We start from the raw sequence: 57,671 nt of genomic DNA on the forward strand, positions 1-57,671 counted from the left end.
GAAATATGCGGACATAGTAACGTCAGTTCTGTTACTTGGCCAGGTAAATAAAAGCCTGGCTAGTAACAGAAAGACCAAACGCCGCAGAATTCAAAAGAACTGAATGGCAAAATAAAAAACCAAAAGCAAAAACCTATTAACCCTTTTCGGGCGCTTTATTTGCGGGTTGATCGGAAACTAAAGCACCTTGACGTTGTGCGGTATGGCGTTCCAGATATGGATTAAAACGATGGTTTTGTACGGATTCAAAGCAATAAGCTTGTGATGCAGGGTATGGCGTGGCCTGATGCGTATAACATGAGCATTTATCGGTTCGCTTATTCAAAACGCAGCCAGCTAAGATCGGAGCCGCAACAATCTTGACCAAACCGGCATAGGCCGGGGCGGATTCCGGCACACCGGGAATTTTGGGCTCAAAATCAGGAAAGGCGATGTCAGTAGGCGATACGCCAGCGGCAGGCGGCGTAGATGCTGAAGGGCTACCCGGCACGGGAGCAGCGGTTGAAGCCTCAACCGGGTTTATCCTGTTTTTGATCCTGTAGATAACAAAACCGCCCACAACAACCGCTAAAACCAATGCGCCGATAGTGGCATAGAATGATAGCGGCTTCCGTTTGTCTTGCTTGGTATGGACTTCAGCCGAATCATACAAGTCATAGACCCGTTTAGGCAGCGTATAGGGGCGCTGCACGGCATCAGACCTTGATTGCACGTCTTGTTTACATTCCGGCCATTCGTACTCGGTACGGCCAGACCATTTAGCGACTAGATGAACATGTCGGCCAACCAGCAACCGAATAAAATTATGAAAAAGGTGAGGCCCCTGAGAGATCAGCCAGAAATCAACGCCATAGTGCCGATGGGTCTCAAGCGTCGATATGCTTTCATGCACGCCCTGAGCGCCGTTTGTTGGCCGCCAGATGCGCTGCACCTCATCAACGACGATCAACGAGTTAGGCTCTTTCCACTTCGGCCAATCTTCAACGAATTTAGGCGGTGCGGCAGTCTTCAGCCGTGCTTCTATATCAGCATCCTGACCCCGGCAAATATCGCACAGTTGAGACCGACAATAGATTGTTTCATGGGCAATACCCCTTAGATTGCGGACACCGTGGATAAAAAACAGACGATCAGGTTCTGCAACGCGCAAATCAAGCAACTGATTCAGCAACCAAGCTGTTTTGCCGGTTCCAGGGCCGCCGGTAATTAAGGTAATCATAGCGGCGACAGCCGTTTAATCGCGATCAATGAGGCGCGAGTAATTAGAGCGGCACAGAGTATACCGAGAACCTGCCCTCCCCCTGCAAGATTGATCAGCGCCAAGGGGACGGAACCCATGCCGTTATAACTCGATGTGACGTGCGAAACGACCGTTGACGCTAGAGTAGTTAGTGCCGCATAGCTCACAAAGCCAATGCCCAGGCTGGTGAGAACACGAGCGGCCAGTGATCCTGTAATTGCAAGCAAAAAAGAAGCTAATGTAGCCATATCAACCCCTCACCGGAGACAGTACCAACATCCCGGCGGCTAGCCATGCTAAGGCGATCATCAACGGTGCAATGCCGGTTGCAAGATCACATTCAGGTTGGTAGCTAACGGTAACCGTCTTACCATGCGACAACTGCACAATATTAGGAGATGGGCACGAACCAGAACCCAACGAAGTAGGGCTTAATGTAGCCGTGACGTTCACGGTTTGGACAGCATCAGCGGGGGGAGCTTCGCCATACTTTGAACAACCGATTGCATCCGGGTATTTATCGCAATCAGTTTTTGCCTCGTTAGACTCAGGCGGTAATTCAGGCGCATTATTGACTGTCGTTACATGAGAAGAATTATCTTGATTTATCGTGTTGGTAGTTGTGGTGGTAGTTGCCGATATAGATTGCGTAGTCGGCTGAGTTAATGTGGTGGTCGAGGTAGATTCTTGCACCTGACCAGATGGCGTAGTGACCGATTTTGGCGCTGTCGGTGTCGATGTCTGGGGCATAGACAAATGACCGGGATTCCAGTTGCTATCAGAAGGCCCATACATCGGCGATGTATCAAGATTGATCTGTACAGGCTCATCGACAACGGGATCGGACGAACCACTAGGGTCTATACTGTGTATTTGAGCGGTCACAGGCGCAGGATCAGCGGGTTCATGCGCGATTAAATCCGCAATCATTTGAGGATAACGCGGTATATCAACATAAGGTTCTGAACACAACCGATTAAAACCATTACCTGCTACATTCATGCAATGATTCAATAGATTTGCACCCTCAGGGCAATAAGGAGCAGTGTTTGAATGGTTATAAAAATAGCGGGTATGAGATGCTGTATTGTAATACTCGAATTCATCCACCTTAGGATTCTGGCAATACGCACCGCTTGAATCAGTGCCAGCATTAGCGCCTTTGTATGCATTACCGGATGCATCAAAGGAATAACCCGCGTCATTAAAATATTCATAGATTGCGGACCCCACAGTAACGGCAGCAAAAAAATAAGGATTCTTTGCAAACTTTATCGCCGCCGCCGCAAATGCAGCCGCAGAAAAACGATTGCTGACACGGACAGCGGCAAATGTATCGCCGACAGGGATGGTAGATGTTGTGGCGTAACCACGACCCACAGCAGAATACTGAGCATTCATTGGAATAATGCCCATGCCGGTCGGCGCTTTAGATATTGGCTGAAATGTAGACGGTCCAACAGTATAAGTGGTAGTGACCCCGGCACGAACAATGCCAAACGTCGGCAAAGCAGGGGCGGCGAAAACAACCGGAGAAAACAAAAAAAGAAAAAGAAACCGAAAAATCAGTTTGTGAATGTTATCCATGCGGCCCCCACTATAGCTAAAAATACGGCCAGAAGATAAAAACCAGAAATCATAAGGTGCGCCTTAAAACTTTAATGCCCCAGGCTAAAGCCCAGGCCAAAACGACACCGCCGGAAACCTCGACCACGTCCACCAGCTCAACGCCGTAAAAAAAATAGGAATGACGTACCTCATCGGCGGTCTGTATCAGATAAGCAGTGCAAGTGGCCTCGGTTTGGCCGTTCGGCTCGGCCGCACCAGTAACACCAGAAAAATAAACACAAATAGCCATAACGACACCTAAAAAGGATGGGCGACGATTTACGCCGCCCGGATTGATTACAGTGCTTTGCGCATCAGCTTGATAGAATAAATGGCGACGATGACAACAAATACAGCAGTAGAGACTGCTACCGTGTCACTACCGGCATCACTAATCGCAGTAGTGACACCAGCAGGAACGGCGGCAAAAGCATTGCTCACCATTGCCAGTGAACCGGCAGAAATTGCAGCCAAACGAAGTTTTAATGATTTGTTCATGATATTTCTCACTTTTCTAAATTGTCCGAAAGGACGTTAAAATAAGCCGCTTATAGGTGCATAAAGCGGCAATCACACACCAAAAGGTGTTTTTTTGGCTTGCCACACACCAACCAAAATTTATTTAGGCGAATCCTGTACAAGTTCGGGAACTGTACCTTTGGGGATAAACAAAATGGTATTGTCGCCGACTGACATAATGCCGATTTCGAAACGAATGTTTTTATTCAGGTGCTGCTTGAACGCTGCAATGTCATGACAGGTAAAATCCTGTAACAGCGCGCGCTTTTCGCCGCTCTGCATAATCGAATCGCCCATGATTTGAATCTTGTCTTTACCCGGCAATAAAACGCCGGTTTCAATGCCGTCTTTGCGTTCTTTGACGGGATTCGCTGTATAAGCGTTTATCAGCTTGCCTTGACAGGTTATAAGTGCCATTTTTAATACCTCGAAAGTGATGCCTTGCGGCTTGCGTACAGCGTCACGCCGTACAGTTATTTACAGAACTCCAAGAGGCAAAACACCCACGCCCCGCTACGCGGTGCGCGGGTGCATTTGCCAAAAAGGAGGCAGCTAGTTTGGTGCTGATCATTGCCCACTGTTTTGATCGAGTGATGACCTCAGCGGCAATTGATGCAACTCCAAAAATCAGGGTGACGTACTCAAAATATTGGTTCTGTTTGAGTTCGCCGGTTTCTTTATCAATCAGGTGCTTTTTAACCAGCGTAATGGTGTGATCGATGCGCTTGGCATCCACGCCGCCCATTATTTCTAAGTAGTCGGACCAGCGGCTTTCGTCGGCGGCTTGCTGGGCGGATTCGAGCAATTCATCATCAATCGACTCTCTAAGCTTGCGTAGTTGCCGCCAGACGGTGACGGGTGCGCCGCCTATTTGCTGAAATTGACGGATACCCCAGACACTCGCCCAAGCTTTGACACGCTGGCCGTAGGACTGGCTTTCGTGGGTGGTGTCGTGTTCCGGGTCGTCGATTGAGAAGCCCAGGTTTTTGCTGATGTACTTGGCGATATAGCCGGTGGCAGTTCCGACCTCAGAGTCGATTTCTACGGCGGTAAAACGGTGCTTGTCAGCACCCTGCTCTTGTCCGTCCACTTCGAGCGCGTAATGAGTCATAATTTTTCGTAACGCGTTGCAGTATTCCGCTTTGACGAAAAGAAGCATATGCCAATGAGGACAGCCATCATGATGAGGTTCGGCAACTCGGAAACCGAAAGGCTTGATGTCCTGACGGGCATATGCAGCCCGAATTTTAGACCACTGCTTTACTAGGTAATTCTGCGCGTCTTTGGGGGTGAGATCTTGATATTTGTCGTTGAGCTTTACGCCCGAGAATCTGTGAAATTTGCTTGGACAAGTGATCGTATAGAACTCGCCGACATAACCGTGCTGTTGGGCGTAGGCTTCGAAACCTGCCATTCTTATCATTAGCTCGGCCCGGCGATTGGTGGGGTTTGCCATCGAGGATTGAACGATAGTTGCCATGTCAACCAGATCGGATTCGTTGGAAATCATGGACTGAGTTTTCAGGAACTCATTGGTTTTATGCGCCTTTTTGCCGACGCGATGCACGGTCAGGTTTGAGCTGTATTTTTCTTTGTGTTTGGCCACCCTGCCTTGATCGATTAGCTTGGACTCATCGGTACGGCCTTGAAGCCGGTCCAGGGTGCGCCGCCACCATTTGACACACAAGAGCCGGGCTTTGTAGCCTTCATCGTGCTTGGCTTTTGGCTCGGGTATGCCATTGGCTGACAAATAGGCGGCGAGTGATGGCCTGTCGTCCATGATCGGCATCAAATTTTCAATGTGGTATCTAACTGATAAGTTAAGCGTTGACATGGTTAGAATCTCTGAAAATAGGGAAATCGTAGAGCGGGATGGTTGATTCCTGATCGGGCCCTGGAAAGCTGGAACGTAGCTTCGATACGTTCATTACCGTATAGAACTGAACCCGCTTACAACCACAGACGCACATAAAGCGGCGTACATGCAGGCCGGGGCTGCCAGTGGTGCGACCGCGGACGGCGTGATCTTGCGGCATAATGATTTGATGACAACGATTGCAGGTTTCCATCAACGCCCCCGGCCTATCTCGCACCACTCGCACAAACAATCGGGATGATGTAATGGTTGTTCGGCACCGGATAGATCGACATCGATAAAGCGACCATACAGCGATTCAACGGCGTCATAACGGGCCTGCGGGTCATCAATGCCGTTAAAATGCTCTTCTTCGGCGTCGAAGTTTTCTAAATACTCGTTGAGCAAGTCTGAAAGTAAGTCCAGGTCGTCTTGGGTTAAATCGGTAATTGATATGACGGCAGGCATTAGGCACCTACCCATAGGCCGATCAAAACTGTCAACAGCATTGAGCCGGTAAAAAATAGAAGGTTACGCATGGTTGCCACCCTGCCCTTTATCAGCCTCATCATAAAAATCTAAATAAGTTCTGCAAACATCACAAACACAATAAAAAGGATGCGATGAAACATCAGTTTGAGTAGTGACACCCTGTCCCAATGAATCAAATTCAACCATATGCTTAGACATTCTTCCGTCTACAATGGCGTCAAAGCCATCATTAGTGCTCTCCGCTAATGATGAAAAAGAAAAGTCGTAAGCCTCTCCGCTATCGCCCCATTGATCGTAGTCTCTTAAGAAGCGATACCGTTCAGCATCTTTTCTAAGCGAGAAGGACTCTAATCTTGCCTCTTCAAGCTCACCACGCAGATCACCAAAAATTTCTGCAAGCCCATCCATAGGCGAACATTCTTTAAAAATAGTACCACCCTGCCCCGGAGCCTCGGGGATATGAGCAGAATGGCGGCAAGCGTCCCCGATATTCGGTTGAAGAAATGATAATTTTGAAAAAACTTGAAAGGCAACATGATTGCCGACATAACAAGAATTACCAAAAACAAAAAGAAGTAAATCCTGTTCTTGCGGTGTTAAAGTGATCGTAATCGATTCACGCGCTGCTGGGGTTTGAGTTGGTTTCATAGGCTTGCCCTCTATGTGTTAAAAATAGCTATCAGTCTGGTAGCGTTGACAGATTGTTAGCTAGAGAAGATCATTAAGTCAACAACTTTTAGCTATCAACTTGAGAGGCATTGAAAGAAATGAAAACGATAATCAACTATCTTGATGATTTAAAAGAGAAATATGGAAGCGACTACAAAACAGCAAAATTACTAAAAACTGGAACAGGTGCTATTTCAACAATAAGAAGCCGCAGCCAATGCGGCGATGAAACAGCAATAAAAATTGCTGATCTGCTAGGAATTGATAGAACAGAGGTTTTAATTGCAGCAGCAATTGCAAGAAGTGAAGGCGAGGTAAAAAAGAGCTGGGAAACAATATCGAAAATGTCAGGAATTGCTGCAAGCGTTGCGCTTGTAGGTGTGCTAACACTAGGAAATTCAAGCATTGGAGCGGATTTAGAGTTAATCCATTCAACTACCAAGTCTGTATATTATGTTAAATTATATCGGCGCCTATATACGCCAAGCTTGGACATTGGCTAAAAAAACATGGGTATCCCTGGTGTAACTTCCGCCTAATCATACGACTCGTTTCGGCAGCGTGTCCCCGCTATTGATTGCTTGACACCTTGTCCATCCAGCTGCCGCCAAAGGCTTTGTATAAATTGATCAGCGCCTGTAACGAATTACTGCGGGCCGTCGCGTGAGAGAGCTTTACGTTGAACAGGTTGCGCTGTGCATCCAGCACTTCCAGATAATTAGTAAGACCGTTGTTGTAACGCAGCCATGCCAACTTTAAATACTCGCTTAAAGCAGCCTCCTGCAGGCTAAGTGCCTGTACCTGTTCCCGGGTTTTACTATTATCTATCAGCGCATCCTCGGTTTCCTTGAAGGCTTGAAGCAAGATGCTCTGGTAATTTAATAACGCCTGTTGTTCGCGAGCTTCGGCAGCTTTTACTTGTCCTGCGATTTTGCCTGCGGTAAACAAAGGCATCGCCAACGCTACACCGTAATTCCACATGCCTGAAGGTCCCGACAGTAATTGGCTGAAATTGGCGCTGGCAGTGCCAAACGTTCCGGTTATCGTGAATTTTGGGAAATATTCACCTTTCGCAACGCCGATATTCGCATTAGCAGCAATTAAACCCTGTTCTGCTTGACGTATATCCGGGCGGCGAGCTAACAATTCGGATGGCAGACCGGCAGGCACGCCAAGTAAATGCAGTTCGGCTAACGGTAAGCCGCGTTCTATAGCTGCGGGATTATGGCCCAACAAAACACTCAGTTCGTGCTCTTTTTGAGCTATCAATTTCTCCAATTGCGGTATGATGGCGGCGGCGTTATGAACCTCGGACTCCGCTTGCCGCACCTGAGCTTTGGAATTAAGCTCCCCGTCGAAACGCGCTTGGGCGATACGGTAAGCTTCCCGGCGGTCGACCAAGGTTTGCTTGGCAATTTCCAAACGCACATCCAGTTCACGCAGTTGCACATAGGAACGCGCAACACCGGTGGCCAAAGTCAGCACCACAGTACGACGAATTTCTTCCTGCGCATAGAGATTGGCCCGGGCCGCTTCAGTGGCGCGCCGTAACCTGCCCCATACGTCTATTTCCCAAGACAAATTTAAAGTGGATTGAATGCTGTCATAAGCGGGTGTGGGGGCAGCGCCGTAAGTTGTTTCAGAATCTTTTTCCTGCTGGCCGAATGCATTGGCGCTAATTTGCGGAAACAAGTCGGCACGGGTGATGCTGTATAGCCCTAAATATTCTTCGACGGTAGCCGTGGCGATCAGCAGATCTTTGTTATACCGTAGCGCCTGCTCAATGAGTTTGGTCAGATGGGGGTCGCCGAATTGCTCCCACCAGCTAGTATCGCTAGCTGCAACGGTTTCGGCTGCGGCAAAACGCCAAGCATCCGGTATTGATCCGGTTGGCTGTTGGTAATCAGGACCGATCATAAAACAGCCGGTTAGCGTTAAGGGCAACAATAAGGAAATAGGACAGTAGCGCATGATTAGACTTCTTGTTTTGTAATAATGCTATCGGTGTGTTTCGGCGCTCTGATCCTCTCCAATAACACGAAAAATAACGGTACAAAAAATACGGCTAACAGGGTAGCGCTGACCATGCCCCCCATTATCCCCACACCGATGGAGTGCCGGCTGTTTGCACCTGCGCCGGTACTGAGGACCAAGGGTAGTACGCCAAGAATGAAAGAAAATGATGTCATCAGAATCGGACGAAAACGAAGCCGACAGGCTTCAAGTGCCGCATCCGCAACATCCATGCCCTGCCCGTTTTTTTCCGCCGCGAATTCGACGATGAGTATGGCGTTCTTGGCGCTCAGTGCGATCAGCGTGACCAAGCCGATTTGAAAGTAAACATCGTCCTCCATGCCACAGGCCCAGACGGCCAGTAAAGCTCCGAATAAACCGAAAGGAACCGCCAACATGACGGCGAAAGGCAGCGCCAACCGTTCGTATTGAGCGGCAAGAATTAGGAATACCATAATAATGCCGTAGATAAAGGCCGAGCTCGATGAACTGCCCGCAGCCTTTTCCTGAAATGACTGTCCGCCCCAGGCGAATGACATACTGTCGGGTAAAACTTCTTGCGCAGCTTGTTCCATGGCCAACATGGCTTGGCCGGAACTATAGCCTGCTGCCGCGCTGCCGTTGATCCGCGCCGCAGGGAAACCGTTGAAGCGGCTGATGGAGTTAGGACCATTGGCGTAGCGTACTTTAATCAGGCTGCTTAGGGGTACCATCGAACCGGACTGGCTGCGAACAAAAACTTTTTCGATATCCTCGGGACGGCTTCGATATTGCGGATCTGCCTGCAGCAGCACCCGGTAGGTGCGGCCAAACTTGTTGAAATCGTTAACGTAGGTGGTGCTGAACATGCCCTGCAAGGTATCGAACACGTCATCGATAGCAACCCCCATAGCCCAAGCTTTTTCTCGATCCAATGTAATGGATAGCTGCTGCGAGTTGGAGTTGATTGATGACGAAACGCCCGTTAGTTCATGGCGTTGGCGGGTTTTTGCAATAATTTTTTGGGTCATGGCTTCCAAAACGGCGGTATCGCCGGCACCTTGATTAAGCACCCAGAATTCGAAGCCGCCAACCACGCCGAGACCGGGTATGGCGGGAGGATTCAACAACGTTACCAGCGCTTCTTTGACGCTGGAAACTCGTTTAGTCAAGATAGCCATCACGTTTTCGGCTTGCAGCTCGGGCTTGACTCTGTCTTTCCAGTTCTTCAGGGAGAGGAATAACAGCCCGGCATTGGTCGCGCTGCCGCCATCCATCAGGTTCATGCCGGTAATAGAGACTATATCGCGTAATGCCGGATTATCTTTTACCAAGGCTTCCATTTTCTGCATGACTGCACTGGTGCGATCGACGCTGGCCGCATCGGGCAGCATAACGATGGTATACAAGGTGCCTTGATCTTCTGGAGGAACAAAACTGGTGGGTACGATTTTAAACAGGCCGACAATAACGGCAATCATGCATAGGTACAGCATGATGCCGATGGTGGTATGCCGAAAAAGCCAGCGAACCCCCCCCAGATAGCGCTGGGTGGCTTTTTCCAGAGCGGCGTCGAACAATAGAAAAAAGCGTGATTTCCGGTGTTCGGCCGGTTGAATAAGGATGGCTGCCAGTGCAGGACTCAAAGTGAGGGCAACGACAGCGGATAGCGTGACCGAGATAGCGATAGTGATTGCGAATTGTTTATAGAGTTGTCCGGTCATGCCGCCAAGGAAAGAAACCGGAAGAAATACGGCGATCAGCACCAATGTCGTGGCAACGACCGGGCCTGCGACTTCGGACAACGCACGAGTTGCAGCATCGCGCCCTTTAAGTCCAAGTTCGCGTATGTTGCGTTCGATATTTTCAATCACCACGATAGCATCGTCGACCACCAGTCCGATGGCCAGCACCATGCCGAACAGGGTGAGCGTGTTAACCGAAAAGCCCAGCAGGTACATACCCGCCAAAGTGCCGATAATAGATACAGGCACGGCTAAAATAGGAATAAGCGTGGTTCGCCAATTTTGCAGAAACAAGAACACGACCGCGACGACCAAAACAATCGCTTCAAACAACGTGTGAATAACTTCCTCAATGGATATGTTGACAAACTCGGTGGTGTCGAAAGGAATTTCATAGCTGATACCTGCCGGAAACGTCGCGGACAGGCGATCCATGGTTGCCTTGACTTGGTCTGCGACATCCAGCGCATTGGCGCCGGGTTGCTGATATACCGCTATCAGGGTAGCGTTTTCGCCATTAAGCCGGGTCTGCATGTCATAACTTTGCGCACCCAGTTGCACCGTTGCGACGTCGCGCAAACGGATGGCGGCGCCGTCATTGCTGGCGCGCAGGATAATATCTTCAAACTCTTTCGGGCTGGTAAGCCGCCCTTCCGCCGCCACCGGCAAGGTGAGCACGACCGGTTGGGACGTCGGCTTTTGGCCAATCTGACCGACGGCGAACTGAGTGTTCTGCTGGGATATTGCGTTGCGTATGTCCGCCGTGGTGATGCCGAAATGCGCCATACTGTCAGGCTTTAGCCAAATGCGCATGGCGTAATCGGAGGAACCGAGCGGAGCAACTTGGTTGGCTCCAGGAACCTGTTTGAGTTTGTCCACCACATGCAGACTGGCGTAGTTGCTGACATAGGTCGGGTCGAAACGGCCATCCGATTTGATTGCCACCAGCAGTAAAATATTGGAAGTAGACTTTGTTACAAATATGCCGCCCCGGCGCACTTCGTTCGGCAGTTGCGCTTCAGCCGTTTTAACGCGATTTTGTACGTCGTCATGAGCCTTATCGATATCCGTGCCGATGTCGAATACGATGCTCAGGTTCAGTGAACCATTGGATGAACTGGTAGAGTTCATGTAAAGCATGTTTTCGGCGCCGTTGACTTGCTGCTCAATGGGCGCGGCGACGGTTTGAGCTACGGTTTCGGCGCTGGCGCCGGGATAGGTGGCGGAAACCTGGATTTGCGGCGGAGCAATATCGGGAAACTGCGCCACCGGCAGTTGACGCAAAGCCAACAGGCCGGCCATGACGATGACTATCGACACTATCGCAGCGAAAATAGGCCGGCTGATAAAAAATCCAATATTCACGACTGACCGCCACTGGGAACGCCGGCAGGTTGCTGCGGCTTTACAGGCATATTAGGCACTACATGGCTCATACCGTCCACGACCACCTGCTCTCCGTTTTTTAAACCGCTTTCGATAATCCAGTCATCGCCGTACCAATCGCCCATTTCAACAGGACGTATTTCTACTCTATTATCAGCGCCGACCACATAAAGGTACTTCCCTTGTTGTCCCTGCAATACTGCGCGTTGAGGCACCAAAATGGCGTTGGGTCGAATGGCTCCTTTCAATTTAACCCGTACAAACTGGCCGGGAACCAATTTCAGATCGGGATTCGCAAATACGGCGCGAAAACTGCTGGTGCCGGTTTCGATAGAAATTTTCTTTTCGGAGAAATCCATTTTGCCGCTAAGTGGATAGACCGAACCGTCCGCTATATGCAGTTCGACCACAAAATTAGCGTTTTCAGGTATCAGTAACCGTTTATTTACGACGTCTTCGTTGTTTTTCAGCAGACGGGTTTCCGAAACGTTGAATTTGACCCATATCGGGTCGGTCTGGGTTACCGTGGTCAGCAAACCATCCTGACCAGGACTGACAAAACTGCCATCGGCTTTTGTTGTTCGCCCGCTTATGCCGGTTAACGGTGATTTGATCGTGGTGTAACTTAGATTCAATTCCGCTGCCGTGACATTTGCCCGAGCCGTCAGCACCGCTGCATCGGCTTCTGCCAAGTCGGAATCCGCATCGTCTACGTCTTTTTGGCTGACCGCATTTTGCGATATCAGGTTTTTAAGTCTTACCACGTTCCGTTTTGCGTTTTGTTGTCTGGCTTCCTGTTGAACTAAAGTGCCTTTTGTTCCTTCCAGGGCGGCGGCAAAGGGGCGCTCGTCCAACTGAAACAACACTTGTTCTTTCTGTACCAGTGTACCTTCTTCGTATAGGCGTTTTTCAAGCACACCTTCAACGCGAGTACGGATTTCCACAAGGCGGGAGCTTTCCGTTTGGCCGACAAATTCCCATTCTATAGGGATCGTGCGCTCTTCAATGCGCTGTATGATGACCTCAGGCGGTGAAAACTCAGGTGTTGCATGTTGCTCTTGACACGCAGCCAAGACTAGCGCCAGTTGGCAAAGAAGCGTCCAAAGAATTGGTAGGCGCGAATTGAGTTTCACGATGTGCCCCAAATTTATCCGGTTACAAGATTAGAATGAACAGCAAAGGTTATACAGTAAAAACATCAGCATAGCTTTTTTGTGGCGCATGACTTGGAGGGATGTTTTGTAAGAACAATTGCTTATGATTTAGTGAGGTTTGTTTGACTTCAATTGATATTGTTTTTCATTTTAATACGATTATTCGGCGGATGCGACATTATTATCTCTACTAAGGTTTATTATTTCTACTAAGTTTAAGTATGTTCGACGTAAGTTTTTGCAATGGCCCAATAGCGGAAAAAACAAACTCAAGGCATTACTGATACTCGTTAAAATTTAATTACTTACCCAAGCAAATACGCAGAAATGAATCCCGGATGACCAGTTTTTTGGAATGGCGTAAAAAACAATCTTGATGCGGCTCATTCATTATGTTACTCTCCGAAAAAAATAGCACTTTAATAGGGGATAATATCGTGACATCTGAACAACAAATTGAGTCAAACGCACTTCAATCCGAAGACGCCCAAGTTTCTCGCGAACAGGCAGCTAATCTTGTTATTAGTAAATATACCGGCTGGGCGGCTGGATCTGGCGTTATTCCTTTCCCTTTCTGGGATGTAGCCGCAATCGCCGCTGTTGAAATAAAAATGGTCAATGAGCTATTGGATATTTACGATAAACCTTTTTCTGAATCGAAAACCCGCTCAATTCTGACCATTCTGATCGGCAGTCTTTCGCCTCAGCTGCTGGTCGGAGTAACGGCCGCCACACTGTTCAAAGTGATACCTGGCATAGGTTCTGCCCTGTCCATCATGAGCATGCCTATTCTTGCAGCCGCATCCGCCTATGCCGTTGGCCAAGTAATGGTAAATCACCTGAAAAACGGCGGCGACCTGACTAATTTTGACCCAAAAGCTAAACTAGATGATTTCAAAGCCTACTTTAAGGAAGGCAAGAAAAAAGTCGATCCTGCTGCTACAACATAAACTTTAACTGCGCCAAACAACGCACATAATCACGTTTAAAATTTAAAAAATTGTTTATTGAGACTTTAAACCCCTGGTTCTGTCATATAAATAACCAGGGGCCTATCTCTATTATCCTCTTAAATAACCCCATTCTCTTCAAATTCCAGCCTATCCAGACTAAGTTTCATTCACTTGAATGAATCGCACGCCTCAAGAGCTTTAGTTATAGCTTACCGTTTTTGAGCAATGTATGGGGTTGTTGTTATAATAAAAAAATTGGGTTTGTGCTGTCACAAGTCTTTAAATACTTCGAAGATCACGTTTACTCAGTGTAACCACGGACTTATTTTCTTTAGTTATGAAGTATCGTATTCAGTGCAATAAAAAAGAAATGTATTTGCCTATTTTACTGATTACTAATATATCAATAAAGCTAAAGTTTTGTTGGCGACGTTACACTGGCGTTTAATGTCATTAATAAATTTCATGTTTCTTAAAAAATTAATATTAAAAATAATAAAACGCCAATTATTTGCAAATCGTTAGCCCGATATTAATGCGAGTATGAAAGCGCAAAAACATATCTTTGTAAGCCCGAACGTCTATAGCTTGAACGAAATAACCCAAATTAATTAACCATATGTCTGCACAAAACGAACAAGCAATTGCCTTCGGACAGGGCATTTCAATACAACTGCCTAATCAACAACTGCATAATTGCTTCGAGGCCTTGGTTGATCAACAGCCAGATGAGCCTGCAATCATCTTTAAAAACAAGACATTAACTTATTGTCAATTGGATCAATCGTCTAATGCTCTCGCCAATGCCTTGCTGAAGCGGCCAATTAGAACGGAAGAACCTATAGGTGTGTTGGTAGAACGCTCTGGATCGCTCCCAATTGCTTTTCTAGCTATTTTAAAAGCGGGAGGTGTTTATGTGCCTCTGGTCCATGATCATCCGTCCAATAGACTTGCCAATATCGTTGAACAGACGGGTATGCGGTATTTAATCGCACTGGATGGTTTGGAGCCGGCATCGGAAATTCTTAACGCGTTAGCAGCCAATAATGACGGCATTGCTGAGATTTTCCGGACCGAGGATACGCGGGAGGGAATCTTCGCGCGGCCTGATTTAACTGTTAGCTCATCGAGTCTCGCCGCTATTTTGTTCACCTCCGGCACAAACGGCCAACCCAAAGGAGTACTCCTTCGGCATGATGCCTGCATCAACATGGTGTGCGGTCACTTAGCCGCTCAAAATATCACTTCAAAAGATCGGTTGCTGCTTTCAAGCGGACCAGGCTTCATTCTAGGATTTCGTGAGCTGTGCCTGCCGCTGTTGTCCGGCGCCGCTTATGTTGCTGTTACTCGAAACGAAATAGACAACCCTGACCGGCTACTCATGATTATGTCACAGCATAAGGTCAGCATAGCGCTTTTCACCCCCTCTTATTTGCGCCTTTTACAGGGTAAGTTATCCAGTGGCCTGCGCTGTATCATGACGGCCGGCGAGCATCCCGATGAAAATAATGCCCGTCATTATGCCAAATCCATTGACTATTGGAACATGCATGGCGCCACCGAAGTGTGCGGCACGATATGTATGTATAAGGTTAATCCGAACGATGTGGGGACGTTGCCGAGCGGTCGGCCTTTCAGTAATACAAGTGTTTATCTGCTTGATGAATATGGCGATGAGGTGCCGCAAGGCGAAATAGGAGAGATTCATGTTGTCGGTACCGGCTTAGCCAACGGCTACCTGAACCAGCCCGAACTGAGCGCACAAATTTTTGTGCAAACAAAGTTTGGACGGGCCTATAAAACCCGTGACATGGGGCGTTGGCGTGCTGACGGCAACCTGGAAACAATCGGCCGTTCTGACGATGTCATCAAAGTTTCGGGCCAAGCGGTTGCTCTGAGCGAAATTGAACGCACTCTTTTGCGCCACCCAAAGGTCAAGCAAGCGGCTGTCATTCAAAACGGCACCAAACTTGTTGCGTTCCTAGAATGCGGAGATGATTCACCAGTAGATTGGCGAGACTATTTGTCCTCGACCCTTCCGGCGTACATGATCCCTTCATCAATTAACCGGCTGGAGCGCTTGCCTACCAATTCTTCCGGCAAGATAGACCGGCAGGCGTTATTGACCAGGGCAAAGAGTTTTTCCCGTACTATCAGCGCCCCTCCCGACGGGCGTATAGAACAAGAAATAGCAGAAGTCTGGGCCGACATTCTTAAATTGGACGCGATTGGCCGTCATGACAATTTTTTTGCAATTGGCGGCACCAGCTTGCTTGCCATTGCAATCAGCCAGCAACTCCAGTCTATGGGCTATGCCGTAACAGTGCCGACCCTATTGGTTAATCTGACCGTGGCCGGCTTGGCCGATCACCTGTCGCAAGTGTCCGCCGAAGCGCCCGCACCGGCTGATAATATTTCAACCAGAGGCCAAGAGGATTTCTGGATTGGCGCCCAATTGGGGGTTTTGCAATCAAGCATGTTGATAACGCGCCTGTTGCGGATTAGCGGCGATTCGCCAAGCCAAGAAACATGGCGGGCGGCGTGGCAAAAATTATTGGAGCGCCATAGTGCGCTACGCACGGCATTTTACCAGGACGCAAACGAAAAAATACGCTGGCAAACCGATGCACTGGATGAGCTTCCCGCCGAATCGGCTTTAAAAACAGCAAGCTGCAATTCGCTGGAGGACGCAAGCGAGCGGGTCGCTGCTTGGGCTTCTATCCCGTTTGACCTGAGCAAAGCCCCTTTGGCTCGGGCCGGCTTGATACAAACCCCGGAAGCGCAACTGTTCTGGTTCGCTCTTCATCATGTTGTTGTAGACGGTTTGTCAGCCAGGATTTTACAGGAGGAGCTATATACTTTATTGCAAGGTAAAACCCTCCCTCCCGCTGCCGACGGCATAAATTTTGCTTGCGCCGCAGAACAGGCCTATCTAAGAACGCAGCAAGCGGAAATAGACAGGCATTTCTGGCAAGAGCACTTAAAAAATACGGTTGTAGGCACCAACGGGAATGCATTTAATGCATTTGCAACGGATTTTGAACGGCCACTTATTCCGACAAGCAAAGCGGCCAAATCATTGACCGAACGGCTTGATGCGCCATGCGTGGAAGCGTTAACCCAGCTGGCCCGCAGCCAAGGCGTGGGGATGCACTCGCTATTGCTGGCCATACTTGGCGACGAGGCAAGAAGACGAAGCGGCCGAACGACCCTGATTATTGGCAGTGCAATATCCATGCGGCCTGCCGGCGCGGAACAGGCGGTCGGGCTATTCGTTAACCTGTTGCCGTTGGTGTTGCATGGCGATAGAAGCGATCAATTCAATGCACAACTTCACAACGCCCAGTCGACGCTGAATACCGCAATCCAGTCGATCGGCACGCCCTCATCGCAAATATTGCGCGATTTTCAAAATAAAAATCCTGATATTTTGCCGCTTTCACGCACCTCCATTTTTGACATTTCCTTAACCGCCAACACATCGCGCATCAGTGAAGCTAAGGATGCAGCGTTTAGTCTTGCTCCGCAGGCCTTACCCGGCGAACTGAACCCGGTTCCCAGCGGTATCGATTTGGCTTTCTCCCATGAGCCGGACTTACAGGGCGGGCTGATATTGACATTGGCTTGGAATCCCGAGCTTTACCGTCAAAGTACGGCCCAGTCCTGGCTGACTGCGTTTAAAGAACGGGCCGTTTGGTTGGGCGCCGATCTATCCCGCGCCCAAAACCCGATGCCGCCCTTGTTACCTTTTGAGCAGCAGCTGCTGCAAAAATGGGAGCAAGGACCCGCGCTTCCGGTGCCTGAACGTTGCTTCCAGCAAGTCTTCGAGGCCTGGGCTCAAAAGACGCCGCTTCATCATGCCGTCGTCTGCGAACATGAAACCGTCACTTACGCCGAACTGAACCGCCGGGCCAACGGCATTGCCCATGCCCTGTTGGAGCATGGCCTGGAAAGCGGCGACACCGTTGCCGTCTTGACCGACATTTGCGACGGCTTGCCCGCCGTCGTGCTGGGCATCTGGAAAGCCGGGGCCGCCTATTTGCCGTTGGCGGCAGACCACCCGCCCGAACGGCTGGCTCATATGATGGCCGACGCCAAGGCCCGGATCCTGGTCGTACCGGACAACCTGCCCGTCCCAGCAGCCTTGTCGGATATGGCGACGGCGGTCTTAACGCCCGACTGCCGACAGCCTACGGAACGGCGCCCGGATATTGTCCGCCCGGCCGACAGCGTGGCCTATGTCATCTATACCTCCGGCACGACAGGAATGCCCAAGGGCGTCCCCATATCCCACGCTGCGATGATCAACACCATACAGGAATCGGCCCGCGCCATTCGCCTGACCGCAGACGATCGTGTCGCACTGGTCGCGACGCCCAGTTTTGACGCTTCCTTATGGGAGCTGGGCCTGGGCCTGCTCAATGGCGCCGCGCTGGCGCCGATTTCAAAAAGCCTGCGCGACGACCCGTGGGCCATGAAGGATTATTACGCCAAAATGGCGGTGACCGTGGCCTTCCACGCCCCGTCCTATTTGCGTATCAGCAAAAACAAGCCGTTTAACGGCTTGCGCGTGCTGATTGTCGGCGGCGAGCCGTCCAGCCACGAGGACGTGAACATTCACGGCCGCGAGGTCGAGTTTTGGCATGCCTATGGCCCCACGGAAACGACCATCATCGTCAGCCTGGAGCATATTCCCCCCTTCCCCGATCCCAGCCGTCCTTTGTCCGTCGGACCGCCGTTGGCCAACACCCTCATATCGATCCGCAACGGCGGCGGGCAACCCGTGCCTCCCGGCGTCATTGGCGAAATCTGGTTGGGCGGGCTGGGCCTGTCCAGGGGCTATCTGAATAATGACGAGCTGACCGCCGAACGCTTTGTGACCGTTGACGGTTGCCGGTTCTACCGATCCGGCGATTTGGGCTGCTGGACGGACGATGGCCGTCTGGTCATCAAAGGCCGCATGGATCACCAAATCAAAATCCACGGCCAGCGCATCGAATTGGAGGAAATTGAAACGGCCCTGCTGGCGCTGCCGGATGTCACCGAAGCCATCGTATTGGTGGAAAATGCCGCCAACGGCACCCAATTTCTGCGCGGCTTTGTCGCTATGGCCCAAGGCTGCGTCTTGCCCGGCGAGGCGGACTGGCATCCCCGCCTGGCCGCCCGCCTGCCCCATTACATGATTCCGGCCACCCTGACTGCGATTGAGCGTATTCCGCTAACCGTTAACGGCAAGGTGGACAGGACGGCGCTATTGCAATTAGTCGGCGAAGCGCAGGTCGAGGTTATAAAAACACCGCCATCCACCTCGATGGAAGTGCTTATCGCGCCGATTTGGAGCGAATTGCTGGGCCAGGACGTTTGCCGCGAAGATAATTTTTTCGGCCTGGGCGGCAACAGCCTGCTGGCCGTCGCAATGGCGCATCGCCTGTCCAAGGCCTTGGCAGTCAGCATTCCGGCGCGCTACCTGTATACCGCGCCCACACTGGCCGTATTTGCCGCCCGTGTCGATGATACCCGGATTCAATATCAAAATCTTACCAAATCACCCGAAGCCAGCGACATAGCCACCGAAGGCGAGCTTGAATTCTGGGTGGCCGAGCAGGCAGGGATTAATACCACCCCCTTCATAATGCCTTTGATCCGCAAGGTGCAGGGTAATATTCCTGCTCTGGAAAAATGGAACCGGGCATGGGCCAAGTTAACGGAACGACACGAATCATTGCGGACACAATTTGTCGAAGACGATCAAGGAACTTTACGCCGTGTCGTGACCCGGATAGCCCAGCCGGGACTTGAAGAAATAACAGTCAGCGACCTGGCGAGCGCCAATGCGCTTATCCGCGAGCGTCAAAGCCGGCCTATTCCGCTCAATGTCGCGCCGCTTTGGCAAGGCGGCTTGGTGCATGTCGAAAAAACAAACGAAACACTGTTTTGGCTTGCGATGCATCATGCCGTTGGCGATGGAGTTTCCTTTAATATTTTACTGGATGAGCTGGCCCTGTTATTACAGGATAAAGAGCTGCCCCCGCTCGTGGGAAGCTATGCGCATTCCGCTGCCAGAGCCTTATCCTATCTGGCCGGTGATGAGTTTAAGCATGATTTTTCGTATTGGCGCAATAGTCTGGCGGCCTTGCCGGAAACGGCCTTTGAAGACTGGTCATTGGATATACCCCGGTTGCAGACCGGCAAGCCCGGCTACCACCGGCTGCAAATATGCCTGCCGGCCGATATTACGTTGGGATTAAAGGCCATTGCCCAGCGCTACGACAGCAGCATGCATGCGCTGATGCTGACCCTTCTTGCGCTGGAAACCCGCCGACGTTCGCAACGGCGGCAATTTTTGATCGGCACGCCCGCCGACATGCGCGAAACCACCGAAGAAGCCGGCATCATCGGCTATTATGTCAACATGTTGCCGTTGATCATGGACGGCGATGCCGGCGATAGCTTTGAAACCCAATTAACCGGCACCCAACAGGTGTTGGCTGCCGCCTTGCACCACGGACGCGTGCCGTTTGCGCGCATTTATAACGACTTCCGCCAACAACGTCCCGGTTACCGCCATCCGTCCCGTTATCCGTTGTTTGACTTTGCGGTCAATGAAAACCCTCAAGCCCGGATAGATAAAGCCGATATAGGCTTCCGGTCTTTGGCGCGTTTTAGTGAGGCTATTGAATACGAATTGGTCGATGTCTCCCCGGGCCAGGATATGGTGTTCATCCATGAAATCCTGCCCGGCGGCGAACTCATGCTACAGCTGCAAGTAAACTCCGCTGTTTACTTGTTGGAGACCGCTACCGCCTGGTTCAACTCGTTGCGCTGGTGGGTTGAATGGTTGTGTGCGGACAAAGGCCATGCCCGGATGCCTCTGCCTAAACTGTTGCCGCAAGAATCGAAACTTCTGGCGCAAAATGGATACGGCCGCACCGTTCACCGCCCCAACCAACGTTTTCATGAATTATTTGAATCGGTTATCGACAGCATGGGGGTCGACAGTTCAAAGCGCCTGGCCGTCATGACGCCTGAAAGCCGATTTTCCTATTTATCGGTTGAGGAACAGGCCAATCGCTTGGCTAATGCGTTGATTCAATCGGGCATTAAACCCGGCGCGGTCATAGGTGTGCTGACCGGCCGCTCGCCGCAGTTGCCGTCGACAATTTTAGGCATTTGGAAAGCCGGGGCGATTTATCTTCCCTTGTCGATTGATCTGCCCGTTGAACGGCTGTGCCACATGGTGAACGATGCGGCAGTCCGGCAACTGATTGTTTTAGATGGGCTGGACATACCTCAAGCCATCGCCCAAGTTACCCCAACGCACTTACGGCCCGAACAGCTGGCAGACTTTCATAGCCATCGTCCTTCCATTTCAGGGGATGCCGGGGATACGGCCTATATCATCTACACTTCCGGCTCTACCGGATTGCCCAAGGGGGCGTTAATCGCTCACAAAAGCTATGTGAACATGGCGCTTGGCTGCGGGGAAATTCTGGGCATTAACTCAGACGATCGTTGCCTGATGTTCTATTCGCCGTCTTTCGATGTTTCCTTGTCGGATATTGGCGTACCCTTGCTTTTTGGCGCGACGGTTTGCCCTGTCCATGACGACTTGATTGATTCTCCCAATCAATTCATGAAGTTTTTAAACGACACCCAAATCACCGTTGCCGACATCAGCCCTACCTATTTAAGGCTGTTTGACAGTGCTGATTTCCAATATCTCAGGATTTTAGTCACAGGCGGCGAAGCGCCATTTCCTGCCGACATCGTTAAATACTCAAAGCAAATCAGCTACTTCAATGCTTATGGACCTACGGAAAACACGGTAACCTGTGCGTTGGGCCAACTGACCATAAACCACACCCGCACGCCATCGTGCGGCTTGCCCTTGCCCAACACCAGCATCCACATCTGCGATGCCAATGGCAACCTTCTGCCGCCGGGTGAAATAGGAGAGCTATGGCTAGGCGGCATGGGGCTGGCAAACGGCTATTTAGGACGGGAAGACCTGACTCTCGCCAGTTTTGTCGAGACACCTGAAGGACGCCGGTACCGATCCGGCGACATCGGCCGCTGGTTGACCAGGCTGCCCAATAGTCCGGGCGCCGTCGATGAAGTCCAGTTCATGGGGCGCATGGATAGCCAGATTAAAATGAATGGCATCAGGATAGAGTTGGGTGAAATTGAACATATCGTCAACGGCCACCCTTCTGTATTTCAGGCTACGGTGCTGGCCGATGAAATTGCGGACAAAAAACAGCGCCTGTCTGCTTTCATCCATCTTCGCAATGATCGGGCCTGCCCTTCCGATATCGAATGGCGGGACTATCTGTCCGCCCATTTACCGGCCGCCACGATTCCAACGTCTTTCATTATCGTCGATTCCATTCCGGTCAACAGTTCCGGCAAGGTCGATACAGCCTGCCTGCGCGGTCTTGCCCGCGCACAGCAAAACAATACTGTTTCGGAGAATCCGCCGCAAACGCCAATGGAAAAACGCGTGGCGGCGATATGGTGCGAACTTTTAAAGCTGGAAACAGTCCGTAAAGATGATAATTTTTTCGCACTTGGCGGCCACAGTCTGGTGGCCATTGCCGCGGCCCATCGGCTTGAACGCGACCTTAACCGTCCCGTTGCGGCCAGGGAATTATTCGCCTTCCCTGTGCTAAGTGATTTTTCCCGCCGTATTGACACGGAAGATCAAGCGCCTGCCGCTGATTTTATACCGACAGACAGGGCGACAACCGGCCAGTTGGAGTTTTGGGTGGCGGAAAAAATCGGCAAGGCGAACCGCGGCCTCAATCTGACATTCTCCGTCGCAGAGCAAGACCGTAAAGTGGCCGCCGAACAATGGCGACAGGCCTGGGGCGAACTGGTCGGCCGCCATCCTGCCTTGCGCACTTATTTTAAAGAGGATGCCGACGGCCAATTGCTACGGCAAATTTTGCCGACGCTGGACATGGAACTGGAACGCCAATGCCTGCCCGACTTATCGGCCGCGCGTATCCATATTGCCAACCTGCAAACCATGACCATCCCAATGTCCTCGGCCCCTTTATGGCGTGCCGGCCTGGTCTTTGTTGAAGATACCCGGCAAGAGGTTTTTTGGCTGGCCCTGCACCATGCCGTTGGCGACGGCCTATCCATCGGCATTTTGCTCGACGAATTGTCCCAGCTGTTGGCGGGGGAGAAATTACCGGCCCTGTCGGGCGACTATAATCATTTTGCCGGTCGCGAGCTGGCCTATCTTAAAGACCGGGCCGCCGCCGATGCGGAGTATTGGAGCGAAACCCTGGACGGCCTTGGCAACGGCGATGAAAACACGCCGCAGCCCTTCGACGAGTGGCCCCTGGATTTTAGCCGTCCAATTAACAGCGGCGACGGAAAAAACAAGGGCGGCCATTTCTTCCGCATCGCCCTTGAAGCCGCCACGGCCCAAAAACTTAAGGCTTTTGCCAGCCGACATGGGGCCAGCCTCCATGCGCTAATGATGGCGCTGGTGGCGATGGAGACATCCAGACGTACCGGGCGTCCGAATTTCGTCATGGGAACTGTGGGTTCAACCCGCGAATTGGCGGAAGACTCGGCCGTGGTCAATTATTTTCTCAATATGCTGCCGATAGCCTGCCGGATTAACCGAAACGATTCGGTAGAACAGTCGATGGCCGCCATGCAGCTTGGCATCAGCCGGGCCTTGCAGCATGAACGTTATCCGTTTGCCCAAATCTGCCAGGATTTTCGCAATCGCCATGCGGCATCAAACCACCCTACCCGCTTTCCGCTATTTGATCTGGCCGTTACGGAAAATCCGGGTTTAGGTTCGGTCTCCGAAAGACATATCAAGCTTGTGCCTGTCAATGACAGCGCGACCAAGGAGATGCGCTACGATCTCCGGCCTAACCCGCCGCCGCAGGACATGGTGTTGATTCATGAAGCCCTTGCCGATGACAGACTTGGGTTGTATTGGTACGTTGACGCCAACCTTTACGAAAAAGATACCGCGTTGGCCTGGATCAATACTTTATTGGATTGGATGCGTTTTATCGTATCCCCGGAACGCCAAGCGCAAACAGCTTTGCCGTTGCTGACCGCAGGTGAAGAAAAGCTATTGGACAGTTGGCAATACGGCCCGTCTTTACCCAAGCCTACCGGCTATTTGCAAGACCAATTTATGCGGATAGCCGGGCAAGAATCGCATAGCCCTGCTTTGCTGGTAGATCATGAAAGCCAAAGTTATGGGCAAATAGACAAGCAAAGCAACGGTCTGGCGCAGGTTTTGCGAAGGCACGGCATTGGCCCCGGTGTTGCGGTGGGGGTACTGACCGAGCGATCAACAGCCTTGCCAGCGACTGTTTTGGCGATCTGGAAGGCCGGAGGCTGTTATCTGCCTTTGTCCGCCGAACTGCCCGGAGAACGGCTAAAATTTATCGCCGAAGATGCGGACATCAACTTATTAGTGGCGCTGGACGGACTGGCGATACCATCGGAATTGGCATCCTATGCGTTCCTGCGCCCGGAAACGCCGGCCTACGAATCGACCGCACCAATCAACCACGGCTGCCGGGATACTGACCCGGCGTATATCATTTATACTTCCGGCTCCACCGGGGAACCCAAGGGCGTGGTTATAACCTTCGAAGGCTACGCCAATTTTTGCCTGGGCATGAAACTGGCGCTGACCATTTCTCCTGACGACAAAATATTGCAAATTTCTTCGCCCTCGTTTGACGCCTGGCTGCACGAACTGGGGCTGGCATGGTTTCATGGCGGCGCCTTAGCGCCCGTAGTCCGCAGAGAATTGGACGACATTTCCGGGATGCTTTTAAAAATGCAAGGTCTGGGCATTACCATAGCGACCCTGTCGCCATCGTATCTGGGATTATTTGGCAACGCCGAGTTCCCCGGTTTACGGATGCTGATGACAATGGGCGAGCCGCCGGTGAAGGCCAACGCCCTGCACTACGCAGGCCGCCTGACTTACATTAACGGTTACGGCCCGTCGGAAAACAGCGTGGGTTCCTGTATTGGGCAAATCACCCCCCAATCCACGCGCATGACTGCGGGACGCCCATTAGCTAATACTTCCGTTCATATCCTGAACAAGGACCGGCAGCCGGTGCCGCCGGGATCGGCCGGCACCCTCTGGCTGGGAGGACGCGGCCTCTCGCCCGGTTATTTGAACCGCCCGGAACTGACGGCTGAAAGCTTTGTCGAAACCCCGGAAGGGCGCTTTTATAACTCCGGCGATTTGGCGCGCTGGACGCAGCAGGGCGAAATTGAAATCCTCGGGCGGATAGACAACCAGATAAAACTTCGCGGTCAACGCATCGAACTGGAGGAAATAGAACACCAAATCGGCCTGCATCCTGACGTATTGCAGGCCGCCGTGGTTATTCATGGTATGGCGGACGGGACACCGGGTTTGTACGGTTTTGTCTGTCTGCACCCGGAAGCGTCCGCAATCGGTAACGGCGAATGGCGTTCATTTTTGGCGAAGAAAGTACCCGATTATATGATCCCCTCGGCGATAAAGGCGGTGCCGGGCATTCCAGTATCGCTGGCCGGTAAAATCGATCGTAAAAGACTAATTGCCGACTATCTTGATCAAGACATCGACATGATCGCGTCAAACGATTCCGATGTCGGCAGGCTAACGCCCCCTGGCAACCGGGTCGAAAAACTGATTGCCGAAGCATGGTCGGAAATTTTTCCAGGACGCACCATCTACAGCGAGGACAATTTCTTTGAACTCGGTGGCCACAGCCTTGCGGCCATTAGTGTCGTGAACCGTCTTCGGCTGGAATTTACCTGCACCATCAATAATCTTTACGAACACCCGGTACTGGCCGATTTTGCCAAAACTTGCCAACCCAGGCACGAACATATTCGCGATCTATTGGCTAAAGTTAAAGTAGATTGGCAAGCCTATTCGGACCACTTAGAGGCCAACCCCAATCACCGCATTGACGGGCTTAAGGCTGCACAAGAACAGTATTGCGCCCGTAACAAAAAATACAGCGACATCGACCTCGGCCCTCGTAAAGATTATGAAAATATCTTGCTGACAGGGGCAACCGGCTATGTCGGCTGCTATTTGCTTCGGGAAATGCTAAAGGAAGGTAAGCGAAAGATCACAGCCTTGGTCAGAGGGACCGATCATGCGGCCAGCCGGGACAGGCTGCATCAGGTATTGGCGCATTATTTCGGCCCTAAAACGGGAGAGGAACTGGCTTATCATCCCCGATTGCAGGTATTGTCCAGTGACTTGAGCCGGCCAAGCTTGGGCCTGAGTCAAGATCAATGGACATGGCTGGCTACCCGGACCCAGGCTATTTTCCATTGTGCGGCCAATGTAAAACATTATGGTCACTACCAGGAGTTTCATCGGGATAACATTAACTCGGTGCAGAATTTGCTGGAACTGGCCGCATACAATTTGGACGCCCCCATGGACTTCCATCTGGTTTCCACCACCTCGGTCGTCGGCAAGCCCCCGGAAAGCGGGTTCAAGTTGTTCACCGAATATGACTTGCCCAACCCGGACTTAAGCGACAACTACTATATACGGACCAAACAGGAAGCCGAACGGCTGGTATTGGATGCACGGGGCAAACTGAGCAACGCCAGCATCTACCGTGTCGGCAATGTGGTGTTTGCGACCGATGACAGTAACTTGCAGATCAATCTCAAAGACAATGCTTTTTTTCGCTTAGTCGCTGCATTGATTGAATTAGGCGCGGTTCCGAAAAAAGTTGAGGCCTTATTTTGCCATGTCGATTTAGTCGCCAGGGCGGTAATGCTGCTTGCGGAAACGCAGGCTTTGTCCAACGAAACGCATCATATCGAACATTCCCAGGAAACGTCCTTGGCGGAATTCATTAGCATCGCATTTCCATTAGTTACCTGCGATTTCGGCATGTTCATCGATCATTTGCTCAAGGCCTTGGACAAACCCGAACAGCAACAGGCTTTTTACGAAGTGCTGGACGGTTTTAACCTGTATGGGGGGCAAGCTCCCCAAGTCAAAGCCCAGCATATTGAATTGACCAGTGTCCGCACCAACGAACTGCTTAAACGCTTAGGGTTGGCGTGGACCGATACTTCATCTGACGGCCAGCTGCGGTTCCTGCGGGAAGCTGCTTTACATTTTAAAAATTAAGGAGATAGCATGTTGAAGCACGTTCGCAATTTGGGGTTGCGTATTGGCGAGTTCGACTCGCCAAATTTTGATACAAAGGAAATAGCGGCTTCGCTCGATATTCTGCACAAATATTTTGGTACAGATAGCTCTTCTATTCGTCCCCATCCTAACGAAGACATTATTCGCGATGAAATCCGCTCAATTGCTCCAAAGATCGCGACGCTGGCTGACACACTGATTGAAACTTTGGAAAGTTCCCACAGCGGCATATTTATTCCAAAATTTAAATTGGATACTTTTGATGTTGAAACGCGTAAATTTGTGTTGTACGCATTGACGCTATGCATGGGGCACCCTTCCGCTACCGATCAGGTCGATAATCGTATAATTTGGGATATAAAAGCACGAGACGAGCTTTTGCAACCGAACCATATACCCACTTACTCAGAACACGCAAATGAAGCCGAATTACATACCGATACCCAATATCACCCCGAGCCTGAACGTTATTTAATCCTGTACTTTATCAGGCAAGCTAACTGTGGCGGCGGGGCTTCGATATTGCGTGATTTCAATTCCATTAAACAAAATATGCGCCAAAGCGCTGAGGGAGCCTGGGCGGTTGATTATCTGGAGAAAACCAACTTACCCTTCCAGGTCCCTACCAGCTTTACATCCAACCGGCGCTCGGATAGCGTGGAAGTCACTATCGCCCCAATTTTCGGTACATTTCCGAGTATCCGTTACAGGCGCGATACTCTAAAAAGAGGGCTTCAGGCACGAACGGAATACGATACATCCGAGACACGCTATGCTGTCAATCTCTTAGAAAGAGAACTTCAAAATACAGAGTTGCTGGTCAAAAATACTTGTCATTCAGATGGTTTTTTAATGCTTAACAATCATGAAGCGCTACACGGCAGAGAATTGTTTACAGATCGAGATCGCTATGCTGTCAGAATACGCATTTCGAACAAAAATATTAATGCCGGAGTCGCTTAATGAATTTTCAATTTTTCACTTTTCTTAATAATGAAACGGGGGAAGTCAATTTCAAACTGATTTTAATGACCGCCACATCGGGGCTATCCAATACTTTGAATTTAGCGCTTATTAACGCATCCGTAGCATCGATGAAAGAGGGTGGCCCTTTTTGGCAACATTTTGTGATTTTCGGCATCAGTCTGACACTGTTCGTGTATTCCCTTCGATACATCCTCTACGAATCCAGCCGCATCGCTGAAAAAGCTGTCTGTAACATTCGCGCCCGGTTAGGAGATAAAATCCGTCGGTGTGATTTACAGTCGCTAGAAAAAATCGGTGAATCGGACATTCTAGCCCGTATCAGCCGGGATACCGGCATGATCAGCCAGACGACAAGACCGCTTTTTGCCGCTACCCAAGCCGCATTCATGGTTATATTTACCTTGTTGTACATTGCCGTAGAATCGCCGATTGCTGTTGTGCTATGCGGAATTATGATTCTATGTGGAGCTATTTTTTATATGAAGGATCGAGATGCCTATGAAAAAGGCCTGTCGGATTCATCGGACTCGGAAGATGAATTAGCCAAATCATTGACTGGTTTATTGAGAGGATTCAAGGAAATTAGAATCAATCAGAAAAAAAGCGATGCTGTATTTGCCGATTTTTGTGATATCGCATCAACCGTAAGCATCGTCCGCACTAAAGTTATGCAGTTGTATGCTGATACAGTGGTATTCATAGAAATGTTCTTCGTCATCCTTCTTGGCGGCGTTGTGTTTATACTCCCGGTCATTTCCAATGAGTTTGCAGGAACAGTCACTCAGATCGTAGCGGCGATTCTGTTTTTTTTTGGTCCGCTAGCAACTGTTATCATGATGTATCCTGTCTATATGCAGGCTAACATGACAGTGGACAATCTCTATCGTCTGGAAAGGGATTTGGACAGAGATCAAAAAGTCAAAAATGATTCACATAGCATTGTTCAACAGGAATTCAACGATTTTAAAACCATACGTTTTGATCAAGTCGGTTTTATCTATGCCGATCCCGATGGCTTACCCAGTTTTCAAATCGGCCCCATTACGACGACTGTAAACCGGGGGGAAATATTGTTTCTGATTGGTGGTAATGGGAGTGGTAAAACCAGTTTTATGAAACTTTTCACGTTACTCTATTTACCCACTTCCGGTACTATTTTTGTCGATGACCAGCCAATTGACGATGTCAATATCATTTCATATCGAAACCTTTTTTCAGCCATTTTCTCCGATTTTTATTTATTCGATAAACTATACGGTGTCGGTGATGTTCCGCCGGAACGTGTGCAAGAACTCTTAAAACTGATGGGCATTGCCCATAAAACCGGAATTAAAAACGGCTGCTTTACCAATACCAACTTATCAACCGGCCAACGCAAACGCTTGGCGCTGGTAATGGCTTATCTTGAAGACAAGCCTGTATATATCTTTGATGAAGTGGCTGCTGACCAAGATCCACAATTTCGCAGCTATTTCTACGAAACATTATTACCCGAACTCAAGGCGGCCGGCAAAACGATATTAGTTGTCTCTCACGACGACCGATATTTCCATGTAGCGGATCGGATTCTGCAAATGGATTACGGTCAGTTATTTGCCTACATGGATAAATGACATGACATCATTCAAAACTTCACGCATAAAAAAGAGTAAGCCGCTATGAGAAGTATCATAAACTGGTTTCAGAATCGTTACCGTGCCCTTGGGAACCTGGTAAGCCGTCAAGCTCCGTATATCGTCATTTTCATAGTCCTATTAAGTTTCGGTGCTGTGCTGTGTTTTGACAGAATCGTTATATCAGTCCACTCCGGGGAATTGGGGGTGCTCTGGCGGCGCTTAGGAGGGGGGACTGTGTTAGATACCGTCTACCATGAAGGACTTCATGTCATTCTTCCTATCAACAAAATGTATGTTTATAATGTCCGTAAACAGCAGTACACCGATTCCATAGAGACTTTAACCACTGATGGCTTATCTGTCCATGTCCAGTTTCAAGTCCGTTATTTCATCGCCCCAGACATGCTTCCCCTGCTCCATCAACGTATCGGCCCGGATTATGTCGATGTCATGATTCGTCCGGAAGTTCGAGCGGCAATCCGCACGGTCTTTGGTCAATATAAACCCGAAGAGATTTACAATAACCAGAAATCCAATCAAGAACGCATCAGCGAATTATCCAGAATACGCCTGGAAGCGGGTTATGTTTCATTGGACGATGTATTGATTGTGAGTATCACCTTGCCCGATAAAATATCGCAAGCCATTGAAAACAAAATGACATACCAACAAATTGACGGCGAATACGCTTACAGGTTATCAATAGCCCAAAAGGAAGCCAGTCGCAGAAAAATTGAAGCCGATAGTCTCGCTCTGTACAACACTACCTTAAAGTCCAGTCTAAGCCCTGATGTGCTTCGCTGGCGAGGCATAGCCGCAACTGAAGAGCTGGCAAAATCGAACAATGCCAAGACCATTGTAATTGGTTCAGGCGCTTCAGGATTGCCGATTATTCTGGGTAAAGAATAGAATTATGGACCGTCTTATTCGAGTGTTGTTTATTTTTGCCTTGATGACGTTTGTTTTTATTCAGCAAGGAAGATCGCTGGACAAATATGCTTTAAAACGGCAACAACATACCGAAAATTCACTTGCGCCCTTGACAGTCGGCGTCAGCTGGCCGTTCAATAAGGCGCAAGACGGCTTTGCTCAGGGCCTGGAGCTTGCCAAAGAGGAGATTGAGTCAAACGGGGGGCCACGAATTAAACTCATTATTAGAGATGACCAGAATGATTGGGAAACATCACGGAAGATTGCCCTTGAATTCGTAAGCAACCCGGACATGACGGCGGTAATTGGCTATCGTGATGACAGCATTGCAATTAGGGTGTCGGGTATTTATGAACAGGCGGAGCTTTTGCACATGATTGTAGGCGCCACAACTGCCAGCCTCACAGAGCATGATTTCGTTTATATCGTAAGAACCATCAACCCCATAGAAGACGATGTGGTCCCGCTGGTAAGGGCCGCGCCCAAATCAAATAATGGCGAGTTAAAATATGCAATGGTTTGGGAGGCGCAGGAACGCTCCAGTGAATTAGCCTATCAATATCAAATCGCTCAAAATAAAAATAATGGCGAATTGATTTATCAGAAACAATATGATCCCGAAACGATGGATATCCGGCATATAGTCAATGAACTGCGTGGCGCGGCCCCCGACGTTATTTATTTTTCGGGGTCTCCTGAAACTACCGGGGAATTTGTCCGCACTACACGAAACTTGGGAATTGACATCCCCATTACCTTGATCAGCAAAGGCATGAGTGAGTTGGAGAAAATTGCCGGTAAAAATGCAATGCGTAACATAATCTATTTGGATTTTTATGACAAAGATGCAAAAAATAAAGAGAATGTCTATTTCGTGGAAAAATTTTTGGCCCGTTTTGGCAAGTACCCTGACACATGGGCCGCACAAGGATATGATGCACTCAATATACTTGCCGGCGCCTCGCGTCTAAGCCATTCCAACTTTGCGCTTGATTTAGCCTCTGCAATAAAATTTTCCCATCCTTGGCATGGAGCCAATGGAATCTATCGTTTTGATCGAAAAGGCGAGTTAAGGTCTAAACCGGTTTTTGTACGTGTGCTAAACAGCAACGGTGAGCAAGAGGGGGATCTCAGGTAATGGATAGTTTGGCTTGTCAGCGAGATCGTGTGGTCAGTTGCCCCCCACAAAAATATTTGATGCACTCGATTCCGGCGTTATACGCCAAAAATCTCTTCCTAAAGAAACAAGTATAATGCTGGTAAAAATCTCCAGCGCATGTAGCTTCGTCTGGCTACGTCACGGCGATTCGTCTTAAATCGCATTCTTATCCAATGCCTTCAAATGTTTTAATTTTTCCTTAATCTTGATTTCCAGGCCTCTATCCACCGGTTGGTAATATTGCCTCCCTGCCAACTCATCGGGAAAATAATTCTCCCCGGCGGCATAAGCTTCCGGTTCGTTATGGGCATAACGATATTCCTTGCCGTAATCCAGCGATTTCATTAGTTTGGTCGGCGCATTTCTTAAATGAACCGGCACACCCAAACTGCCGCTTTGTCTGGCATCCGCCATCGCCGCGTTGTAAGCCATATAGACCGCGTTACTTTTCGGTGCGCAAGCCAAATAAACAACGGCTTGCGCCAAGGCTAACTCGCCTTCCGGACTGCCTAATCGCTCCTGGGCTTCCCAGGCGTTGATGCAAATCTGCAAGGCCCTTGGATCGGCATTGCCAATATCTTCGGAGGCCATCCTGACGATACGCCGGGCCAGATAGGATAAGTCACAACCGCCATCCATCATCCTGCACAACCAGTACAGCGAGGCATCGGGTGAACTGCCGCGCACGGATTTATGCAACGCCGAGATTTGGTTATAAAATTCTTCGCCCTGGTTATCGAAACGTCGCACGCCGCCAGACAGCACTTCTTTGGCAATCGCTTCATTAACCACCTGCCCTCCTTTTGCGGAGGCAAGCTCTACAGCGATTTCAAGCAAGTTGAGCAGTCTTCGGGCGTCACCGTCGGCAGCCTGAGCGAACTGCTGTTTAATGTCTGCGTTCATTTCGATCGCCAAGCCGCCCAAGCCTCGCACTTTGTCGGTCAGCGCTTTATCGATCACGGCCAATAAATCATCAGCCGTTAAAGCATTAAGCACGTAGACCCGCGCCCGCGACAATAACGCATTGTTCAGCGCAAAAGACGGATTTTCAGTCGTCGCACCGACAAAATAAACCGTGCCGTCTTCGACATGCGGCAGGAAAGCATCCTGTTGCGACTTGTTAAAACGATGCACCTCATCGACGAATAAAATAGTGCGCCGATGTTGTTCCAGTTGGATTTTTTTTGCTTCCGCAACCGCCGCCCGTATTTCTTTAACGCCGGACAACACTGCCGAAATCGGCATAAACTCGGCGTCGGAATGATGGGCGATGATGCGCGCAAGCGTGGTTTTTCCGGTTCCCGGCGGCCCCCAGAAAATCATCGAGTGCAGGCGACCCGTGGCAATAGCCTCGTAGAGCGGCTTGCCCGGCTTCAGAATATGTTGTTGACCGACGTAATCGGCTAATTCTGTTGGCCGCATCCGGTCGGCCAAGGGCGTGGTTAAGTCATCAAATAGCATAAGAGCCGGCTAAAGGCAAAAGACGAAAGGCTAACGGTACATACAGCTTGCGCCTTTTGCCTATATCAATCCGAGAAAACATCGACACCCTTGGGCGCATTAAACTCAAACAAAGTCTGTTTTAACGGCGGATTCAAAATAACATTGGAAAAATAAATACGCGTGAGCTGACCGAAATTGTCACTCAACTCCATGCCGCCCAGTGAATCGTTATTCAAGCCGATCAACACATATTTAAAACTGCTTTCCTGGTTTTTGGGTAATAACTTTACCCACATCAAGTCGCCGTCAACCCCCTGGTGTTCCATCGTGAAGTTATCATCCAGCGATATTTCGCCGCTTAGCAGCAATGCCGGCGTCGACCCCACCGATTCGTCCAGTTTTTTAACGGTGACTTGTTCCAGGTCGGTATCGTAAAACCAGACTTTACCGGACGTAGAGACAATCTGTTGTTGAAAAGGTTTTAAATAATCCCAGCGAAATTTACCCGGCCGTTGCAGATAGAAGACACCGTAACTGGTTTGGGTAGGATTGCCCGCTTCATTAATCAATACCTGTTTAAAATCGGCAGTCAGTGATTTTGTATTCTTTAAAAACGCCTTCAACTGCCTGACCGGTTTGTCTTCCGCATGGCCCGGAGCATTAAACAGCATCATGGCGATCAAACCGGCGAAAATTGTAATTTTACTCATAAATACCAATACCTTTGTTTAGTTATCCGGTAACAAATTATTAATCATCGTTTCAATTTGATTAACAGGTGAATCGACGCACGGTGAAGATTCTTCGGGCGCCGAACCGATAATGAAGGGATATTCCTTCGCTCCAAAGCAATTTTCATTCGCCAGTAAGCCGTTGGCCGGATCAACCCAAGCCATCTTGATATTATCGGGAGGAATCAGGGTCACCGGCTGGGTTGAAACCTGCTTCATTAATGAAGTCCAGACTTGCAAAGCGCCGCTTGCTCCCGTCAATCCGGCCGGCTTGTTGTCGTCCCGGCCAATCCAGACTACGGCCAAATAATCTCCGGTGTAACCGGCAAACCAGCTGTCTTTTGAATCATTGGTCGTGCCGGTTTTACCGACCAAGCCATAATTTTCCGGAAACGATGAATATGCTGAACGTCCGGTACCTTCATGCATGACTTCCTGCAATATGGTGTTAACAATATAAGTGACCGATGGATCGAGCACCTGTCTTACCGTAAACGGATAACTTTGCAGGCGTGTGCCGTCGGCCGCGACGACCGCACGAATACCTTTTAACGGCGTTGCAAAACCGTCACCGGCCAACGTTTGGTAAATCTGGGTGACTTCCATCGGCGTTAAGTGCGCTGCTCCCAGCAGAAGCGATGGAAACAGGTCAACCGGCCGGGTAATGCCCATGCTTCTTAATGTTTTTGCGACCCTGGCCACTCCTATATCCATCCCTATCCGAACGGTAGCCAGATTGTAAGAGTGGGCCAATGCAGTATGGAAACCTACCGTACCATGCTCTTGGTGATCGTAGTTGCTGGGGCTCCAATCGTTGCCTCCCGCTCCCTTAACCACAATCGCCGTATCGCTGACCGGCGTGGTAATGGTGTACTTGTCAGGATACTCCAACGCGGTCAAATACACGACCGGCTTAATTAATGAGCCGATCGGCCTGACCGCATCCATAGCGCGATTAAATCCGGCGGCGGATTGCTCACGACCACTCATCAACGCGGCTATTTCACCACTGTCCCTACGCGTCACCACTGCGGCGGCTTCAAGTTCGTTCGCTTTAGGCAGCTTTTCCAGCTGATTCAGCTTTTTAGTCGCCGTTTCCTCCAGCGCATCCTGAACCCGCGTATCCAGTGTGGTAAAAATTCTCAGCCCTTCGGAAGTTAAATCTTCCTCCTTATAATCCTGTCTTAATTGCCGCTTGACCAAATCAAGAAAACCCGGATAGCGGTTGGTTGACCGGTGGGTATTGGCAATTACGTTTAAAGGCTTTGCTCTTGCCTCGTCCGCCTGTTTTTTAGTGATATAACCTTCCGCTTCCATCTCTTCCAGCACCAGATTGCGCCGTTGCAGGGAGCGATCGGCATAACGCCGTGGATCATATTCGGAGGGTCCGCGAACCAACGCAATCAACGAGGCGATATGTTCCAACGGCAAGTCCTTTAAAGAACTGCCGAAATAGAATTCGCTGGCCAGGCCAAAGCCATGTACAGCGCTGGCGCCATCCTGGCCCAGATAGATTTCATTCAAATAGGCTTCCAGAATCTCGTCTTTGCTGTAGCGATATTCCAGAATCAGCGCCATCAAAGCTTCTTTTACTTTACGCGACAAGCTACGCTCAGAGGTCAGATAAAAGTTCTTAACCAGTTGCTGAGTGATCGTGCTGCCGCCTTGCACCATATGCCCGGCCAGTACATTCATCCACATTGCCCTGGCAATGCCTTTAAATGAAATGCCGATGTGCTGATAAAAGTCCCGGTCTTCTGAAGCCAACAAGCCCTTAATCAGTGCATCCGGCGCTTCTTCCAGCTTAATTAAAATCCGGTCTTCCTTTATGGTGGGGTATAAGCTGCCGATTTGCACCGGATCCAGGCGCACAATGGCAAGGTCTTTGGTTTGCGACGCATCAACGATATTGGCAATGCCTGACGCGGTAAAATTCACCCGGATAACACTGCTGGGTTGGGTTTGATCCCAAAAGGTAAACGCCCTGGTTTTTACGCTGATTTGCGAGCCGCTTTTAAAATACGTGCCTTCCGAAGACAGCTGCGCATCATGACGGTAATGCAGCGTTTGCAACAACTCTTCAAACTTCGCGGCCGTCAGGTTATAACCGGCATAGAGTTCTACCGGACTGGCATAAACCCTGGCCGGAATAGCCCAGCGTTTACCTTCAAATTGGGTACGCACGTTATAATCCAGGTAGCCCAAATAACTTGCCAATAAAAACGCAAATCCGGCCATAAAAACCAGTACTGAATTTCTAAACCAATGTGAAGTCGATTTTTTGGGGGTTGGTTTTTTCGTGTCGTATCGACCTGATCCGCGTTTTCTTGTTTTTTCTGCCATAACCTCTTACAACATTCTTTTAATTAGCGTCTGCTATTATACATAGGAGGATTGCCCGAATCAGCAACCATCTGTTATCCGTATAAAAAACCGCGTTGCCATGCATTATTTCTGCCCACTGATGGTCCTTGCGACCGCGCTATGTGATCAGCACAATTTTTCCTGTGCTATGCCCGGTTTCTATCAGCTCATGGGCTTTCGCGGCTTCTGCCAGCGACAACTGTTTGCCGATATGGGTTTTTAATTGCCCTTTCTCAAGCCACTGCGCGCATTGGTTTAAAATTTCAACGTGTTTGTCTCTTGCCTCCGGCAAATCCCTAAGCATCGGCGTTAACATCAGCTCAAAGCCTATCAATAAATTGCGTATTCTGGCTTCAGCCAGATTCAGCTCACCCGGATCAAGCAAGGTCACCAGACGACCGAAGTGCGCTGTCGCCTGGATGCTTTGTTTAAACACTTCGGCTCCCACCGTATCAAAAACCAAGTCCGCGCCTTTACCGTCAGTAAGTTCATTGACTGCATCGGCAAAACCGCCTTTGGTATAACGGATGACTTCATCAGCACCCAACGCTTGGACGAATTCAGCTTTCTGTTCTGAACTCACCGTAGTAATCACTCGTGCGCCTTTCAGTTTTGCCAACTGTATCGCCACATGCCCTACCCCACCGGCTCCGGCGTGAATCAATACGGTTTGCCCTGATTGCAATCCGCCGCGATCGATCAGACCGCCCCACGCGGTAATCAGCACCAGCGGCAATGCAGCAGCCTCGGTAAATGAGCTGGTTTCCGGCATCAAACTGACCCAACGTTGATCCAGTACGTTATATTCGGCGTAATTGCCCTGTTCACGGCCTAACCCACCGTGGCAAAACCAGACTTTGTCGCCCGGTTTGAATCGGCTGACTGCACTGCCTGTTTCAACAACCTCCCCTGCTCCGTCGCAGCCCAATACCGCAGGCAGTGGATTATCGTAAAGCAAGCCGTTACGCCTGATTTTGGTGTCGACAGGATTGACGCCAGCGGCTTTAAGCCTGACCTTAACTTGTGTTGCCGTAGAGATCTCCGGCTCAGCAATATCCTGTAATTCCAAAACATCGGGATTACCGATTGCGGTCATCATTATCGCTTTCATATTTTTAACCTTTTTTGAGTAATTGAAAATGTACAGACATCTGTCTTAATGAGCGCTGAATCATCACGTACTCTTAATCAGCCAGCCATTGCCGGCGATAATCCTGATAATCATAATGTTTCAATTTTTTTACCCGCAGGGAGTTGCTGACATAAATATCCGGCAGATTGTAACCATTAAAGCGGTTTGCCTTGATCAGGGTGTAGGCGCCGACGTTGTTAAAAACCACTTTATCGCCTACTGCCAAAGGCGCTTTAAAACAATATTTGCCAAATACATCCCCAGCCAGGCAGGTGCAGCCCGCCAAAATAGCGCTATATTGTCCGTCGGGATCATGTTCGTGCAATTCGGGCTGACGCTGATACTCGAACACTTCGGGATGGTGATTGATTGAAGTGTCCAGTATGGCAATAGTTTCACCGTCGCTGACAAAACGATCAATCACTGTCGCCACTAAATGCCCTGCTTGGCCTACAATCGCTTTGCCCGGCTCGATATAAACCTCAAGGCCGAAATCGTTTTTCAGTTTTTTTACCAGCTCAATAAACGGCCGGTGATCTTCAATTTGGCCGAACAAATAGCCGCCTCCGAGATTCAACCATTCCAGTTCAGCCAATCCTATCCCCAAATAGTGTTGGAGTTTTTCAACGGTTTTAATCAACGGGGTAAAATCGGTTGACGAAAAAACATTATGAATATGCAAGCCCTGAATTTGATCCAGACCAATCGATCGACTCAACTCTTCAATCGCCACCCCCAGTTTTGAATGCTGCCGACAAGGGTCAAACCGATCGTCATGCAGAAAAGACAGCTTTGGATTAATCCTCAGGCCGATTGAGGTCAGTGCCCCAGCCGTCTCGGCATAGCGTTGATATTGCGTCAAAGAATTGAAGCTAATGTGTGAACACAGCAAACTTAACTCGTCCAGTTCGTCCGTCTTTATGCCTGGCGTGGTCAAATGAATAGAGCCTTGTCCTGATAAAACCTCGCCGGCCAGCCTGGCCTCGAATAAGGAACTGGCCGAAAAGCCGTCAACAAAAGGTTTCGCCATGTCCAGCACAGCGGAAAAAGGCAATGCTTTTATCGAATATAAAACCTTGCAGCCGCACTGATTCCTCAGGTCGGCTAACATTGCCAACGCCTTGGCAGCTTCTGTTTCATCCAAAACAAAAGCCGGCGAGGAATAAACACTGTCTTTCAGTACTTGGAAATCCATCAACGGGAAAACTGCCGTCCTTTGCCGGCATAAAGCGTTTTTTCGGTCATTACATAATCCATAGCCACATCATGAGCATCGGCAACGACTTGCTCAACTAACTGCGATTCAAAACAAACGCCGACCAACACCGCATCGGCCCTGACATTCTTCAATAAGCGGTCATAATAACCCGCGCCATTGCCAAGGCGCCCTCCATTTCGATCAAAAGCCACACCCGGCACCATGATGCAATCGAGTTCTCCTGGGTCAACTTCTTTCCCCGGCTCCCCCCATCGTTGTTTGGGGGGCTCCAAAATCCCCCACGTTCCCTGTATTAGCTCGACAAAACTCTCCAGTCTCCACAAGCCTAATTTGTTATGCCCCTGCTCATCTTTAGTACAGTAAGGGATGACGATACGCTTACCCGTTGCCAGTTCGTCTGACAATGCCTGTCGAGTCCTTACTTCTGAGCGACAATGGTTATACCACATGATTGTTTTTGCCTGCCGGTAAATCGGTTGCGCAATAAATCGGGAGCAAATGAGCCTGCTGAGCTCATCCTTATCTATTTGCCCATTGCGTGCATCGTAAATTTTGCGGCGCTGTTGATTTTTCAGATCATTCATCCGCACCTCGTACCATACCCAAAACACATAAAATTGTTTGGATGATACACAGATTCATCATCGGTTTAAAACTCAAATAGGTAAGGACATTTTTATTCTGCTGCTTTTTCTTTTATACTTGTCCGATAATTCATAAGGAGAGATCATGGAAAAGCCATTCATTTTACACATGCTAACCACAGCCAAAAACCTTAGTCCATTTGATGTCAATATGGCATTGGATGCTGGCTGGGTTTCCGCACTACCCTATATCAATGTTGAGCCTAGCGAAGTCCAGGGTCTGGTGCAGGATGCCATTTTTTCCCGCAGCCCCAAAAACTTAAAACGCACGGGGATATTCATTGGCGGACGCGATACCAAACAAGCGATGGATATGCTGAAAACTGCCAAACGCTCCATGTTTGCTCCTTTTGAAGTTTCCGTGTTCGCCGATCCTAGCGGCGCATTTACCACTGCGGCAGGCATGGTTTCTGCCGTTGAACGCGAATTAATGACTAAATTCGACACCACGTTGGAAGGAAAAAATATTCTAGTTTTGGGCGGAACCGGTCCTGTCGGCCAAGTGGTTGCAGTAATTGCCGCTCAAGGTGGGGCGCACGTCAAGCTTATCGGTCGTCAATTGGATAAGGCTCAAGCCATTGCCGACATGTGCAACAATGAATTTGGCGAAGGTAAAATTAACATTGAAGCCGGTGCCGATGCGAATAAAGGTGAATATATCAAAACAGCTGATGTTGTTTTTGCAACCGGCGCGGCGGGCATTGAATTATTAAGTGCTGAACTCATCGCATCGGCCCCTCAACTTAAAGTCGCCGCCGATGTTAACGCAGTGCCGCCATCAGGTATCGCGGGCGTTGACGCTTTCCATAACGGAACCCCCATTGAAGGCTCAATCAGCGGTGCTGTCGGCTTGGGCGCTATGGCAATTGGTAATATTAAGTATCAAACCCAGATCCTCTTATTGAAAAAAATGATCAGCAGCGAAAAACCTGTTTACCTGCATTTCGAGCACGCCTTTGAAACCGCCAGAGAATATATTAAATCAAATGCTTAAGTCTAACTTCTCGAATTAACCTGCATAACGATAACAAGGAACTCTAATGGCGAAACGCAGCATTCTTCACATGCTTGATCCCATGCCGAACAACAGCCCATTCGACATTAATATGGCACTGGATGCGGGTTTTGATGTGCTTATTCCCTATAACAACGTCAAACTGGATAGCGTTTACGGCCTGACTCAAGACGCAACTTTCTCCCGCAGCCCATCAGGCGTTAAGCGCACCGGCATTTTTATTGGCGGCCGCGACTTAGGTCTAGCCATGGACATGCTGAAGACAAGCAAGCAAGCCATGGTTTCGCCTTTTGAAGTATCGGTTTTTGCCGACCCCAGCGGCGCTTTCACCACAGCAGCAGCATTAGTCACCTGTGCAGAGAAAGAACTGAAAGCAAAACACAACAAAGAACTGAAAGAGTGTTCAATTGTTATTTTTGGCGGAACAGGTCCTGTGGGTATTGCGACAGGCATTATTGCCTCGTTAGCCGGCGCCGATGTGACATTAACCGACCACTTATCGGCTGATACGGCTTTGGACGTTGCTAAAGCCTACAATCGTCGTTTTAATTGCACTCTCAAAGGAGCCTTGGCCAATTCAGAAGCCGATAAAGTTCAACTGGTTGCTAATACCGATATTATTTTTTGCACGGCCAAAGCAGGCATTCAAGTTTTAAGTGCCGGGGTGCTAAAAGAAGCAACACAGCTAAAAGTAGCTGGCGATGTTAACGCAGTTCCACCTTTTGGCATAGAGGGCGTCAAAAACGACGATTGCGGCGCCCCCTTAAGTCACGCGACAAAGGCTCCAGGCGCAGTAGGCATTGGTGCTTTAGCCATAGGAAATGTTAAATTTCAACTACAGCATGAATTATTAGAAGCAATGCTGGGACCTGAACAGCCGTTGTATATTGACTTTAGATATGCGTTTAACAAAGCCAGAGAAATGCAATTCGGCCCCACTATAGACTAGAATAACAAGCAATTTGCGAGTTAAGCTAACCGATAACTCAGGATTCCCGTTAAAAATTATGGGAACCTGAGTTGTTAAATCAAAGCATCATCAATATAGCCGAATTTAATTGCCAATCGAATTAATTCGACATCATTTTTTACGTGCAGTTTGCCGTAAAGACGATAGCGGTAAGTGTTTACCGTTTTATCACTGAGAAGCAACATTTCAGACATTTCTTTGATGGTTTTTCCCTGAAGAATTAAAGTAACAACTTCAGCTTCTCTTTGGGATAGCGCCGAAAATGGCGATTCATTACCCCCCGGCAAACTTTGAAACGCCAGGTTATTGGCAACTTCGGAACACAGATAACGTTTACCCTCCATTACCTTCCGAATGGCGTTAACCATCTCATCGACCGGGGATCCCTTAGAAACAAAACCTAAAACGCCAAGCTTGAGCAATTGATGAGGGATAGGACCGTCATTACGAACAGATACCGCAATGATCTTTACTTCAGGATCTTGTTGCAGGATTCTACGACAGGCTTCCACACCACCTATTCCGGGCATGTTAACATCCATCAACACAACATCCGGGGACAACGTAACAACCGCATCGACAGCTTTCTCACCCGATTCAGCCACACCGATAACCGTAATATCTTCGGCATCGTTTAATAATGCCTCAATTCCGGTTCGAACGAGCTCATGATCATCAACAAGCAGGACACTAATCATAACTTTTTCCATTCCTTTATTGGTTAATTATAAAACAGTTCGCTACATAAAAATGATCGCATTCCTGTTTTCCAAGATTATCAATACGCATTATATATCCGTATTTACACATAAAGTAGATTTAGCTGCATCGATGTAATATGATTTTACCAGATCAAAAACCATGAATACCCGCAGAATCAACATGTTCTGATATTATTGCAAAATGAAATTCAAAAAGACATCTCTACAAGCACTCCCAAAAAAAGTTAACTACTCAACAGCTGTAGGTATTTTCCTCAGCATTATTCTATTCCTTTTCATTGTTATATTTGCTGCAAATGACCCGCTTTCTTTTCTAAATCTGACAGGTTTTGTGATTGTTATTGGCGGCACGATTGCCGCTATCTTCTTAAGCTACCCTTTAAGAGACATTAAACACAGCTTGAAATCGCTCAAACTTATTTTCTTTTATGAGAGCTTAAATCCGCAACGAGAGGCCAATGAAATTATTACGGTTTCTCGAATGTGGTTTAACCGAGACAAACTCGCAATAGAAAACATTATCGACAGCATCAACAACCCTTATTTGAAAACAGGTTTCCAGCTTGTCGTAGACAATACGCCGGTAGAAGATATTCTAGCATTGCTCAAATGGCGCATTGCCCGCTTAAGAGCCAAAGAAAAAACCGAGGCTAATATATTTTATAGTCTGGCCGCCTACTCTCCGGCGTTTGGTATGCTGGGTACCCTGATAGGCATGATCAACATGCTGCAAATTATTGAGCTTAAAGACATAGCGGGCATAAGTTACAACATGGGGACTGCGTTAATTACAACCTTTTACGGCCTCATTATGGCTAATCTCGTTTTTCACCCTATCGCCATAAAACTGGAAAGACGTACCGAACAGCGCATCATGATCATGAGTATGGTCATGGAAGGCATTACACTGATAGCTGATCGCCGTAGCCCATCATTTATACGGGAAACACTCAAATCATTCATTATGCACTACGATAATGAATTAAAAGACTAAGCGTCCAACTTATCAGCACTGTAAATGAGTAAAGCCCCATTTTCAAAATTACAATCCTCCTTATCCTTAGAGGATCTACTTAACCAGCCGAGTAATCGCAACCCGCAAAACTGGCTGCTAACCTATCTGGATGTCTTTGTCCTGATCGTCATGTTGGTAATTACATTAATTACTGTCAGCGACATTAATACGGAACAAAAACCAACAACCCGTAAACCTAAAAAAGCACCTGTCATGGCATGTCAAACTATTGCTGCGCCTGTCTTCGTAAGCTGCCCACCCTCCGTTTTTATTGAAAATCCGCCTATCCAACAAATCATGCTCACTGAACAGATAGCCGAGATCAAGACTGAATCCAAAGAAAGCAGCATTGTTACCCCTACACCCACTAATACGCCAGAAATTAAAACCGAAACCACAATAAACCCTCCGCCAAAACCGACCGACATCGACTCAACAGATGAAAATAAATTACACCAACAGTTAACTAAAACAATTGATGAGTTTGGTCTTAACAAGGCCGTCAATATAAAAATCGCTCAAGGCTATGCGCAGCTTGAGATTCAGGACAAAGTATTATTTAAATCCTCAGAGGCGGCGCTAACGGCGTCTGGAGAGTCATTATTAAAGCGCCTTACGCCTTTATTGAAACAGGCGGTCGGTCTGATTCTAATTGAAGGACATACAGACAACATTCCCATTAAAACCGCCCAATTTCCATCCAATTGGGAGCTGGGTTCTTCCCGAGCCACCAGTGTCCTGCATTTTCTGGTCTCGCAACAACTCGACACCAGCCGCTTACGAGCCATCACATACGCAGACACCATGCCTATAGCCGATAATTCAACACCGGAAGGAAGAGAAAAAAATCGCCGCGTTAATATCTTGATAAAATTTTCAGAACACTGAAACAAGCAGCTTTCTTGGGAAGAGGGCCCGAACATAAGAGAATATAATCAGCAGGTTCGGCTTCGATATTTTTAAATATTAACGATTAGACGCCAAAACTGACACCTTTTCTATCCTCGTATTTAACAAAATAACGCATCATTACTGTATCATATACTTCTAAACAACCTTAAAAAACGCCATATCTTGTCTACTTTTAGGCAAAACGTAGGCGGTATCTTTATAAATAACAGGGGAAATTAATGACTGTTGGTGTTGATGATTTTAAAAAAGCGATGCAACTATGGGCCAGCGGCGTCACTGTTGTTACGACGCACTCTGAAAAATTCGGCCTTCAAGGCATGACCGTAACCGCATTTTCCAGCGTATCGATTAATCCACCTCAAGTATTGGTTTGTATTAATGAATCAGCTGACACCGGAGTAGGAATTCAAGAAAGCCAATGCTTTGCCGTCAATGTATTAACCGCATCTCAACAAGACGTTTCCAATCAATTTGCCGGCGGCAGCAGTCAAGAGCAGCGATTTGAAAATACACCATGGACGCCCGGCATTATCGGAGCTCCTATTCTGGATAGCAGCCTGACATCTCTGGAATGCATAGTCATTGAAAAAATCCACGCAGGTACGCACTGGATTATAATCGGCGAAGTACAAAACTGCGTATGCCGCTCAGGCGAACCGCTTTTGTATTATCGAGGCGCTTACCAACAACTTTTGATTCAGCCATAAACCAGGAATAACCATCTCTTAGTTGACATGCCGCGCCACCGCATTCACCTAATTTTTATAATAAATTTATCCCATTTGAAATTTTTATTACGATTGCAATGGAATTATCTTTGGACCTAGTTAAAATATTTTGCTCTGCTTATCTTTTTAGTGCTATCATCTGCCGCAGTTAAAGTTTGAGCCGGCTTTATTATAGAGCTGGGATTTGTAACGCCGACAAAAATTGGCGAATTTTTTAAGTAAGAGTGTGATATGTCAGAGCAAGTTGTAGGTACCGTTAAGTGGTTCAATGATGAAAAAGGTTTTGGATTTATTGAACAAGAAGGTGGCAAAGATGTTTTTGTTCACCATAGCGCAATTAACGGCACCGGTCGCAAGACCTTAAGGGAAGGCCAGAAAGTTACTATGGAAGTAACTCAAGGCCAAAAAGGTCCACAAGCCGAAAATGTAACCCCAGCGTAACAAACTCAATATACTTGACTCAAGACTCGCATCAGTCTTGAGTCAAGCTCATATTAAGCAGTTTTGAACTTATGGGCATAAAACCCATCAAGTAGAAGCTGGCTTAATGTCAAACAGTTATCGCGTTTTTTCCTATCTTTTAGCGCATCTGCAAAGATACTTCATTAACATTACGCCCCCTAAAACGAGTGCCCCGGAAAAAATACCCGTCAGCGCATTGAATAGCGAAAAAGCCAGAGTTTCAATCACGCCGCCAATACTAGGCACGATGTTGGCGCTTTGAGCCAGATGATCAGTGAAGCGGTGTGCGGCCGGAATGCCGTGGACTAGAATTCCACCACCGACCATAAACATTGCCGCAGTGCCGATAATTGTCAGCAATCTCATCAGGTACGGCGCACCAAACAAACATGCACGACCAATTTTATGCAGGATTCCCCCCCATAGTCTAAGGCCCTGCCTTTGACATAAATAGAATCCAGCATCGTCCAGCTTCACAATGAGGGCCACCAGACCATACACACCGATGGTCATAATCACCGCAATACCGGAAACTACCGCTACTTTGGTCGTAAAAGCCGCAGTTGCCACAGTACCCAACGTGATGACAATAATTTCTGCTGATAGAACAAAATCGGTGCGAACCGCTCCTTTAATTTTGTCCTGCTCAAACGCCACCAGATCGATCTCCGGATTAGCGACTGCCGCAGTCAGCTCGGCATGTTGAGCTTCATCCTCAGCGTGAGCATTCAACAACGGGTGCACCAATTTTTCAAACCCTTCAAAACACAGATAAGCGCCTCCCAACATCAGCAACGGCATGATTAGACCCGGCGCAATCCAACTTATTATTAGAGCCGTAGGCACTAAAATCAGTTTATTTTTCAATGAACCTTTCGCGACCGCCCATACTACCGGTAGCTCGCGATCCGCCCTGATACCGGATACCTGCTCGGCATTCAGCGCCAAGTCATCACCCAAAACACCAGCCGTTTTCTTTGCTGCAACCTTGGTCATCAGGGCTACGTCATCCAGGACCGCAGCTATATCATCAAGTAAAACTAAAAGACTGGTACCGGCCATCTTGAATTATTTTCAAATAGAAGTGAATGCATGGCTTTTTATAATTTGCCTATCCCGATTTGTAATATGTAAGTATTTTTAAGGCCCACTAAATTTATTTAAATAGTAATTTTCTCCCCTACCCGAGGAATATTCGCACTCCACCCTGTGCGTTTAAAACAGGTCTGCAATGATAACATAGCCGCTTTCTCGCCATGAATCAGATAAAGTCTCGGCTTGGGTTCATCAAAATGCCCCGCCCACTGTAACAACTGGCTTTGATCGGCATGAGCGCTTAACGCACCGAGTGTATGCACCTTAGCCGCTACGTTAACATCAGCACCCAGGATTTTTAAATGTGATTTCTTACCGTCGACAATAACCCGACCCAAAGTACCTTCGGCTTGAAAGCCCGCGATAATGATATGCGCATTGTGCCGCCATAAATTGTATTTAAGATGATGACGAATGCGGCCGCCGGTACACATGCCGCTGCCGGCAATAATAATCACGCCGCCGGCGATACGGTTAACGGCCATCGACTCTTCCGCCGTCTCTGAATAGATCAACTCAGGAAGCCAGGCTTGCCAACCATCGGGAGCAATTTTAGTGAATTCGGGATCGTCGATATTGAATAAATGAGCATTATCAGCGTAGATATTACTGGCTCTAATCGCCATCGGACTATCCAGATAAACCTGTTTCTGAGGCAGTCCGCCCTGACGCTGAATTTTACCTAGCCAGTAAATCAGGTCCTGGGTTCTGCCCACCGCAAAAGCGGGAATAATCACATTGCCGCCACTCTCTGAGGCTTCCGCCAATGCTGCGCGTAATTCCTCCAGCGTGTTTTCCAGCGGCTTGTGATCACGGTCGCCGTAAGTGGATTCAAGCAACAAGACATCGGCTTCGGTAAAAACAGTCGGGTCGCGCATTAACGGCGAATTCAAATTGCCCAAATCACCGGAAAAAACCAGTGTTTTGGTTTTGTCTTTCTCGTTAATGCGCAAACGCACGATGGATGAACCGAGTATATGGCCGGCCTCATGAAAAGAGACACTAAGACCGGGAAGTATTTTGCTTTCCGTGCCGTAGGCTATCGGCTGACGCAATTCCAGTAACGCGTTAACATCCGCTTCGGTATACAGAGGCTCAAGCAGCGGCTTACCGGCCCGCTCCCGGCGTTTATTTTCCCACTCGGTATCCCGTAATTGCAAATGGGCGGCATCCATCAACATCAATTCCAGTAGTGGAAAACTGGCTTCGGTCAAAAATACCGGCCCGTTGAATCCTCCTTTAACCAGCATCGGCAAACGTCCGCAGTGGTCGAGATGGGCGTGAGACAAGACCACGGCGTCAATACTGGCGGGATTAAACGGAAAATCGGCTTCATTTTGTTTTTCCGTTTCCTTGCTCCCCTGAAACAATCCGCAATCAAGCAGTATTCGACTGGAATCGGTTTCAAGTAAGTAACAGGAACCGGTAACTTGGCCCGTTGCGCCTAAAAAAGTAAGATTTGCCATTGCGTCGCCTAGTAGTTGATTGAAACTTAATAATGCTGTCGCCGCACGAATGGCTACCTCAAATTCCCACGACAATGCAGTTGATGTTAGAATCGTGCCGTCATCGAGCCATACAGCAAAAAGACTGATTATTATAAAAAGATTTATCGTAACCCAACTGCAATACTTAATATTACAAAATTTTTCAGCGAAGACATCAATTGAAAAAGACCATAGAATATTTTATTTCTCGATCTCTCATCTTTCTGTTCCTGATTTTCCCCATGCAGGCCCTACTTGCCGAAGAAACCATCAATCAGGAACACGGTATAGCCCGGGAAATTTCCGCGATTATTGCAGCCAAACAGCATCCTTACCTGATGCTGTCCAATTTTCCAAATCGTACCGAAGACCTTGAGTCCATCTACACGATGTCAAACCACCAACTGCTGTGGCTGGGCAACGCGAATGCCGAAAAAAACATTACCGATGTGCTCAATCTGTTGGCGAACGCAACTAGCCATGGTTTAAATCCAAAAAATTATGATGCCGATCCGCTACGGCAGAAACTGCTATCCATATTGAAACTTAAGCCTGATTCGTACAAAGAGTTAGCATTATATGACACGGCGATAAGTATATCGTTATTACGGTTCCTGCATGATTTACATTATGGCCGCGTAAATCCGCAAGGCATTAATTTTAACTTGAAGCTAAGAGAAAAAAAGCTGATCGACCTACCCTTGCTGATTAAAAACAGCTTGGCGCAAAATACGCTGATTCAATTACCGCTATCGGTCGAACCGACTTTAAAGCAATATCAAAAGCTAAAACAGGCATTGGCTAATTACCGTCAACTTGCCGCAACCGCGCAGCCTTTTCAGCTGGTTATAGAAAAAACCTTGCATCCCGGCGACACCCATCCGCAAATTGCCGAATTACAACGATTTTTAACTATTATCGGTGATTTGCCCAAAGATAAATCTGCCATCAGTACGGAAAACCCATTGCTATACACCGAGGCTATCGCTGCCGGAGTTAAGAATTTCCAAAAAAGACATGGGCTCACTGCCGATGGTCATATCGGAAAGAGCTCTGTGTCCACGCTTAACGTGCCTTTAAGCCAACGCGTAACACAAGTCGAGTTAGCTATGGAAAGACTGCGTTGGCTGCCTGAGTTCAATGGCGGAGCATCCATTATTGTCAACATCCCGGCCTTCCAGTTATGGGCGTTCGATGACATTGATCAAGCCGATGCCAATATAATTAATATGAGAGTCGTTGTCGGTAAAGCGCTGAAATACCAAACACCGGTATTGATGGCGGAAATGCATTTTATCGATTTCATGCCTTACTGGAATGTCCCTTACAGCATCATAAAAAACGAAATATTACCCAAACTAACTCGAAACAGTTATTACCTTGATAAAGAAAACATGGAAGTCGTTTCTGTATTTCGCGACTCGGAAAGCCCTATGGCGCTTAACGAGGAAACAATGAATCTGCTTAAACAGGGAAAGTTAAGAATCAGGCAGCGCCCCGGGGATAAAAACGCCTTGGGTAAAGTCAAGTTCATTTTCCCCAATAAAGACGATGTGTATTTGCACGATACGCCGGCAAATGCGTTGTTTAGCCAGTCAAGAAGGGATTTCAGTCATGGCTGCGTGAGAGTTGCCGCCCCTCAAAAACTGGCTGAATTTGCGCTTAAAAACCAGGATAATTGGAATGCAGAAACGATACAACAGGCCATGAACACGGCCAAAACGCAACGTGTGATCTTGAAAAAGCCAATACCGGTGTTGTTTTTTTATACCACGGCTTTTTTTGACCAGAATGATAATTTAGAATTTTACCCTGATATTTACGGTCATGACGCGGCATTGATGGAGGCTCTTAGCAAACCGGACGACCTACCCGACCAATTGCTTTTTATCGGCACTAATACTGCGCCGGGAGCGCTAATTAAATAAAAGCGGCAATCCGGCACATCATATTAAATAACTTTCGAATAGAAATCTAGCTACCCCAGGTTCTCACACTACCTGTATCCAGATGCACAAAGTCGGATTTTTCGTAATAGCCGACGCCGCCGCGACGCATGGCAAGCGCTGCATTTCTGATTCGTCTGGTATCCAAGCCCTCAATGCGTATATCAATCGCCCTGCCCTGCATATGCAGGCTGTTTTTGGCGACGCCATCGCTGTGTTTGCGCAAATCGGCATTGGTAGCCGGCGACCTATAACCGGAGACGATATGAAAAGGCTTCCTGACCTCAAGAGTATGTTTCAGATCATACAACTGATCCAGCAATGCCGGGTCAATAGGGTGGACACTACCGTCATGGTAGTCACGAAACAAATGATTAATTTCGTGAAGAGCATCTTTGATGTAACGGCCCTGCTCAAAATAAGTCAGCTTCAGCTGGTCACCTGTATGGGTGTTATGGAAAGCAAGCACCTTATGCGAGGGCGAGTTCCGATCAAATAGGTTATTGACATCCGCCTGATGCGAAGACATATGTGAAGACAAATGCCGATGCAGCGTGTCATGAATGCGCGTCTTATGGGAAGTCGAATGCGAATTAAGCATTGCGTGCGAGGCTATGTGTTTAACTTTAGCGTTTGCGGTCCCGATTCCCCCTGCCATCAGCAAGGAGCCATAAGCCATGTTTTTTAGGAACTTGCGTCTTGATGAAATAATGTCGCTTTCAGTCATAGTCGTGGTACTCGTGTCCATGCTTTATTACGTATAATTACAGAGATTTCATTTTGGTCATTTAACCTTAAATTAATCTTAAGTATTCCATGCATAAAGACATATAAAGCCTTAAATATAGATAATTATTTAAAATTTGCGACATTGAAATCCCCATCGGCTTTATCTATCCATTGAAACCTTGAATGCGATTTTGTCACGGACGCAGCTGCCCCCTCAAAAGCCGGTTAATCGAGTGATGAAGCAGCGTAAATATTTCATTCTCCACAAAGATCGCCATAAAACTTCGTGACCTACGTGGTGAATTTAAATATGTAATAAAGATATACTTACAACCTTGAACACTGCATCTCTAATGGACGACACTCATGCGCAAAAAAGCCATTAAACCCTCCGCTTATCTGACCGAAGTCAAAACGCTATCGGACCGGATCGTCAAGGCTCAACAACCGATCCGCATACTCGACGCGATCAAATGGGATGATCATATCAAACAGGCTTTTTTTGACAGCGATTGCAAACAATCGCCGATAGTCACCCCCGATTATTATCAAAAACGTCCCTTGGGCTTTGACCCGAACGAAAAGAAACAGGAGTTTTACCAAATCGAGCGTGATTTGATGCGCAAGCTTGGCCAGCTCAACCCGCTCAGCGTGATCATGCGCCGCATTTGCAAGGAATACCTGGACGTGGTGCGTATGCTGGAGACCAGAGGGAAACCGACCTTCGCCAATATTTCCCAGGAATTATACGGCTCATCCCAGGACGTTTTTCATGTCGGCGACCCAACCATTGCCGATCTCGGCAGCATGATGGAAGAAACCCTGTCGCAACTGCTGAAACTGGATTTCCTGGTCGAGGAGCCCAAAACCATCAACGCCAAGGATGCTGTCGCCATCCTTAACGAAAAAATAGAAGCCGTGTTTCCGGGCGACGGCCTGCGCGCGATGCTTAGCGACGGTATCGTCGCCGATGCCGCCGCCGGCACCGATTACATTAAATTGCGCGCCGATGCATGGTTCAACATGCGCGACCTGCGCGTACTTGAAGTTCACGAAATATGGGTGCATTTGGGGACTACCCTGAACGGTCTGGCTCAACCCTATTGCACATTCCTCGGCAAAGGGCCGCCGTCCGCGACCATCACCCAGGAAGGGTTGGCTGTACTAATGGAGATATTAACCTTCAGTTCCACACCGAACCGGCTGATGCGCCTGATCAACCGAGTGCGCGCCATCACTCTGGCCGAAGAAGGCGCTGACTTTATGGATATATTCGATTTCTTTAGGGATAAAGGCTTGGACAAGGAAGAAAGTTATACGCTCAGCAGCCGGGTATTCAGGGGCAGCAGCTCTGACGGCATGCCGTTCACCAAAGACCTGACCTACATCAAAGGCTTTGTACTGACTTATAATTTCATGCGCCTGGCGGTCAGCAAGGGCAAACCTGATCGCATCCCGTTGCTGTTTTGCGGTAAAACCATGATAGAAGACATGAAGGTGCTGGTGGACCTGGTTGAAGAAGGCACCGTGATAGCGCCACGCTTTTTGCCGCCGCAGTTTAAAGACCTGATGGGCCTTTCGTCCTGGATGAGTTTCAGCCGTTTCATGTCGACCATGAATTTCCGGCAACTGGAACAAGACTATGCCAATGTTTTATGATTTGTGCATATAATTGCGCTTTGGCTGCGGCAGAGCCTCTCTTTACTGATCACGACAAAAATAATAATGACAAGGTAATCCTATGAAAGCACCAAGACTACTAGCCCTATTTTTTATAGTTTCCTGCTTTAGCGTCAGCGCAAGTCATGCAGCAGAGCATCATAGCGGACACGGCGCAAGCAACAGCGGTGGCGGCGGCGGGGAGAATGCCTGCTCAAAACCGCAACTTACCAAGTTTCTGCCTGCAAATTTAGCAACCGTTGCGCCGGGGTCCGCGTTCTCTTTTTACGCTTTTAATGTGGAAAAACCCGAGCAAATCAAAGTCACCGTAAAAACAATCCCCGTTGAAGTGACAACGGAAGATAAAGAATCGTTTATTGTAGTAAAAGGGCATTTACCCGCCGAATTAGTTAACACAACGGCAAGAATCAACATCAAGGTTAACGCCAAGGTTTCAAGATGTAATGGCGAAGACGGCTGGCTGGTAAAAATTGCCGAGTAATAGCGGTTCTTTTTCATCTGCATCGGCAGATGGAAGTATCTGTCTGCCGACACGATCAACGAATGTTAATTTTTAAGAGCGTTTCATGTCTGAAAACCAGTCCATTAAACACTGCGTAGCTTTTTGTCTGGCGCAAAGCTTTGATATTAGCGCATTGGCAAAATTGCTTTCAGATTCATCGCTGATAAGAATTATTAAAGGCGCTTTACTGATTGAGGATGATCAATCCTGGTCGGTGGTCTTTGCTTACGGCGCTGTTGTGCACTGGAATGTCAGTTCGGAACAGCAGACCAAGTTGCATCAGTTATTGTTGGATCATGCAGCTTATCCGCTGATTTCACCGGAGGAAGACAACTTCAGTTTCGCTCTCGATTGCCCCAACACCCGCATTGTTGAAGACCATATTGAAATCGAATCTTCGGATCCCATTCTGATATTTGCATTATCCCAAGGCATGGCCCAATCGATTAAGCTGGCCGCTTTTGAAACCAATGCCATTACAACCATCAACAACACCAGCTACATTCCCAAATCATTAGCTGAAAACGGAAGAATCAAATTAAGCCGTCATAAAATAGCGAAAATCCGCGGACAGCTGTTTTTAACCAAAAGCGACATCATTTTGAATTACGACCTGCTCGATACGCCTGATTTCTTTTGGGAATACCCGGAATATGAGGCTTTTTACGGCGTCACCGCCAAGTACCTGGAAATAGCCCAGCGGACCGAGGTTTTGTCAAAAAAGCTGGAGACTATCCACGAGTTATTTGAAATGCTGGCGGACGAGCAAAAACACCGGCATTCAACGATATTGGAGTGGATTATTATCTGGCTGATTGCTTTCGAAATAGGCATGACGATATTCGACAAAGTACTCTAAACAATTAAATCCATCATGCTCAGCTACCGACATTCCTTTCACGCGGGCAATTTTGCCGACGTACTAAAACATATCGTCCTGATACAATCTCTTGGATACTTAACAAAGAAAGACAAGCCCTTTTGCTGCATCGATACCCATGCAGGCCCCGGAAAATACGAGCTGGACGGCGACTACGCATTAAAAAACCGGGAGTTTGACACCGGCATCGGCAAGCTATGGCAACGCAATGACTTGCCGGAATGCGTTGCCCACTATGTCAGCCTGATCAAACGCTTTAACGGCCCCGGCAAATTAACCCGCTATCCCGGCTCTCCGTTAATTACCAAACAGTTGCTGCGCGACAAAGACCGGCTGTGTTTATTTGAACTGCACAACACCGAAATAAAGCTATTAACCGCCGAAGCCGACAAAGATAAGCGCATCAGCGTATTTCATGGCGATGGTTTAAAAAGCTGTTTAAAGTTGTTGCCGCCATTCGAACGCCGGGGACTGATACTGATTGACCCTTCCTATGAAATAAAAAGCGATTACCAAGAAGTTGTTGAAGCACTGGCCGTCATGCATAAGCGTTTTGCTACAGGCACTTATGCGCTCTGGTATCCGGTCATTGAGCGTAGCCGCAATAAGAAACTGGAGCGCGCAATTCAAGCCAGCGGCATCAACAATGTGCAGTTATTCGAACTGGGCATACGCGCTGACAGCGACGAACACGGCATGACCGCCAGCGGCATGATCGTCGTCAATCCGCCGTGGACTTTGGCAGCTGAAATGCAACAGGTTTTGCCGTGGCTGGCCGATGTTCTGGGCAATGACGGCGAAGGTTTTCACCGGATACAGACGCTGGTTGCCGAATAGCCCAGCAGCGCCCATTCAAGGTATAATTGCCTGAAAAAATAGAACACGGACAACAGTGATAAGACGGATTTAAACGGATTTTTTCCTTTTTTTATCAGTGCCAATCAGCCAAATCCGCATCTATTATTAATAGTCCGTATCGGCCAAGTAACACGTATAATTGACATAAACCCACTTCAATAACAAAAACCAATGTCCACAAACGATAACCAACCTACGTCAAACTTTATCCGCCAGATCATCGCCAATGATCTGAAAGACAACAAAAACAACGGCAAAGTCATCACCCGCTTCCCCCCCGAGCCTAACGGCTACCTGCATATCGGTCATGCAAAATCGATCTGCCTGAATTTCGGCATCGCCGCCGAAAACAACGGCCGCTGCAATCTGCGTTTTGACGACACCAATCCCGAAAAAGAAAGCGACGAATACGTGGAATCGATCAAACGCGACGTACACTGGTTGGGCTTTGAATGGTCGGAATTACATCACGCGTCGGATTATTTCGAGCAGCTCTACGACTATGCCGTGCAACTGATCGAACAAGGACTGGCCTATGTCGACAGCCTATCCGCCGAACAAATCCGGGCCTATCGCGGCACCTTGACCGAACCCGGCAAGGAAAGCCCCGACCGTAGCCGTCCGATAGCGGAAAACCTCGATTTATTCAAACGCATGCGCGCCGGTGAATTTGCTGACGGCCAGTACGTGCTGCGCGCAAAAATCGACATGGCTTCGCCCAACATCAACATGCGCGACCCGGCGTTGTACCGGATTCGCCGCGTGCATCACCAACGCACCGGCGACGACTGGTGCATCTATCCGATGTACGATTACACCCACTGCATTTCCGACGCGCTGGAAGGCATCACCCATTCGCTGTGTACGCTGGAGTTTGAAGACCACCGCCCGCTTTACGACTGGGTGCTGGATCAGGTTAAGACACCGACCCATCCGCAGCAGATTGAATTTGCCCGCTTGCAGCTCGAGTACACCATCGTCAGTAAACGCAAACTCAACCAGTTGGTCACCGAAAAACACGTAAACGGTTGGGACGACCCACGCATGCCGACTATCGCCGGTTTGCGCCGCGCAGGTTTTACGCCTAAATCGATACGCGATTTTTGCGAGCGCATCGGCCTGACCAAGCAAAACTCCTGGATCGAAATGGGCGTGCTGGAATACTGCATCCGCGAAGATTTAAACGAGAATGCGCTCAGAGCCATGGCGGTTCTACAGCCGCTGCGCGTGGTCATCGACAATTATCCTGAAGGCCAAACAGAGCAACTGGAAGTCAGCAACCACCCGCAAAAACCCGAGCTGGGCAAACGCATCGTGCCTTTCTCCAAGGTCATTTTGATCGAACGGGATGATTTTGCCGAAAATCCGCCTCCAAAATTCAAGCGTTTGGTGGAAGGCGGCGAGGTCCGTTTGCGCGGCTCTTACGTTATCCGGTGCAACGAAATCATCAAGGATGCCGGCGGCAACATCACCGAACTGCGTTGCAGCTACGACCCCGACACCTTGGGCAAAAACCCCGAAGGCCGAAAAGTCAAAGGCGTGATCCACTGGGTTTCCGAGCAGCATTCGCAACCGGCGGAACTGCGCCTGTATAACCGCTTATTCAGTGTGCCTAACCCTGACAATGAAGAAAATTTCCTGGACGTCATAAACCCGGATTCGCTGGAAGTCCTTACCAATTGCCGGGTCGAGGCCAGCTTGGCCCATGCTCAAGCGGAAAACCGTTACCAGTTTGAACGTACCGGCTATTTTTGCCTTGACGCGATAGACAGCGTGAATGGCAAACTGGTGTTTAACCGCACCGTGACCCTGCGGGATAGCTGGGAAAAAGACTAACCCAATATCACTCTGAATTTATCAACCACGGAATCACTATGAACCAACAAGACAGCATCAAACTTGTAGAACAATACTACGCCGCATTCAACGGCGGCGACATGGATACTTTCCTTAACCTGCTGACCGACGACGTCATCCACGACATCAACCAAGGCAGACGCGAAATTGGCAAAGACGCCTTCACCCAATTCATGGCCTGCATGAACAACAATTACAAAGAACAGCTGGTCGACATGGTCATCATGGCGACAGAAGACGGCAAACGCGCGGCTGCGGAATTTGTGGTGCTGGGCGAATATATTAAAACCGACGAAGGCCTACCTGCCGCACAAGGGCAAAAATACCGCCTGCCGGCAGGCGCTTTTTTTGAAATCCGCGACAACAAAGTGGCCCGCATTACCAACTATTACAACCTGCAAGACTGGATTGCGCAAGTCAGCGAAAGTTAATCTGCACCATCTTTAAATAAAAAAACTGAGGCAGGAGTGACCAATATGCACTCCTGCCTCGGTCAACGCCCCTCTAGTTAGGACACTTCGAACCATCAAAGTAAACAATATGTCGCCCAGTCACCAGCGGTATTGTTATGCATATCGATGGTATAGCACGATGCGGTGGCTGATTTGCTCTCAATGTAGTTCCAGCACAGATCAAGCTCTGATAAGCCGTATGAAGCCACGGTATTAACGAATTTTCCGCTCCTCTTCTGCCCTCTGTCCGATGCCGTTTCCCCCCGTGCTTCACATATGGCGGTCTACCGGATACCTCAGTGTCCGATGCTATTGACTACACAAACAAGAAAAAACTTACAAAAAAACAGTCGATGCTTTCCCCAAAATCATCATCCACCGATATTTTTTTAGGATGCCTTTCCGTAGACTTGCATGCCATGCGTCGGAAGCATATTGCAATCGAAGCGAATGCCGTATTGTTCTGGATTATTGTGAAGATGCTACTTGAGCGCAAGACTGTCCGCGCCGGCAGAATCCGTTCAAGCACCCGACTTCGCCAGTTTGTCATAATCTCCCGGCCTGCATAGTTTTATCATCATGAGGTGGTAAAAACATATCTGTGCTCATATTGAGCGCCTTTCTCCAATACATTTTTGATAAACCAACGAAGGAAGTATCTTATGAAGAAGAATCGCTTGTTGAATATTATTATCCTAATAATGATGATGACTATCGCCGGACAGGCAAGTGCGGATGTGGTTTATGCTTCATACACCGGTTCGCAACAAGGTGTAACCGTTCGCGATCTGAAGTTGAACCAACTTTCGTTCTTTAACACGGGGTTCAATGCCAGCGGTATCGCTCCGGGGCCTAACAATGATGTGTACTTGGCTTCTGGAAACCATCTGTACAACTATAGCGCCAATGGTGCTTTGATAACCGACATGACTTTCCCCGACGGCGGCATCAACTACACAAGCGTAGCCGTTAGCGGAGACAAGGTGTATGCATCGTATACCGGTTCACAACAGGGTGTAACCGTCCGCGATCTGAAGTTGAATCAACTTTCATTCTTTAACACGGGCTTTAATGCCAGCGGTATCGCTGCCGGACCTAACAATGATGTGTATTTGGCTTCCGGAAACCACCTGTATAACTACAAAGTCGACGGCACCCTCATAACCAATATGACCTTTCCGATCGCCACCATCAACTATACCGACGTAGCCGTTAGCGGCGGCAAAGTGTATGCTTCGTACACGGGTTCGCAACAGGGCGTAACCGTCAGAGACTTGAAGCTGAACCAGCTTTCGTTTTTTAATACGGGCTTCAATGCCAGCGGCATCTCGGCCGGGCCGAAC

General features: G+C 48.6%; 44 protein-coding genes (1 of these 44 running past the window's edge). 22 read left to right on the plus strand and 22 right to left on the minus strand.

All coding sequences use genetic code 11. The features are described from left to right. Window positions 1-136: 136 nt before the first annotated feature. The 9 genes from B0F88_RS15315 to B0F88_RS15355 all read right to left on the minus strand — a co-directional run bounded on the left by B0F88_RS15315 (window position 137) and on the right by B0F88_RS15355 (window position 6,362). Window positions 137-1,219, minus strand: a complete 1,083-nt coding sequence (locus B0F88_RS15315; protein WP_104424811.1) for a zonular occludens toxin domain-containing protein — start codon at window positions 1,217-1,219, stop codon at window positions 137-139. Continuing rightward, window positions 1,216-1,488 carry a DUF2523 domain-containing protein gene (locus B0F88_RS15320; protein ID WP_104424812.1) on the minus strand — a complete coding sequence of 91 codons (273 nt, stop codon included), beginning with the start codon at window positions 1,486-1,488 and terminating at the stop codon, window positions 1,216-1,218. The genes B0F88_RS15315 and B0F88_RS15320 overlap by 4 nt, the downstream gene beginning before the upstream one ends. Window position 1,489: 1 nt before the next feature. Next, complete coding sequence (locus B0F88_RS15325; protein ID WP_104424813.1) at window positions 1,490-2,827, minus strand: virulence factor TspB C-terminal domain-related protein; 1,338 nt, start codon at window positions 2,825-2,827, stop codon at window positions 1,490-1,492. Between the two features lie 49 nt (window positions 2,828-2,876). Beyond that, window positions 2,877-3,098: a hypothetical protein gene (locus B0F88_RS15330; protein WP_104424814.1), complete on the minus strand. Its 222-nt coding sequence runs from the start codon at window positions 3,096-3,098 to the stop codon at window positions 2,877-2,879. 47 nt (window positions 3,099-3,145) lie between these two features. Next, entirely contained in the window at window positions 3,146-3,346 is a 201-nt protein-coding gene (locus B0F88_RS15335; protein ID WP_104424815.1) for a major capsid protein, read from the minus strand. Between the two features lie 120 nt (window positions 3,347-3,466). After that, window positions 3,467-3,784 (minus strand): hypothetical protein, encoded by a 318-nt coding sequence (locus B0F88_RS15340; RefSeq protein WP_104424816.1) that lies wholly within the window; start codon window positions 3,782-3,784, stop codon window positions 3,467-3,469. A gap of 43 nt (window positions 3,785-3,827) precedes the next feature. Then, window positions 3,828-5,201, minus strand: coding sequence for a replication endonuclease (locus B0F88_RS15345; protein ID WP_104424817.1), 1,374 nt, complete (start codon window positions 5,199-5,201; stop codon window positions 3,828-3,830). A gap of 234 nt (window positions 5,202-5,435) precedes the next feature. Continuing rightward, window positions 5,436-5,690: a hypothetical protein gene (locus tag B0F88_RS15350; RefSeq protein ID WP_104424818.1), complete on the minus strand. Its 255-nt coding sequence runs from the start codon at window positions 5,688-5,690 to the stop codon at window positions 5,436-5,438. Between the two features lie 63 nt (window positions 5,691-5,753). Next, entirely contained in the window at window positions 5,754-6,362 is a 609-nt protein-coding gene (locus B0F88_RS15355) for a hypothetical protein (RefSeq protein WP_104424819.1), read from the minus strand. Between the two features lie 119 nt (window positions 6,363-6,481). On the opposite strand from B0F88_RS15355, the gene B0F88_RS15360 reads away from it, so the two are divergent. Beyond that, entirely contained in the window at window positions 6,482-6,886 is a 405-nt protein-coding gene (locus B0F88_RS15360; RefSeq protein WP_181049925.1) for a hypothetical protein, read from the plus strand. 67 nt (window positions 6,887-6,953) lie between these two features. On the opposite strand, the gene B0F88_RS15365 is transcribed toward B0F88_RS15360, so the two are convergent. Genes B0F88_RS15365 through B0F88_RS15375 form a run of 3 tightly spaced genes read right to left on the minus strand, consistent with a single transcriptional unit; the run spans window position 6,954 to window position 12,579 of the window. Then, window positions 6,954-8,354 (minus strand): efflux transporter outer membrane subunit, encoded by a 1,401-nt coding sequence (locus tag B0F88_RS15365; protein ID WP_104424820.1) that lies wholly within the window; start codon window positions 8,352-8,354, stop codon window positions 6,954-6,956. Window positions 8,355-8,356: 2 nt separating this feature from the next. Then, the gene (locus B0F88_RS15370) at window positions 8,357-11,485 is read right to left on the minus strand and encodes an efflux RND transporter permease subunit (protein WP_104424821.1); all 3,129 of its coding nucleotides are present in this window, start codon (window positions 11,483-11,485) and stop codon (window positions 8,357-8,359) included. Then, window positions 11,482-12,579 (minus strand): efflux RND transporter periplasmic adaptor subunit, encoded by a 1,098-nt coding sequence (locus tag B0F88_RS15375; RefSeq protein WP_258076693.1) that lies wholly within the window; start codon window positions 12,577-12,579, stop codon window positions 11,482-11,484. The genes B0F88_RS15370 and B0F88_RS15375 overlap by 4 nt, the downstream gene beginning before the upstream one ends. Before the next feature lie 518 nt (window positions 12,580-13,097). Here B0F88_RS15375 and B0F88_RS15380 point away from each other — a divergent pair. From B0F88_RS15380 to B0F88_RS15405, 6 genes are all read left to right on the plus strand, one after another. Next, window positions 13,098-13,610, plus strand: coding sequence for a YcjF family protein (locus tag B0F88_RS15380; protein WP_181049926.1), 513 nt, complete (start codon window positions 13,098-13,100; stop codon window positions 13,608-13,610). A gap of 622 nt (window positions 13,611-14,232) precedes the next feature. Beyond that, window positions 14,233-26,772, plus strand: a complete 12,540-nt coding sequence (locus tag B0F88_RS15385) for a non-ribosomal peptide synthetase (RefSeq protein ID WP_104424824.1) — start codon at window positions 14,233-14,235, stop codon at window positions 26,770-26,772. A gap of 9 nt (window positions 26,773-26,781) precedes the next feature. Further along, the gene (locus B0F88_RS15390) at window positions 26,782-27,756 is read left to right on the plus strand and encodes a TauD/TfdA family dioxygenase (protein ID WP_104424825.1); all 975 of its coding nucleotides are present in this window, start codon (window positions 26,782-26,784) and stop codon (window positions 27,754-27,756) included. After that, window positions 27,756-29,393 (plus strand): cyclic peptide export ABC transporter, encoded by a 1,638-nt coding sequence (locus tag B0F88_RS15395; protein ID WP_104424826.1) that lies wholly within the window; start codon window positions 27,756-27,758, stop codon window positions 29,391-29,393. The genes B0F88_RS15390 and B0F88_RS15395 overlap by 1 nt, the downstream gene beginning before the upstream one ends. 45 nt (window positions 29,394-29,438) lie before the next feature. Then, window positions 29,439-30,305 (plus strand): prohibitin family protein, encoded by an 867-nt coding sequence (locus B0F88_RS15400; RefSeq protein WP_104424827.1) that lies wholly within the window; start codon window positions 29,439-29,441, stop codon window positions 30,303-30,305. Between the two features lie 4 nt (window positions 30,306-30,309). Next, entirely contained in the window at window positions 30,310-31,464 is a 1,155-nt protein-coding gene (locus B0F88_RS15405; RefSeq protein WP_104424828.1) for an ABC transporter substrate-binding protein, read from the plus strand. A gap of 174 nt (window positions 31,465-31,638) precedes the next feature. Here B0F88_RS15405 and B0F88_RS15410 read toward each other — a convergent pair whose 3' ends face one another. The 6 genes from B0F88_RS15410 to B0F88_RS15435 form a co-directional block, all read right to left on the minus strand. Beyond that, on the minus strand, window positions 31,639-32,946 hold the full coding sequence (locus B0F88_RS15410) for a replication-associated recombination protein A (protein ID WP_104424829.1): 1,308 nt from the start codon (window positions 32,944-32,946) through the stop codon (window positions 31,639-31,641). 65 nt (window positions 32,947-33,011) lie between these two features. Then, window positions 33,012-33,638, minus strand: coding sequence for an outer membrane lipoprotein chaperone LolA (gene lolA / locus B0F88_RS15415; RefSeq protein WP_104424830.1), 627 nt, complete (start codon window positions 33,636-33,638; stop codon window positions 33,012-33,014). Window positions 33,639-33,656: 18 nt separating this feature from the next. Further along, a complete protein-coding gene (mrcB, locus tag B0F88_RS15420; protein ID WP_104424831.1) occupies window positions 33,657-36,002 on the minus strand; it encodes a penicillin-binding protein 1B in 2,346 nt (781 codons plus the stop codon). A gap of 139 nt (window positions 36,003-36,141) precedes the next feature. Next, window positions 36,142-37,134, minus strand: coding sequence for a zinc-dependent alcohol dehydrogenase family protein (locus tag B0F88_RS15425; protein WP_104424832.1), 993 nt, complete (start codon window positions 37,132-37,134; stop codon window positions 36,142-36,144). 73 nt (window positions 37,135-37,207) lie between these two features. Continuing rightward, the gene (locus tag B0F88_RS15430; protein ID WP_104424833.1) at window positions 37,208-38,350 is read right to left on the minus strand and encodes a carboxynorspermidine decarboxylase; all 1,143 of its coding nucleotides are present in this window, start codon (window positions 38,348-38,350) and stop codon (window positions 37,208-37,210) included. Beyond that, window positions 38,350-38,958 carry a 5-formyltetrahydrofolate cyclo-ligase gene (locus tag B0F88_RS15435; RefSeq protein ID WP_104424834.1) on the minus strand — a complete coding sequence of 203 codons (609 nt, stop codon included), beginning with the start codon at window positions 38,956-38,958 and terminating at the stop codon, window positions 38,350-38,352. The genes B0F88_RS15430 and B0F88_RS15435 overlap by 1 nt, the downstream gene beginning before the upstream one ends. Before the next feature lie 145 nt (window positions 38,959-39,103). Between B0F88_RS15435 and B0F88_RS15440 the strand changes: the two genes are divergently transcribed. Then, window positions 39,104-40,012, plus strand: coding sequence for an NADP-dependent methylenetetrahydromethanopterin/methylenetetrahydrofolate dehydrogenase (locus tag B0F88_RS15440; protein WP_104424835.1), 909 nt, complete (start codon window positions 39,104-39,106; stop codon window positions 40,010-40,012). Window positions 40,013-40,058: 46 nt separating this feature from the next. Then, a complete protein-coding gene (locus tag B0F88_RS15445) occupies window positions 40,059-40,982 on the plus strand; it encodes an NAD(P)-dependent methylenetetrahydromethanopterin dehydrogenase (RefSeq protein WP_104424836.1) in 924 nt (307 codons plus the stop codon). Window positions 40,983-41,056: 74 nt separating this feature from the next. On the opposite strand, the gene B0F88_RS15450 is transcribed toward B0F88_RS15445, so the two are convergent. Further along, window positions 41,057-41,701: a response regulator gene (locus B0F88_RS15450; protein WP_104424884.1), complete on the minus strand. Its 645-nt coding sequence runs from the start codon at window positions 41,699-41,701 to the stop codon at window positions 41,057-41,059. 205 nt (window positions 41,702-41,906) lie between these two features. On the opposite strand from B0F88_RS15450, the gene B0F88_RS15455 reads away from it, so the two are divergent. The 4 genes from B0F88_RS15455 (at window position 41,907) to B0F88_RS15470 (ending at window position 44,821) form a co-directional block, all read left to right on the plus strand. Further along, window positions 41,907-42,719 (plus strand): motility protein A, encoded by an 813-nt coding sequence (locus tag B0F88_RS15455; RefSeq protein WP_104424837.1) that lies wholly within the window; start codon window positions 41,907-41,909, stop codon window positions 42,717-42,719. Window positions 42,720-42,743: 24 nt separating this feature from the next. Beyond that, on the plus strand, window positions 42,744-43,628 hold the full coding sequence (locus B0F88_RS15460; RefSeq protein ID WP_104424838.1) for an OmpA family protein: 885 nt from the start codon (window positions 42,744-42,746) through the stop codon (window positions 43,626-43,628). A gap of 242 nt (window positions 43,629-43,870) precedes the next feature. After that, window positions 43,871-44,359 (plus strand): flavin reductase family protein, encoded by a 489-nt coding sequence (locus tag B0F88_RS15465; RefSeq protein ID WP_104424839.1) that lies wholly within the window; start codon window positions 43,871-43,873, stop codon window positions 44,357-44,359. Between the two features lie 252 nt (window positions 44,360-44,611). Beyond that, complete coding sequence (locus B0F88_RS15470) at window positions 44,612-44,821, plus strand: cold-shock protein (protein WP_104424840.1); 210 nt, start codon at window positions 44,612-44,614, stop codon at window positions 44,819-44,821. Between the two features lie 132 nt (window positions 44,822-44,953). On the opposite strand, the gene B0F88_RS15475 is transcribed toward B0F88_RS15470, so the two are convergent. Both B0F88_RS15475 and B0F88_RS15480 read right to left on the minus strand, forming a co-directional pair. Then, complete coding sequence (locus tag B0F88_RS15475; protein WP_104424841.1) at window positions 44,954-45,904, minus strand: DUF808 domain-containing protein; 951 nt, start codon at window positions 45,902-45,904, stop codon at window positions 44,954-44,956. 98 nt (window positions 45,905-46,002) lie between these two features. Beyond that, window positions 46,003-47,403 (minus strand): MBL fold metallo-hydrolase RNA specificity domain-containing protein, encoded by a 1,401-nt coding sequence (locus B0F88_RS15480; protein WP_104424842.1) that lies wholly within the window; start codon window positions 47,401-47,403, stop codon window positions 46,003-46,005. 263 nt (window positions 47,404-47,666) lie between these two features. On the opposite strand from B0F88_RS15480, the gene B0F88_RS15485 reads away from it, so the two are divergent. After that, window positions 47,667-49,352, plus strand: coding sequence for a L,D-transpeptidase family protein (locus B0F88_RS15485; RefSeq protein ID WP_258076694.1), 1,686 nt, complete (start codon window positions 47,667-47,669; stop codon window positions 49,350-49,352). Between the two features lie 46 nt (window positions 49,353-49,398). Here the strand turns inward: B0F88_RS15485 and B0F88_RS15490 are convergent, their stop codons facing one another. Beyond that, entirely contained in the window at window positions 49,399-50,097 is a 699-nt protein-coding gene (locus B0F88_RS15490; protein WP_104424843.1) for a YcbK family protein, read from the minus strand. 368 nt (window positions 50,098-50,465) lie between these two features. Between B0F88_RS15490 and B0F88_RS15495 the strand changes: the two genes are divergently transcribed. From B0F88_RS15495 to B0F88_RS15525, 8 genes are all read left to right on the plus strand, one after another. Further along, entirely contained in the window at window positions 50,466-51,758 is a 1,293-nt protein-coding gene (locus B0F88_RS15495; protein WP_104424844.1) for a flavohemoglobin expression-modulating QEGLA motif protein, read from the plus strand. An 82-nt stretch (window positions 51,759-51,840) separates the two neighbouring features. Then, window positions 51,841-52,260, plus strand: a complete 420-nt coding sequence (locus B0F88_RS15500; RefSeq protein ID WP_104424845.1) for a hypothetical protein — start codon at window positions 51,841-51,843, stop codon at window positions 52,258-52,260. Window positions 52,261-52,345: 85 nt separating this feature from the next. Next, the gene (locus B0F88_RS15505) at window positions 52,346-53,140 is read left to right on the plus strand and encodes an RMD1 family protein (RefSeq protein WP_104424846.1); all 795 of its coding nucleotides are present in this window, start codon (window positions 52,346-52,348) and stop codon (window positions 53,138-53,140) included. Between the two features lie 15 nt (window positions 53,141-53,155). Continuing rightward, window positions 53,156-53,998 (plus strand): 23S rRNA (adenine(2030)-N(6))-methyltransferase RlmJ, encoded by an 843-nt coding sequence (locus B0F88_RS15510; RefSeq protein ID WP_104424847.1) that lies wholly within the window; start codon window positions 53,156-53,158, stop codon window positions 53,996-53,998. A gap of 192 nt (window positions 53,999-54,190) precedes the next feature. Then, entirely contained in the window at window positions 54,191-55,855 is a 1,665-nt protein-coding gene (locus B0F88_RS15515) for a glutamine--tRNA ligase/YqeY domain fusion protein (RefSeq protein WP_104424848.1), read from the plus strand. Between the two features lie 38 nt (window positions 55,856-55,893). Then, window positions 55,894-56,307 carry a ketosteroid isomerase-related protein gene (locus B0F88_RS15520; RefSeq protein WP_104424849.1) on the plus strand — a complete coding sequence of 138 codons (414 nt, stop codon included), beginning with the start codon at window positions 55,894-55,896 and terminating at the stop codon, window positions 56,305-56,307. A 320-nt stretch (window positions 56,308-56,627) separates the two neighbouring features. Beyond that, window positions 56,628-56,897: a hypothetical protein gene (locus B0F88_RS19235; RefSeq protein ID WP_146083364.1), complete on the plus strand. Its 270-nt coding sequence runs from the start codon at window positions 56,628-56,630 to the stop codon at window positions 56,895-56,897. Between the two features lie 93 nt (window positions 56,898-56,990). Continuing rightward, window positions 56,991-57,671, plus strand: the 5' portion of a protein-coding gene (locus B0F88_RS15525) for a hypothetical protein (protein ID WP_219820888.1). It continues 120 nt past the right edge of the window; the window shows 681 of its 801 coding nt (coding positions 1-681); it begins with the start codon at window positions 56,991-56,993; the stop codon falls past the right edge of the window.

The organism is Methylobacter tundripaludum, assembly GCF_002934365.1.
Lineage (GTDB): Bacteria > Pseudomonadota > Gammaproteobacteria > Methylococcales > Methylomonadaceae > Methylobacter_A > Methylobacter_A tundripaludum_A.

Bases quoted from the DNA above. Each gene is read 5' to 3' on its own strand.
- B0F88_RS15315 (WP_104424811.1), bottom strand. From the start codon at position 1,219: ATGATTACCTTAATTACCGGCGGCCCTGGAACCGGCAAAACAGCTTGG.
- B0F88_RS15320 (WP_104424812.1), bottom strand. From the start codon at position 1,488: ATGGCTACATTAGCTTCTTTTTTGCTTGCAATTACAGGATCACTGGCC.
- B0F88_RS15325 (WP_104424813.1), bottom strand. From the start codon at position 2,827: ATGGATAACATTCACAAACTGATTTTTCGGTTTCTTTTTCTTTTTTTG.
- B0F88_RS15330 (WP_104424814.1), bottom strand. From the start codon at position 3,098: ATGGCTATTTGTGTTTATTTTTCTGGTGTTACTGGTGCGGCCGAGCCG.
- B0F88_RS15335 (WP_104424815.1), bottom strand. From the start codon at position 3,346: ATGAACAAATCATTAAAACTTCGTTTGGCTGCAATTTCTGCCGGTTCA.
- B0F88_RS15340 (WP_104424816.1), bottom strand. From the start codon at position 3,784: ATGGCACTTATAACCTGTCAAGGCAAGCTGATAAACGCTTATACAGCG.
- B0F88_RS15345 (WP_104424817.1), bottom strand. From the start codon at position 5,201: ATGTCAACGCTTAACTTATCAGTTAGATACCACATTGAAAATTTGATG.
- B0F88_RS15350 (WP_104424818.1), bottom strand. From the start codon at position 5,690: ATGCCTGCCGTCATATCAATTACCGATTTAACCCAAGACGACCTGGAC.
- B0F88_RS15355 (WP_104424819.1), bottom strand. From the start codon at position 6,362: ATGAAACCAACTCAAACCCCAGCAGCGCGTGAATCGATTACGATCACT.
- B0F88_RS15360 (WP_181049925.1), top strand. From the start codon at position 6,482: ATGAAAACGATAATCAACTATCTTGATGATTTAAAAGAGAAATATGGA.
- B0F88_RS15365 (WP_104424820.1), bottom strand. From the start codon at position 8,354: ATGCGCTACTGTCCTATTTCCTTATTGTTGCCCTTAACGCTAACCGGC.
- B0F88_RS15385 (WP_104424824.1), top strand. From the start codon at position 14,233: ATGTCTGCACAAAACGAACAAGCAATTGCCTTCGGACAGGGCATTTCA.
- B0F88_RS15390 (WP_104424825.1), top strand. From the start codon at position 26,782: ATGTTGAAGCACGTTCGCAATTTGGGGTTGCGTATTGGCGAGTTCGAC.
- B0F88_RS15395 (WP_104424826.1), top strand. From the start codon at position 27,756: ATGAATTTTCAATTTTTCACTTTTCTTAATAATGAAACGGGGGAAGTC.
- B0F88_RS15400 (WP_104424827.1), top strand. From the start codon at position 29,439: ATGAGAAGTATCATAAACTGGTTTCAGAATCGTTACCGTGCCCTTGGG.
- B0F88_RS15405 (WP_104424828.1), top strand. From the start codon at position 30,310: ATGGACCGTCTTATTCGAGTGTTGTTTATTTTTGCCTTGATGACGTTT.
- B0F88_RS15410 (WP_104424829.1), bottom strand. From the start codon at position 32,946: ATGCTATTTGATGACTTAACCACGCCCTTGGCCGACCGGATGCGGCCA.
- lolA (WP_104424830.1), bottom strand. From the start codon at position 33,638: ATGAGTAAAATTACAATTTTCGCCGGTTTGATCGCCATGATGCTGTTT.
- mrcB (WP_104424831.1), bottom strand. From the start codon at position 36,002: ATGGCAGAAAAAACAAGAAAACGCGGATCAGGTCGATACGACACGAAA.
- B0F88_RS15425 (WP_104424832.1), bottom strand. From the start codon at position 37,134: ATGAAAGCGATAATGATGACCGCAATCGGTAATCCCGATGTTTTGGAA.
- B0F88_RS15430 (WP_104424833.1), bottom strand. From the start codon at position 38,350: ATGGATTTCCAAGTACTGAAAGACAGTGTTTATTCCTCGCCGGCTTTT.
- B0F88_RS15435 (WP_104424834.1), bottom strand. From the start codon at position 38,958: ATGAATGATCTGAAAAATCAACAGCGCCGCAAAATTTACGATGCACGC.
- B0F88_RS15440 (WP_104424835.1), top strand. From the start codon at position 39,104: ATGGAAAAGCCATTCATTTTACACATGCTAACCACAGCCAAAAACCTT.
- B0F88_RS15445 (WP_104424836.1), top strand. From the start codon at position 40,059: ATGGCGAAACGCAGCATTCTTCACATGCTTGATCCCATGCCGAACAAC.
- B0F88_RS15450 (WP_104424884.1), bottom strand. From the start codon at position 41,701: ATGATTAGTGTCCTGCTTGTTGATGATCATGAGCTCGTTCGAACCGGA.
- B0F88_RS15455 (WP_104424837.1), top strand. From the start codon at position 41,907: ATGAAATTCAAAAAGACATCTCTACAAGCACTCCCAAAAAAAGTTAAC.
- B0F88_RS15460 (WP_104424838.1), top strand. From the start codon at position 42,744: ATGAGTAAAGCCCCATTTTCAAAATTACAATCCTCCTTATCCTTAGAG.
- B0F88_RS15465 (WP_104424839.1), top strand. From the start codon at position 43,871: ATGACTGTTGGTGTTGATGATTTTAAAAAAGCGATGCAACTATGGGCC.
- B0F88_RS15470 (WP_104424840.1), top strand. From the start codon at position 44,612: ATGTCAGAGCAAGTTGTAGGTACCGTTAAGTGGTTCAATGATGAAAAA.
- B0F88_RS15475 (WP_104424841.1), bottom strand. From the start codon at position 45,904: ATGGCCGGTACCAGTCTTTTAGTTTTACTTGATGATATAGCTGCGGTC.
- B0F88_RS15480 (WP_104424842.1), bottom strand. From the start codon at position 47,403: ATGGCAAATCTTACTTTTTTAGGCGCAACGGGCCAAGTTACCGGTTCC.
- B0F88_RS15485 (WP_258076694.1), top strand. From the start codon at position 47,667: ATGCAGGCCCTACTTGCCGAAGAAACCATCAATCAGGAACACGGTATA.
- B0F88_RS15490 (WP_104424843.1), bottom strand. From the start codon at position 50,097: ATGACTGAAAGCGACATTATTTCATCAAGACGCAAGTTCCTAAAAAAC.
- B0F88_RS15495 (WP_104424844.1), top strand. From the start codon at position 50,466: ATGCGCAAAAAAGCCATTAAACCCTCCGCTTATCTGACCGAAGTCAAA.
- B0F88_RS15500 (WP_104424845.1), top strand. From the start codon at position 51,841: ATGAAAGCACCAAGACTACTAGCCCTATTTTTTATAGTTTCCTGCTTT.
- B0F88_RS15505 (WP_104424846.1), top strand. From the start codon at position 52,346: ATGTCTGAAAACCAGTCCATTAAACACTGCGTAGCTTTTTGTCTGGCG.
- B0F88_RS15510 (WP_104424847.1), top strand. From the start codon at position 53,156: ATGCTCAGCTACCGACATTCCTTTCACGCGGGCAATTTTGCCGACGTA.
- B0F88_RS15515 (WP_104424848.1), top strand. From the start codon at position 54,191: ATGTCCACAAACGATAACCAACCTACGTCAAACTTTATCCGCCAGATC.
- B0F88_RS15520 (WP_104424849.1), top strand. From the start codon at position 55,894: ATGAACCAACAAGACAGCATCAAACTTGTAGAACAATACTACGCCGCA.